This window comes from Streptomyces sp. NPDC029041, assembly GCF_040637515.1.
In the GTDB taxonomy this organism is placed as follows: domain Bacteria; phylum Actinomycetota; class Actinomycetes; order Streptomycetales; family Streptomycetaceae; genus Streptomyces.
The window spans coordinates 242,183-297,602 of record NZ_JBEZWO010000011.1 but is presented as its reverse complement, the minus strand read 5'-3'; the positions used below and the strand labels follow the sequence as shown (position 1 = coordinate 297,602).

The following is a 55,420-nucleotide window of genomic DNA, read 5'->3' as shown; positions in this document are numbered from 1 at the left end:
CAGGCGGCGGACGGCGCATCTTCGCCGGAGTCGCTCCGCGTCGGCCTCATGAGGAGAGACCTTAGAGGCTTCGCCGCCCTCCGTGCGGGGTCAGCGGCTGCCGTCGAGCACCACCCGGGCCACCAGCGCGGGATCGTCGTTCATCGGGACGTGCCCGCAACCGGGCAGCCGCACCAGCCGGGCCCCGGGTATGACGCCCTTGGCGCGCACGCCCTGGCGGGGTATGAGCAGCCGGTCCCGGTTGCCCCACGCCACGGTGACCGGCGTCCCCACGATGTCGTCGGTGAACTGCACCGTCCGGCCGGAGCGCAGCGTCTCGGAGAATCCCTGGGCGCGGGCCAGGGCGAGCGTCTCGGCGACCACGGCCTCGGGTGAACGGCGGCCCGGGCGGGCGTAGATGGTGCTCGTCAGCAGGGTGCGGCCGAGGGCCGGGCGGGCCAGCCGCTCCACCAGCGGCGGCGGCATCCGCCGGGCGATCTGCCGCATGGCCGTCAGCACCGTGAAGGCGTAGCGGCGCTCGGCCTCGTTCCAGAACCCGGCGGGGGACAGGGCGGTGACGGAGCGGACGAGCTGTGCCCGGGCCAGGTCCAGCGCCAGCAGACCGCCCAGCGAGTTGCCCGCGACGTGCGGCCGGTCGATCTCCAGCGCCTCGAAGAGAGCCGTCAGGACCGTGCTCATCGTGGGCAGGTCGTGCGCCATGCCGTCCGGGAGCGCCGGAGAGGCACCGCAGCCCGGCAGGTCCACGGCGATCACGTCGCGTTCGGCCGCCAGCGCCGGGATCACCGGGTCCCACACCTGACGGTGGTGACCGATGCCGTGCAGCAGGAGCAGCGGTTCGCCGCTGCCCCGGCGCGTGTAGGCCAGGGTCACGCTCTGCTCGCCCTGCGCGGAGGCGACTTCGAAGGAGACGGTGGCGGACATGGGGTGCTCCTCGGCTGTACTCGCTGACGGACGCCGTAGACAGCTTGTCAGCAATTACTACCCGCGGGTAGCCCCCTGGGGAGGCGACCTTCGCCGCGCCGGCCCGTTCAACGCGACCGCCGCACCTCCAGGTTGAACGCGCCGTGCCCGAACTTCCTGAAGAGTCCGGCCCACAGGGGCAGCCACATCTCCACGGCGCGGGCCTCCCGGATGCCACCGAGGTCCAGCACCCGCTCCGCCGGCCAGCCGAACTCCCCGAGCAGCGCCGTGACCTGCTCCCTGGCATCCGGGTCGTCCCCGCAGACGAAGACGTTGTGCTCGCCGGGCACGCTGCCCGGATCGACCATCACCCTGCAGTTGACCGTGTTGAGCGATTTCACCACGCGCGCGTGCGGAAAGGCGCGCTGGATCTGCTCGCCCACGCTGTCCGACTCGACGGGGGACAGCCGCAGCTCGCCCTCCTCGAAAGCCAGCGGGTTGGACACGTCCACGACGACCTTGCCGTCGAGGTTCCGGGCGCCCGCCGCTTCCAGCGCGGCCAGGGCCACCCGCCCTCCGACCGCGTTGACCACGACCTCTCCGAACTCCGCCGCCTGTGCGAACGTCCCCGAGCCCGCCCGGGGACCCGCGGCGGCGGCCCACTGCACGGCGGCCGTGTTGTCCGCCGTGCGCGAGCCGAGCCGCACCTCGTGCCCCAGCTCCACCAGCCGACCGCCGAGCGTACGCCCGACCTGTCCCGTGCCCAGCACTCCGTACCGCATCGCCACCTCCGCAGCCCTGCCGCCGATCACCGGAGCCCTCTCGGCCATTCTGTCCGGGAAGGGGTGATTCCGCCTGGACAGGGCAGCAGCGGTGGGCTGGGATGAGCCCGTGACCACCGAGACCGCGACCGACGTCTTCGAAGCACACCGCCCCGTCCTGCTGGGCGTCGCCTACCGGATGCTGGGGCGCGTGGCCGACGCGGAGGACGTGGTCCAGGAGGCCTGGCTGCGCTGGTCCGGCAGCGACCGCGGCGACGTGCGCGAACCGCGCGGCTATCTCGTGCGGATCACGACCCGCCTCGCCATCGACCGGCTCCGCCGGATCAAGGCCCGCGGCGAGACGTACGTCGGCCCCTGGCTGCCCGAGCCGTACCTCACCGACTTCGGCGACACCGTGCCGGACACCGCCGAGCGTGCCGTGCTCGCCGACTCCGTCTCCCTCGCCGTGCTCGTCGTGCTGCAGTCGCTGTCACCGCTGGAGCGAGCCGTGTTCGTGCTGCGCGAGGCCTTCTGCTTCCCCTATGCCGACATCGCCACCATGCTCGACCGCGGCGAACCGGCGGTGCGCCGGATGGCCGGGCGTGCCCGCAAGCACGTCGAGGAGCGACGCCCGCGCTACGAGGTCGACCCCGCCGAGCGCCGTGACCTCACCGAGCGGTTCCTCGCCGCGGCGGCCGGCGGCGACCTGGAGGGCCTGATGGCGCTGCTCGCCCCGGAGGTCCGGCTCGTCGGCGACAGCGGCGGCAAGTCCCGTGCGCCGCTGCGGGTCCTGCACACCGCCGACAAGGTGGGCCGTTTCCTCGTCGGCGCCGCGCGGAAGCGCGCGCCCGGTCTGTCCGTGCGCTTCGTGGAGCTCAACGGCAACCCGGCCGCGCTGATCCTGTCCGGCGGCACGCCCGACTCCGTCTTCCAGATCGATGTCGCAGGCGGCCGCGTCCAGTCCGTCTACATCATCCGCAATCCCGACAAGTTGCGGTCCCTGGACGTCGGTTAGACGGGCCGCGGGACCGGCCCACGGCCCTTCATGAACGCCCCGTGAACGTTCCCGGCCATTGGTCTTGACCAAGAATCAGGGCCGCCCTATGGTCGCAGAGAAGTGCAACAACCTTTAATAAACAAGGCGCTGAAACGTTGCCGACCACGGCGAATGCGGAGGACAGGGTGGGGACCACGCAGCTGGAATCGGTGCAGGAACCGAAGTACTGGCACCTCAAGACCGTGCTCAGTGAGGCGCTCGACTCGGAGTTCTCGGTGGGGGAGATCCTGCCCAACGAGCGCGATCTCGCGGCCCGCTTCGGAGTCGCCCGCGCCACGCTCCGCCAGGCCCTGGAACAACTCGAACTCGAAGGCAGGCTGCAGCGGCGCCGCGGTGTCGGCACGACCGTCGCGCCGCCCCGCGAGGGCGTCTCCCTCGGTACCGGCCCGCACGCCTGGCCGGGCGGCCCCGAGGACGCCTGGCAGCCCGCCGACTGCACGGCGGCCGTGCCGCCGCCGGCTGTCGCCGACGCCCTGGAGACCGGCCGGGACGAGAGCGTGCACATCGTGCGGCGCTCCCGTGTCTCGCACGGCCGGCCGGTGGCCGCGGAGCTGCTGTACATCCCGCAGTCCTCGGTCCCCGAGCTCTCCGGCATCGACGCGCCGTCCGGAGCGGCACGCGCGCGTGCGGTGCTGCGGGAGTTGCAGCGGCTGGAGCTGGAGCGGCAGGAGAACGCGGTGGAACTCGGCTCCGCCGGGGCCGGCGAGGCGAAGGAGCTGGACCGGCTGCCGGGGGCGCCGGTCCTTGTCGTCACGACCCGTTTCATCGCCCTGGGGCGTACGGCTGCGCTGTCCGTGGCCACCTATCGTGCTGACACGTGCCGTCTCACCTTCGGTGATCCGGGGGGTGTGGAGATCCACGCGGGGCTTCAGAAGCAGGCGTCCTGAGCCTCCCGAAACGGGGGCGTGCGGTGCGTGAGGGGCTGCGGGTTCGTTGTGGCTCGTCGCGCCCACGCGGCGGAGCCGCATGTCGACAGGGTCCCGCGCCCCTGAAGGGCGTTGTCGCTCAGGGACGTTCCACGGCGAAGAGCTGCTCCTCCACGTGGTCCAATGCCAGGCGCAGGGCCCCCGTTGCCACGGCCGCGTCCCCCAGGCCCGAGAGGGTTACCTGCGGGGGCCGCAGGCAGTAGCGGGCGAGTTCCTCGCGCAGGGGGGTCAGGACGCCGTCCAGGCCCGCAGCCCAGCCGCCGATCACGACCAGCTCCGGGTCCAGGGCGAGGACGAGGGCCGCCACGTCGTGGACGAGGCGCTGGATGAAGCGGTCGACGGCGGCGCGGGCCCGCTGGTCGCCCTCGCGGGCCTGGGCGAACACCGCGGCGACCGCCTGCTCGTCGAGCGGGTGCAGTGGCTCGTCCGTGGTCGACAGGAGCGTCTCGGGCGTCACCCCGCGGCCCAGCAGGTGAAGCGCCCCGATCTCGCCGGCCGCCCCGCCGTAGCCGCGGTGCAGCCGCCCCCCGATCAGCGAACCGGCGCCCGGGCTGAGTCCCGCCAGCACGAAGACCACGTCGTCCGACTCGGTGGCCGCGCCCTTCCAGTGCTCGGCCACGGCAGCGGCGTTGGCGTCGTTCTCGACCAGGACCGGGCACGTGAACGACCGGCTCAGCCGCTCACCCAGCCGTAGCCCCGTCCACCCCGGCAGCGCCGTGCCCAGCCGCACCGTGCCGTCAGCCTCGACGATCCCGGGCGTCGCCACGCCCACGGCCCGCAGCGAGCCGCGGGCGACCCCGGCCCGTCGCAGCAGCTCGGCGACCGCCCCGCGCAGCCGCTCCAGCCGCTCGTCGGCCCCCGCCGTCTCGGGCACGTCCTTCGCCTGGGCGCCGATCACCCGGCCGTCCAGGCCGGACAGCAGCGCCGCCACCCGGTGCGCCCCGATCTCCAGCCCCATCAGATGCCCGGCCTCCGCCCGGAACCGGAACCGCCGCGCCGGACGCCCCTGCCGCCGGGCAGCCCCCTCCTCGGCCGCCTTCTCGACGACGAGCCCGGCCTCGATGAGTCCTTCGACGACACCCTCGACGGTCGGCCGGGACAGCCCCGTCACCCGGGTGATCTCGGTCAGCGTCGCGCAGTCCGTGGCACGCAGCGCGTGCAGCACCACAGCGGAGTTGATCCTTCGCAGCAGCGAGGGATCCCCGCCGGTCAGCCGCCCCACCGTCCGTCCTCCCAGGTCGTGCGCGTGTTGGCCGGATCGTACTTCGGTACGGCACACCCCGGCGAGGGGCGGGCCCCCGCCCCGCCCGCTGTCAGCCGGGCGCCACGAACCCCGACTCGTACGCCGCGATCACCGCCTGAGTGCGGTCCCGCGCCCCCAGCTTCGCCAACACCGAGCTGACGTGCGACTTCACGGTCTCGGTTCCCACGACCAGCCGGGCGGCGATCTCCGCGTTCGACAAACCTCGCGCCATGAGCCGCAGCACCTCGGCCTCCCGCTCGGTCAGCTGGGCCCGTTCCAGCACGGCCCGGGCCGCACGGTTCCCGCCTGTGTCGCCGTACTCGGCGGCGAGCTGCCGCACCGAGGCCGGGAACAGCAACGACTCGCCCTCGGCGATCAGCCGCACCGCGTGCACGATCTCGGCGGGCCGGGCCCGCTTGAGCAGGAACCCGTCGGCGCCCGCCCGCAGGGCCTCGTACACGTACTCGTCGTTCTCGAAGGTCGTCACCACGAGGATCCGGGGCGGGCCGTCGACCGTCCGCAGCAGTGCCCGGGTGGCCTCGATGCCGTCCAGCAGCGGCATCCGCACGTCCATGGCGACCACGTCCGGCCGCAGCCGCCGCACGAGCGGGATCACCGCCGCGCCGTCGGCGGCCTCCCCGACGACCTCGATGTCGGGCTGTGCCTCCAGGACGGCCCGCAGTCCCGCCCGCACGAGGGGTTCGTCGTCGACGAGGAGAACGGTGACCGGCATCCGGTCAGCCTAGATCAACTCAGGGGAAGCTCGACATGGACCTGCCAGTCGCCTTCGTCGGGCCCGGTCCGCGCGCGTCCGCCGAGCAGGGCCGCGCGCTCGCGGATACCGCGCAGGCCGCTGCCGCGTCCGGAACCGGTCGCCCCGGCCGGCAGGGGATTGCTTATCGCGAGGAGCACACTCGCGTCGGCCACCCGGACGCGGACGCGCACCGGGACCGCGCCCGCGTGCCGCAGCACATTGGTCAGCGACTCCTGGAGGATCCGGTAGCCCTCCCGGGACACCGGCCCGGGCACCGTCTCCACCGGGCCCGTCACCTCGGCGTCGACCTTCGCCCCGGAGGCGCGGGCCGACTCCAGCAGCCGGTCCGCATCCGCCAGGGTCGGCCTGCCGCTCACCGGCTTCCCCGATTCGCGCAGGACGCCGAGCACCCGCTCCAGATCCTCCAGGGCGGCCCGGCCGGTCTCCTCGATGGCGACCAGCGCCCGGTCGGTGAAGGCGGGGTCACCCGCCGCCCGGGCGGCCCCCGCCTGCACGACGGCGACCGTGAGCGCGTGCCCGATGGAGTCGTGCAACTCGCGGGCGATCCGCGTGCGTTCGAGGAGCTGGTCCGTACGCTCCTCCAGCGCGGCCAGCCGCTCGGAAGGGGACGGGACGAGCAGGCGCAGGGCGATGCGGGTGATGAGGTGCCCCGAACCGGCCACGACCGCCGCCGCAAGGAGCAGCGGAAGGGGCACGAGCAGGGCGTGCCACCAGTGCCGGCCCCCGACGGGCAGCCAGGCGCCGCCGGCGCGCCCGCCGCCCATGGCCGTCGACACCAGGTCCACCGTGAGGAAGAGGAGCTGGAAGGCGAGATGTGACGCCAGGGCGCCGAGGACCAGCCTCGTCAGGAGCCAGACCACCATCCGTCCACGGTCGCCCCACGTGGCCGAGGGGGTGACGACGATCTCCTCGCCCTCGTCCCCGTCCCGAGGGCCGGTCAGCAGCAGCCTGGCCTGGAACCCCTCCACGACCCGCATGGCCGGGACCAGGCCGGCGAGGCCGAGCAGCACGGTCGCCGTGCCCACGGTCCACCACGCCTCGTCGATGAACAGCCACAGGGACGGCCACACGATGGCCATGGAGAGATGAAGCCATCGCGTGTACGTCACCGCCCGGGTGAACGGGCGCAGCATGCGGACCAGGACCATCACGCCATCGTGCCAGCGGCGACCGCCGGCGGACCTCCCCCGCACGGGGGAGACGCTCTCCACCGCCGGGGGAGGCCTGGCACCCGGTGAAAGGCCAGGCTGCTGCCATGACCAGCATCGACGTCCAGTCCCTCACCAAGGAGTTCGGCACCAGGCGCGCCGTCGACGACCTCACGTTCCGCGTGCTGCCCGGCCGCGTCACCGGCTTCCTCGGCCCGAACGGCGCCGGGAAATCCACCACCCTGCGGCTGGTGCTCGGCCTCGACCGGCCGACCGCCGGTTCCGCCACGATCGGCGGCCGGCCCTACCCGGCGCTGCGCGAACCCCTGCGCCACGTGGGAGCCCTGCTCGACGCGCAGGCCGCGCACGGCTCGCGCACCGCCCGCGACCATCTCCGCGTCCTGGCGGCGAGCAACCGCATCCCGGACTCGCGGGTCGACGAGCTCCTGGAGGAGACGGGCCTGGCGTCGGTGGCCCGGCGCCGGGTACGGACGTACTCCCTGGGCATGCGCCAGCGGCTCGGCATCGCCGCCGCCCTGCTGGGCGACCCCCAGGTCGTCATGCTGGACGAGCCGTCCAACGGCCTCGACCCCGAAGGCATCGTGTGGATCCGGCGGTTGCTGCGCCGCCTCGCGGGAGAGGGCCGCACGGTCCTGGTCTCCAGTCACCTGATGAACGAGACCGCGTCCTTCGCCGACCACCTGGTCGTCCTCGGCCGGGGCCGGCTCCTCGCCGACACCCCGATGCGGGACTTCATCCACGCGCGCGTGCGGCCCCGCGTCCGTATCCGTACGACCGACCCCGGCGCCCTCACAGCGGCGCTCGCCCGGCACGGCCACGCCCCCGAGGAACACGCGGACGGACACTGGACCGTGCGCGACGCGCGCGTGGACGACATCGGCCGCATCACCTCGGCCTCGGGCGTGCCGGTCCTGGAACTGGCCGCCGAGGAGGGCACCTTGGAGCAGGCCTACTTCGACCTCACCGGGGCCGAGACCGAGTTCACCGCACAGCCCCAGGAGGCCTGACCATGGAATGCACACCCGTCCTGCGCTCCGAGTGGCTGAAGGTCCGCACGCTGCGCTCGCTCCCGGGGGCCCTGCTGGCCCTGCTCGTCGTGACCACGGCGTTCTCCGCGCTCGCCGGAGCCTCCGATGCCTCGGACCCGGGGTTCGATCCGCTGTTCACGGCCCTGTCCGGCGTCATACCGGGCCAGATCGCGGCCGTCGCCTTCGGGGCCGTGGCCGTGTCGTCGGAGTTCCACCAGGGCGCGCTGCGGCTCTCCTTGTCCGCGGTGCCGCAGCGCGGACGCTGGTTCGCGGCCAAGGCGGCCGTCATCGCCCTGCCGGCGCTCCTGGTGGGGCTGGTCACGGCCCTCGCCGCCCTCCTCGCGGGGCGGGCCGGGCTCGGCGCGGCGGCCGACGGGCTCAGCACCGGCGAGCAGGTGCGCGGGGTGGTGGGCTGTGGTGTCTACCTGATGCTGATGGCCTTGTTCGCCGCCGGGATCACCGCCCTGCTCCGCAGCGGCACGGCCACCCTTTCCCTGCTGATCCCGTTCATCCTCGTGGTGTCGTTCGTGATCGGCGACGCGACGGGCACCGTCGCCGACTTCCTGCCCGACAAGGCCGGGCAGTTGGTCCTGCGGGAGACGTACGACGGCACCCTCGGCCCCTGGTCGGGGCTCGCGGTGACAACGCTGTGGACGGCCGCGGCCCTGCTCGCGGGAGCCTGGAGCGTACGCCGCAGGGACGCCTGACGGCGGGCCGGATGATGCCCCGCCAAGTGTCAGTGGCGGCGGGTTTACTGGACCCATGAACATCGCACAGCACCTCGCCCTCATCGACGAGCTGTGCTACCGCCCCTTTCCGGCGGAGCACGGTCCGTCGGACGTCGGGGTCTCGGGGCCCGGTCACCACCTCGCGGTGTTAGAGGCCGGGACCGAGGGCGACCCCGGGGCCCGGGCGGTGACGGTCGACCAGTTCGAGAAGGACCGGGACGCCGTCTGTGAACTCCTGGCCTCCCGCTGGGGCGACACGGACCCCTACAACCTGCAGACCGTGCTGCTGCGCACCGAGCGGGAGGACATACCCGGGCCGTGGGCCGAGCTGAGCGCGCGGGCCGGCGTCGCCCACCTGTGGGAGGTGGAGGGCACGGGCCGCTGGGTCGCCGTGGCGGTCGCGGACCGGGACGCCTCGCGGGAGGTGCAGCTGCTGGCCCTGGTCACGGAGACGGACCCGCCGTAGCGGATCAGTCCCCGGCGGCCTCCCGCAGCCGCCCGAACTCCTCGGCCATCGTGTCGACCGTCCAGTGCGCGTTCAGCCCGCTCGGGTTGGGCAGCACCCACACGCGCGTGTCACCGATCGTCCGAGCCTGCGGCCCCACCCGCGCCGTGCGGTCGTCGAACGCGGCGCGGTACGCGGTCACGCCGACCACGGCCAGCCAGCGCGGCCGCAGCCGGGCCACCTTCGCCGCGAGCAGCCGCCCGCCCTCGCGGTACTCCTCGGCGCTCAGCTCGTCCGCACGGGCGGAGGCCCGCGCCACGACATTGGTGATGCCGAGCCCGTACGACAGCAACTCCTGCTGTTCGGACGGCTTCAGCAGCCTTGGTGTGAACCCGGACCGGTGGAGCACCGGCCAGAAGCGGTTGCCCGGCCGGGCGAAGTGATGGCCCGTCGCGGCCGTCATCAGACCGGGGTTGATACCGCAGAAGAGGACGCGCAGGCCCTCCGCGACCACGTCGGGCACGACGCGGTCGCGGGCGGCCTGAAGCTCCTCGGGCGTGAAACGCGCCATCGCGAGCGGCGCGTCAGAGGATCGCGCCGGGCGTGTAGCCCGCGGCCTCGGGGTGCTGCTTGACGATCTCCTCGACCCGGGCGACGACGGCGGTGACCTGATCGCCCGCGGCACCGGTGAAGGACAGCTTGTCGGCCATCAGCGCGTCCAGCTGGTCCCGGTCCAGCGGGATGCGCGCGTCGGCGGCCAGCTTGTCGAGCAGCTCGTTGCGCTCGGCACCCTGCTCGCGCATGGCGAGCGCGGAGGCGACGGCGTTCTCCTTGATCGCCTCGTGCGCGATCTCCCGGCCCACTCCCGCGCGCACGGCGCCCATGAGGACCTTGGTGGTGGCGAGGAACGGCAGGTAGCGGTCCAGCTCACGGGCGACGACCGCAGGGAACGCGCCGAACTCGTCGAGCACCGTCAGGAACGTCTCCAGCAGACCGTCCAGCGCGAAGAACGCGTCCGGCAGGGCGACCCGGCGCACCACGGAGCAGGACACGTCGCCCTCGTTCCACTGGTCGCCCGCCAGCTCGCCGGTCATCGAGGCGTAACCGCGCAGGATCACCATCAGGCCGTTGACACGCTCGCAGGAGCGGGTGTTCATCTTGTGCGGCATCGCCGAGGAGCCGACCTGGCCGGGCTTGAACCCCTCGGTGACCAGCTCGTGCCCGGCCATCAGCCGGATCGTCTTGGCCAGCGACGACGGGGCCGCCGCCAGCTGCACCAGCGCGGTGACGACCTCGTAGTCCAGCGAGCGCGGGTAGACCTGGCCGACCGAGGTGAAGGCCTGCGAGAAGCCAAGGTGCGCGGCGATCCGCTGCTCCAGGTCCGCGAGCTTCGCGGCGTCCCCGCCCAGCAGGTCCAGCATGTCCTGCGCGGTGCCGACCGGGCCCTTGATGCCGCGCAGCGGATAGCGGCCCAGCAGCTCCTCGACACGGGCGTGGGCGACGAGCAGCTCGTCGGTGGCGGTGGCGAAGCGCTTGCCGAGGGTGGTGGCCTGGGCGGCGACGTTGTGCGAGCGGCCGGCCATGACCAGCTCGCCGTACTCGCCGGCCAGCTTGCCGAGCCGGGCGAGGACGGCGACCGCGCGGTCGCGGACCAGCTCCAGCGAGAGGCGGATCTGCAGCTGCTCGACGTTCTCGGTGAGGTCGCGGGACGTCATGCCCTTGTGCACGTGCTCGTGCCCGGCGAGGTCGTTGAACTCCTCGATCCGCGCCTTCACGTCGTGCCGCGTGACCTTCTCACGCTCGGCGATGGAGGCCAGGTCGACGGTGTCGAGGACGCGCTCGTAGTCGGCGAGCGCCGCGTCCGGCACCTCGATGCCGAGGTCCTTCTGGGCCCGCAGCACGGCGAGCCAGAGCTGCCGCTCCAGCTTCACCTTCTGCTCGGGCGACCAGAGCGTGGCGAGCTCGGCGGAGGCGTAACGTCCGGCGAGGACGTTCGGGATGCGGGGCTTGGCGGGCGCAGAAGTCACGTGTACGGATTCTACTGGCGATTCCTGCAGGCCAGCGCCGCGGGTGTCTTTGTCGGAACCTACGAGAGCGTCCGGGCCGCGCCCACCTGCGGCTACGCCAAATCATCGTACGGCAGCAGCTCCGGCCGCTTCGGAGGCAGTCCGTCACCCGAGGAACGGCCCGTCAGGCGGCGGCCTATCCACGGGAGCAGGTGCTGCCGGGCGAACCTGGCGTCCGCCACGCGCCGCATGGCCCAGCCCGGCGGCAGCGTCGCCGGCATCGGCGTGTGCCACTCGGCGTCCTCGGGGGCGTGGCCCAGCGTCTGCCAGACCGCCTCGGCGACCCGGCGGTGGCCCTCGGACGTCAGGTGCAGCCGGTCCACGTCCCACATCCGCGGATCGCTCAGGGAGGGCGCGCCGTACAGGTCGACGACGAGTGCGCCGTGCCGGGCGGCCAGCTCGTCGACACAGGCGAACAGCTCCTCCATACGGGGCCGGAACCGCGCCTGGACCGGGCCCTGCCGCGCCGGGCTGCGCATGAGGACGAGCTGCCGGCACGCGGGGACCAGCTTCTCCACGGCCTCCTCCAGGAGTCCGCGGACGCGGCCCATGTCGCACTTGGGCCGCAGCGTGTCGTTGAGCCCGCCGACCAGGGTGATCACGTCGGCTCCCATGGCCGCCGCGACATCGACCTGCTCGTCGACGATCTGCTGGATCAGCTTGCCGCGCACCGCGAGGTTGGCGTACCGGAAGCCGGGGGTGCGGGCCGCCATCCGGGCGGCGAGAAGGTCGGCCCAACCGCGGTAGGTGCCGTCGGGCATCAGGTCCGACATGCCCTCGGTGAAGGAGTCGCCGAGGGCGACCAGGCTGCTGTGGGTGGGGTTCGTCTGCATGGCGACGGAAATGGTATCCCGTGCACATACCCAGCAGTCGGTCGGTCCCGCCGGGCCGGGTTCCGGACCCGCCGGCCGAAGGGCTCCCGCAGCCGGCCGGGCCCGCTTCCTCACGCCCGCTGACCGAACAGCTCCCGCAGAACGTCCTCCATGGTCACAAGACCGGCCAGCCGCCCGTCCGCCCCGAGGGCGGCCGCGAGGTGCGTACGGCTGCCCCGCATGGCCGTGAGGACGTCGTCCAGCGGCGTGTGCTCGCGCACGCGGGCGATGGGGCGCATGTCCCGCAGCCGGAACGGCACGTCACGTCCCATGGCGTCCAGAGCGTCCTTCACATGCAGGTAGCCGACGATCCGGCGTCCCTCGTCCACCACGGGGAAGCGCGAGAACCCGGACTCCGCCGACAGCCGCTCCAGCTCCTCCGGGGTGACCCCCACACTCGCGTACACCACGCGCTCCAGCGGCAGCACCACGTCCCGCACCGGACGGCGGCCCAGTTCCAGCGCGTCGCGCAGCCGCTCCTGGGCGCGGTCGTCGATCAGGCCGGCCTCGCTGGAGTCCTTCACGATCTGCGCTATCTCCGCGTCCGAGTAGGAGGCGGCGACCTCCTCCCGGGCCTCCACCCGCAGCAGCTTCAGCAGGGTGTTGGCGAACGCGTTCACCGTGAAGATCACCGGACGCAGGGCGCGGGACAGCGCCACCAGGGGCGGTCCGAGCGCCAGCGCGCTGCGCACCGGCTCGGCGAGCGCGATGTTCTTCGGCACCATCTCGCCGAGCAGCATGTGCAGATAGGTCGCCAGCGACAGCGCGATCACGAAGGACACCGCGTGCCCCGCGCCCTCGGGCACGCCCACCGCGTGGAAGACCGGCTCCAGCAGGTGCGCGATGGCGGGCTCGGCCACCACGCCCAGCACCAGCGTGCACAGCGTGATGCCGAGCTGGGCGGCGGCCATCAGCGCGGACACGTGCTCCAGGCCCCACAGCACACTTTTCGCGCGCCGGTCGCCCCGGTCGGCATAGGGCTCGATCTGGCTGCGGCGCACGGAGATCAACGCGAACTCGGCGCCGACGAAGAAGGCGTTGACGACGAGCGTCGCCAGTCCGATCAGCAGCTGGACGGCGGTCACAGCTCCACCCCCTTCTCGTCGGGCTTGGGGTCGTCGAGAGGGGCGCGCAGCCGCACGCGGGCCGCCCGGCGACCCGTGGCGTCCAGGACCTCCAGGTGCCAGCCGGCGACCTCGAGGGTGTCACCGGCGGCCGGTATCCGGCCGAGCACCGTCGCCACCAGCCCGGCGAGCGTCTCGTAGGGCCCCTCCGGCGGGCGCAGCCCGACCCGTTCCAGGTGGTCCACGCGTGCCGAGCCGTCGGCCGAGTACAGCGCGTGCCCGGACTCGTCGCTGCCGGCCGGCGCCAGGTCGGGCGTCTCGTGCGGATCGTGCTCGTCGCGCACCTCGCCGACGACCTCCTCGACGATGTCCTCCAGGGTGGCCACGCCCGCCGTGCCGCCGTACTCGTCGATCACGACGGCCATCGTGCGCTTGCCGGAGAGCCGGTCCAGGAGCCGGTCGACGGTGAGGGTCTCCGGGACCAGCAGGGGTTCGCGCATCAGCTCGGAGACGTAGATCCGGGTCCGGCGCTCGGCCGGCACCGCCAGCACGTCCTTGACGTGGGCCGTCCCGACGACCGAGTCGAGGGTCCCGCGGTAGACGGGGAAGCGGGACAGGCCGGTCGCCCGGGTCGCGTTCGCCACGTCCTCCAGGGTCGCCTGCACCTCCAGCGCGACGACCTGCACCCGGGGTGTCATCACGTTCTCCGCGGTCAGGTCGGCGAGGTTCAGCGTGCGCACGAACAGCTCGGCGGTGTCCGCCTCCAGGGCGCCCTCCTTGGCGGAATGCCGGGCGAGGGCGGCCAGCTCCTGCGGCCCGCGCGCCGAGGCGAGTTCCTCGGCGGGCTCCACGCCGATCCGCCGTACGACCCGGTTGGCCGTGTTGTTGAGGTGAGTGATGAACGGCCGGAACGCGGCACTGAACCAGCGCTGGGCGTTGCCCACGGTCTTGGCGACGGTCAGCGGCGAGGAGATCGCCCAGTTCTTGGGCACCAGCTCACCGACGACCATCAGGAACACCGTGGACAAGCCGGTGCCGATCACCAGCGCGATGCTGTGCGACGCCGAGCGTGAGACGCCGAGGTCCTCCAGCGGCCCGGCGATCAGGGCGGCGATCGACGGCTCGGCGAGCATGCCGACCACCAGATTCGTGACCGTGATGCCGAGCTGCGCCCCGGAAAGCTGGAACGTCAGGTTCCGTACGGCCTTCAGCGCACCCTGCGCGCCTCGCTCACCGCGCTCGGCGGCCTGCTCCAGCTCGGCGCGCTCGACCGTGGTGAGGGAGAACTCGGCCGCCACGAAGGCGCCGCAGGCCAGCGAGAGCGCGATCGCCGCCAGAAGGAGGAGCACTTCGGTCATCGGTTCACCCCCGTTCCATGGTTCTCCAGGACGGGGCGGAACGCGCGGTGCCGCGCGCGGGGAGGCTCGCCCATGGGCGGAGGCTCACAACCTTTCATGCAGGACCGAGTGGCCATTCAAGAGTAAAGGATGGGCAAAGTCCGCCTGTGGTCGCGATCACGGCCTCGCGGCCGCGACTACTCGGTGAGCGGCTTCACCCAGCGTCGCCACTGCTCCTCTGCCCCGTATCCGGCCGCTCCCCACGTCCGGTGCGCGATCTCGTTGCGCGTGAGCACCATCGCGTCCGCGCGGCGCCCGCCGAGCCGCACGAACCGTTCCTCCGCGGCGGCGAGCAGCGCGGTCGCGACGCCCCGGCGGCGGTGGTCCGGGTGGACGGCCAGCCGGTAGAGGTGGCAGCGCCAGCCGTCGAACCCGGCGATCACCGTGCCGGCCAGCTCGCCGCCCCGCTCGGCCAGGATCAGCGCCTCGGGGTCGCGCGCCACCAGCCGCTCCACCCCGCCGCGGTCGTCACTGATGCTGGTGCCTTCGGCGGCCACCTTCCAGAAGGCCAGCACATCGTCGAGGTCGTCGGGCGTCGCGGCCCGGATCTGTACATCGGTCATTCCAAGATCACATCACTCACGCCGGCCGGCGGCAGACGATTTCAGGATGCGGACGTCACTCGTGCGCGATGGCCGCCAGCACGTTCATGCGTGAGGCGCGCAACGCCGGCAGCAGCGCCGCCACGACCCCGACCACCGCCGATCCGGCCACCACCAGCACGATCGTGACCCACGGGATCGCCAGGACCGTCATGCCCTGCAGTGCCAGCACCTGATGCATGGACACACCCCAGACCAGTCCCAGCGCGAGCCCGAGGACCGCGCCGAACACCGCGATCACCACCGACTCCAGCCGGATCATCCGCCGCAGCTGACGCCGGGCCAGCCCGATCGCCCGCAGCAGCCCGATCTCCCGGGTGCGTTCGACGACCGACAGCGCGAGGGTGTTGACCACGCCCAGCACCGCGATGATGATCGCCAGTCCGAGCAGCGCGTACACGAGGTACAGCAGGACGGCGATCTGGTCATGGACCAGCTGCTTGTAGTCGGCCAGGTCCCGCACCTGCACCTGCGGGTACGGGGCCAGGGTCTTCTCCAGGTGCGCGCGCAGATCGTCGTCGCTCGTGCCGGCGGAGGCGTTGACGTACAGCGCGGAGTCCCGCCCGCCCGGCGCGTACCGCTCCAGGGTGCCCAGCCCGAAGAACAACCCGCCCTGAGTGCCGAACCCCTCGGCGGTGTCCTGGTCGGTGAGCGCGCCGACCGTCAGCCCGGCCGGGCGTCCGCCCGGGAACAGCACCGGAAGGACGCTGCCCACGCGGACGCCGTGGTCGCGTGCGAAGTCCCGGTCCATGGCCAGGTGCCCGCGCGCCAGCGCGGCCGCCGAGTCCCCTCGCGCGTAGGTGATGTTGGCGACCTCGTCCAGCCGCGGATCGTAGCCCGCCGCAGTCGTCTCCACGCGGTCGCCGTCCGGGAGGCGCACCGCGACCGGTGTGAACCTCCCGCGCACGACCAGGCCCACGCCGTCCGTGCGGCGCACCTTGTCGGTGACCTCCTGCGGGAAGGGCTGGAAGTTGGTGTTCTGCACGACGAAGTCGGCGCCCAGCGTCGTGTCGATCTGCCGGTCGAACGACGCGGTCATCGACTCGCTCGCCACCGACATCCCGCCGACCAGCGCGATTCCCACCATCAACGCCGCCGCGGTGGCTCCGGTGCGGCGCGGATTGCGCAGGGCGTTGCGCTGGCTCATCCGGCCGACCGGACCGAACAGGGCGGGGAAGGCCGCGCCCAGCACCCGGATGACGGGACGCACCAGCAAGGGCCCGGCGATCACCGTCGCGATCAGGGTGAGCACCACGCCGAGCCCGAGCAGGGACGCCGCCGACGACGTCTGCCGGGACACCGCGCAGCCCGCGAGGGCCGCCGCACCGGCCGCCCCGGCGACGGCGCCCGCCACCGCACGCACCCGCAGCGGCCGGCCCACCCCGGCCACCTCGGCGTCCGAGAGCGCGGCCATCGGCGAGACGCCCGCGGCCCGCCGGGCCGGGAGGTACGCGGCGACGAAGGTGACGCCGAGCCCGACCACGTACGCCGCCGCGGGCGTCGCCCAGCCGATCTGCATCTCGTCGGCGTCGATGTTCATGCCGAGCAGGCCCATCAGCCCGATGAGCCCGGCCGCCAGCCCGATGCCCGCGGCGAGCCCCAGCGTGGAGCCGACCAGCCCGAGCAGCAGGGCCTCGGTGAGCACCGAGGCGCGGACCTGGCGGCGGTCGGCGCCCAGCGCGCGCAGCAGGCCCAGCTCACGGGTGCGCTGGGCGATGAGCATCGAGAAGGTGTTGACGATCAGGAACACGCCGACGAGGACGGCGACCCCGGCGAAGCCGAGCATCACGTACTTGATGACGTCGAGGAACCCGCCCAGCTGCTCCACGTCCGACTCGGCCTGTTCGTCGGCCGTCCTGAAGTCGTAGGTGTGCGCGCCGAGCGCGCCGGCCACGCGCTGTTTCAGCCGGTCGTCGCCGACCCCCTGGGCCGCGTCGACCGAGATGCTCGTGGCCGTGCCCGTCCGGCCCAGCAGCTTCCTCTGGGCGGTGGGTGCGTCGAAATAGAGCAGTGCGGAGCCCGGGTTCGTGGTCGTGAAGCTGACGATGCCGACCACCCGGACGCGGAACGACCCGGGGGGTGCGACGACCGTGAGGGTGTCGCCGATGTGCACGTTCCTGCGGCCGGCGGTCTCGGAGTCGAGCAGCGCCTGCGCGGGTCCGCGCGGGGCATGGCCCGAGGTAAGTCGCACAGGGCTGCGCTCGTTGGGGTTCCAGGCGTAGCCGAGGGTCGGTGCCCCGGTGGTCGGGCCCACGGGTTCGTTGTCCTGGTCCACGACCGTGAGGCCGTTCACCTTCACATCGGCGCGGGCCGCCGCGACCCCGTCGACCTGCCGGACCCGTGCGGCGAGCGCGGCCGGCAGGGTGGCCGTCCGGCCCGACGGCAGTGCCTCGTCGAGGTCCTTCTTGGGGCTGACGGTGACATCGGCCGCGGTGGAGGCGAACAGCCGGTCGAACGTGCGGCTGACGGTGTCCGAGAAGATCAGGCTCCCCGTGACGAACGCGACGGACAGCAGGACGGCGAGCGCGGAGAGCAGCAGCCGCCCCTTGTGCGCCAGGAAGCTCCGCAGGGTCGCCCTGAGCACGGGCTCAGTTCTCCTCGGGTGACACCGGAGCGCCGGAGTCCTCGGAGCGGGTGCGGATCACGTCGAACCTCTTCATCCGCTCCAGGACCGCCTCCGCCGTAGGGCGCCGCATCTCGTCGACGATGCGGCCGTCCCCGAGGAAGAGCACCAGGTCCGAGTGGGCGGCGGCGCCCGGGTCGTGGGTCACCATGACGACCGTCTGTCCGAGCCGGTCCACCGCCTCGCGCAGGAAGCCGAGTACTTCCAGCCCGGCGCGCGAGTCGAGGTTGCCGGTCGGTTCGTCCGCGAAGATCAGCTCGGGTCGGGAGGCCAGCGCCCGGGCACAGGCCACGCGCTGCTGCTGCCCGCCGGAGAGCTGCGAGGGACGATGCCTCAGCCGGTCCCGCAGGCCCAGGGTGTCGATCACCTGGTCCAGCCACTTCCCGTCCGGTTTCCGGCCCGCGATGTCCATGGGCAGGGTGATGTTCTCCAGCGCGTTCAGGGTCGGGATGAGGTTGAACGACTGGAACATGAACCCGATCCGGTCCCGGCGCAGCCGCGTCAGCTCACGCTCCCTCAGCCCGGTGATCTCCGTGTCACCCAGCCACACCTGACCGGCCGAGACGGTGTCGAGCCCGGCCAGGCAGTGCATCAGCGTGGACTTCCCGGAACCCGACGGGCCCATCACCGCGGTGAACCGGCCCCGGACGACGTCCACGTCGACCGAGTCGAGCGCGCGCACGGCCGTCTCGCCCGCGCCGTACGCCTTGGTCAGACCGCGGGCGCGGGCCGCGATCCCGTCGGCCGGCGCGAGGCCGGGAGCGTGCTCCGCAGCGGGTGTGGACAAGGCCGCCTCCTCTGGATGGACGTCAGGGCCCCGACCCTGCCCGAGCGTAATGTGACTCGGCCCACACTCGGTATCCTCCGCGGGTCGGACACCGCCCTTGCCGGTGCTAGCACCTCGGCGCTAGCTTCGAGGTATGGCGAAGACCCAGCTGAATGTGCGCGTCGACGAGGGCACCGCCCGCGCGGCCCGTGAACGCGCCCTGGCCCGCGGGATGAGCGTCAACCGCTACATCGAGGAACTGGTCCGGCAGGACACCGGCGAGGTGGGCCACACCTTCGTGGAGGCCGCAGCGGACTTCATGAAGCAGTACGAGTCCGTCTTCGCCGAGGAGTTCGACGGGGGTGCCTCCGCTCGGGCGAAGCCGCGAGTGGGGGAGAGCCCCGAGAGCACACGCGAAGGTCGCCACTGAACCGTTGGACGACCTCGAGATCGACCTCGCCTGGCTCCTGATGCTCGCCGAGCAGAAGACCCCCGGGGACCCCCAGGTCACCGACTGGGGAGCCCTCGTCGCCGCCGTCGCCCGCCACCGGGCCGCCGTGTTCGACGTCCCCGTCTACGACGGCCCGCACGCCCGCGCCGCCGCCCTGCTGCAGCTCCTCATCCACGTCCCCGCGCTGGAACGCTCCAACGCCCTGTTCGCCTCGGCCGTCGCCTACGCGTACCTCGTCGCCAGCGGGGTCAAGGTCGTCACCTCGCCCGAGCAGGTCCGCGACCTCGCCCAGCTGGTCAAGCGCGGCGAGGCCTCCGTACGGGAGATCGAGCAGGAGCTGCGCCAGTGGAGCCTGTGATCAACCGCCGGCCGGCCGCCAGGCGGACCCGAGCACGCAGTACGAGGTAGGCAGCCGCGGCCCCTCCGCCGGCATCAGCACCTGCCGGTAGGGGCCGAGCTCGAACCCGGCGTCCCGCAGTGCCCGCACCGGCTCCCGCGACACGTGACAGCCCCCGCTCAGCACCGGCCACACCGTCCGGTCCAGCGCCTGCTGCGCGAAGCTCATCGCCCGGCCGCCGCCCCGGCCGTGCTCGAAGAACCGCACCTCGCCGCCCGGCCGCAGCACCCGCCGCAGCTCCCCGAGCGCCCGGGGCACGTCCCGCACACTGCACAGCACCAGCGACACCACGGCCGCGTCGAAACCCTCGCTCTTGACCGGCAGGGCCTCGGCCGCACCCGGCACCACGTCCACCGGCACCTCGGCCCGCAGCGCTGCCTCCACGGCCAGGCGCCGCAGCCGCCGCTCCGGTTCGATGGCGACGACCTCCGCGACGGTGCCCGGGTAGTGCGCGAAGTTCAGCCCGTTGCCCGCGCCGATCTCGATCACCCGCCCCGACAGCCCGTCGAGCAGTCTCCCGCGTATCGGACCCATGCCCATCCGGGTCTCGGCGGCCACGCTGATCCGGGCGTAGCAGCGGGCGAACAGCGGATGGTGCACGGCATCCCGTGGCACCTTGCGGGAGCGGAGCGGCATGGGTACCTCCCTGACGAGGCCGGCCTTGCGCCTTACCGTGAGTGTCCCCCGGACGAACACGGCGCATCCCTGCCGCCTGCCGCAGGAGTACGCGGCCCGCGCGGGCCGTGAGCAGGGCCCGCACGGGGCCGGTCCGCCCGCCAGGCCGTGTCCGTAAAGTCCCGCCTGCCCCACGACGCCTGGCACGCTCCCCCGAGCTTTTCGAGCAGGGGGTACCCCCACTCGCCGCACCGGACGAAGCCCCGAGTACATCCAGTACGAGGGACTCCGCCCGGCACGCCGAGAGCACGCTCCCCCAAGCTCTCGGCTCCGCTCGAGCAAAGGGCACCCCCATGACGCCGCGGGGCCCGCCCTCCGGGCGGACGACGGGACTTTGCGGACACGACCTAGGCGAGTTCCGCAGCCAGCAGCGCGGCCGTGCGGGCCACCAGCGGGTTGTCGCCCGGGGCGTCCTCCTCCGGCTGGGTGGTCAGCACCGACATCACGATCGGCGGGCCGTCCGGCGGCCAGGTGATGCCCACGTCGTTGTTGCCGCCGTACCGGCCGCCACCCGTCTTGTCGGCCAGCAGCCAGTCGGCGGGCAGGCCCTTGCGGAACCTCTCGAGGCTGGTGGTGTTGCGCAGCAGCCAGTCCGTGAGCCGGGCCCGGTCCCGGGGCTCCAGCACGTCGCCGAGCACCAGCCGGGCGTAGGTCAGGCCGATGGCGCGCGGGGAGGTCGTGTCGGTCACGCGCCACGGCTCCGCGGAGTTGAGCTCCGGCTCCCAGCGGTCCAGCCGGGTGACGCGGTCACCCACCGAGCGGGCGAAGCGGGTGATCGCGGTCGGTCCGCCCAGCTCCTTCAGCAGCAGGTTGCCCGCGGTGTTGTCGCTGAAGCGGATGGTGGCGTCGCACAGTTCGGCGACGGTCATGCCGGTCGCCACGTGCTTCTCGGTGACAGGTGAGTGTTGCGACGCCTCGACGTAGGCCCGGGTGTAGTGGATGCGCCGGGCCAGGAACTCCCCGTCGCGGTCGAGGTCGCGCAGCACGGCCGCGGCGGCGAGTGTCTTGAACACCGAGGCCATGGGGAAGCGCTCGTCGGCCCGGTAGGCCACCGTCCTTCCCGTGCGCATGTTGCGGGCGTACACGCCCAGCCGTGCGGTGTGCTCCTGCTCCAGTTCCCTCAGTCGCGCGGTGACACCGGCGGTGCCGGTCGACGCCTGGGCCGTGCCACCGCCCAGTGAGAGGGCGGCGGCCGTGCCGAGCGCGAGAGCCGTGCGGCGGGACGGGCGTAATCCGTTCGCGTGCAAGGTGGTCCCTTCGGAGGCGATCATGTACATGGTTCAACACGCGATCGCGTCCGCGCCGGTTCCACCGCCCTTTCCACCGGCTACTCAGAACGCCCCGGGCGCCTCCCGCACCCGGAACGCCTCCGCGTCCCATGAGCCGTCCAGACGCGGTGCCAGCCAGTGCGGCGCGGCCGCCCGGAAGGCGGTGGGGGAGAGGAGGCCCGACCCGGCCGGGACCGAGCCCAGCAGCGGGGCCGCGGCCACGTCCGGCAGGTCCGCCAGATTGCAGCGGGCGGCGAGATCCGGGGTCGCGGGCCAGCTCCCGATCACGATCCCGGCCAGGTCCAGCCCCCGGGAGCGCAGTTCACGCGCCGTCAGCTCCGTCGTGTTCAGCGTGCCGAGCCCGGCCGGCGCCACGACCAGCACCGGCGCCGACAGCAACCGCGCCGCGTCCGCCAGGGTCCCTCCGGCCGCGTCGAACCGGACGAGCAGTCCGCCCGCCCCTTCGACCAGCACCAGGTCGTGCTCGGTGGCCAGTTTGGCGGCGGCCTCGGCGACCTCGTGCGGATGGACCGGGGCCAGGCCCGCCCGGCGTGCCGCGGTGGCCGGGGCCAGCGGCTCGGGGTAGCGGGCGAGTTCGGCCGTCGTCACCGGGCCCGCCAGGCGCGCCACCTCGGCGGCGTCCCCGGGCTCGTCCGGCCGTACGCCCGTCTGCGCGGCCTTCAGCACGGCCACCGAACGGCCCGCCGCCAGTGCCGTCGCGGCGACGGCGGCGGTCACCACCGTCTTGCCGACCTCCGTGCCCGTGCCCGTGATCACCAGTACCGGCATGTCATCCCTCCCGCGCTGCCGCGCACACGGCGCGCGCGATCCGCGCCAGGTCCGCGTCGCCCGTCACGTACGGCGGCATGGTGTAGATCAGATCGCGGAACGGCCGCAGCCACACGCCTTCGCGCACGGCCGCCCGCGTCGCAGCCTGCATGTCCACGGCATGATCCAGCTGGACGACGCCGATGGCGCCGAGGACGCGCACGTCCTTCACCCCGGGCAGGTCGCAGGCGGCCGAGAGCCCGTCCCGCAGTCCCGTCTCGATCCGCTCGACCTCCCCGGGCCAGTCCTGGCCGAGCAGCAGCCCGATCGAGGCGCAGGCCACGGCGGCGGCCAGCGGGTTGCCCATGAAGGTGGGTCCGTGCGCGAGCACCGGCACCTCGCCCCGGGAGATGCCGTCGGCCACCCGCGCGGTGCACAGCGTCGCCGCCATGGTCAGGTAGCCGCCGGTCAGCGCCTTGCCCACGCACATCACGTCCGGCGTGACGGCCGCGTGCTCCGCCGCGAACATCGCACCCGTACGGCCGAACCCGGTCGCGATCTCGTCGAACACCAGCAGCACGTCGTGCGCGTCGCACGCCTCGCGCAGCACCCGCAGATACGCGGGGGAGTGGAAGCGCATCCCGCCCGCCCCCTGCACGACCGGCTCGACGATCACCGCCGCCAGTTCACCGGCGTGCCGCTCGATCAGCGACCGCAGGTGCTCGGCGTACGCCTCCTCGTACTCCGCCGGCGGCGGGTCGGCGAACACCTGGCGTTGCAGCACCCCGGTCCACAGGTCGTGCATCCCGCCCTCGGGATCGCACACCGACATCGGCTGCCAGGTGTCGCCGTGGTAGCCGCCGCGCCAGGTGAGCAGCCGCTGTTTGCCCGGGCGGCCCAGCGAACGCCAGTACTGCAGGCACATCTTGACCGCGACCTCGACCGACACCGACCCGGAGTCGGCCAGGAAGACATGCTCGAGGCCTTCGGGTGACATGTCGACAAGGAGCTTCGCCAGCCGCACGGCGGGCTCGTGGGTGAGCCCGCCGAACATCACGTGGCTCATCCGCCCGAGCTGCTCGCGGGCGGCCTCGTTGAGCACCGGGTGGTTGTAGCCGTGGATCGCCGACCACCAGGACGACATCCCGTCGACCAGTTCCCCTGAGCCGTCGGCCAGCCGCAGCCGCACCCCGCTCGCCGACTCCACGACGAGCGGTTCCTGCCGCCCGGGCATCGGGCCGTACGGATGCCACACGTGCCGACGGTCGAGCTCCAGCAGTTCGGAAACGGCCGGCTCAGGCATTGGGCGCGAGGTCCGTCCCGGCGCCCCGGCGGCGCACGGCGACCAGGTCGGTCCGCGGTTCGCCGCCCGTGGAGGAGCCGGCGACCTGCGGCTCCTCGCCGGGACCGCACGCCCCGCCGCCGGAACCGCACACCCCGCCCCCGTCGTGGCAGCCGCCGGCGGCCCGGTGCTCGGGCAGCGTCACCTGGTCGGTGCCCTCCACCTCGAACCCGGCGTCCGCGATCATCTCCAGGTCGGCCTTGCCCGCCTGGCCCTCACTGGTGAGGTAGTCACCGAGGAAGATCGAGTTGGCCAGGTGCAGGGCGAGCGGCTGCATCGTGCGCAGATGGACCTCGCGCCCGCCCGCGATCCGCACCTCGACGTCCGGGCAGACGAACCGCGTCATCGCCAGGATCCTCAGGCACCGCTGCGGCGTCAGGTTCCACTCCTTGCCGAGCGGGGTGCCCTCGAACGGGATCAGGAAATTGACCGGAACCGAGTCCGGGTCCAGCTCACGCAGCGAGAAGACCACGTCCACCAGGTCCTCGTCCGTCTCGCCCATTCCGGCGATCAGCCCCGAGCAGGCGGACAGACCGGCCGCGTGCGCCTTCTGCACGGTGTCGACGCGGTCCTCGTAGGTGTGCGTGGTGGTGATCTCCCCGTACGTCGCCTCGGACGTGTTGAGGTTGTGGTTGTAGGCGTCGGCGCCGGCCTCGCGCAGCCGCTCCGCCTGGCCGTCGGAGAGCAGTCCGAGGCAGGCGCACACCTCGACGCCCTCGTTGCCCTCCTTGATCGCCCTGATCGTCTCGGAGACCCGGTCCACGTCCCGGTCGGTCGGGCCGCGCCCGCTCGCCACCAGGCACACCCGCTTGGCCCCGCCGGCCACCCCGGCCGCCGCCGCGTCGGACGCCTGGTCGGGCTTCAGCCAGGTGTACTTCAGGATCCCGGCCGTCGAGCCGAGCCGCTGGGAGCAGTAGGAGCAGTCCTCGGGGCACAGGCCGGACTTGAGGTTGACGAGATAGTTCAGTTTCACCCGTCGCCCGAACCAGTGCCGGCGCACTTTCCCGGCTGCGGCCACCACATCGAGCAGGTCGTCGTCGGACGTCGCGAGGACGGCCAGTGCCTCGTCGCGGGTCGGCAGCTCGCGCCGAAGCCCCTTGTCCACCAGCGTGTTCAGCAGGTCCATGGGAGCCGATCCTGTCCTAAGGAAGCCCCTGGGGCAAAGGAGAGTTCGTACAACAGAGCCGCTTCGAGGTGTGGGTATTGCCACACAGTGACCTGCTGGTGATCCCGCTAGTGTCTGTGCACTGCCTACAAATTCCCCGGAGGACCACCCATGGCGTTCGGCTGGATCGACGAGCAGGCGGAGCTGCGTGCCCGCGCCGGACTCGTACGGACTCTGCGCCCCCGTCCGGCCGATTCGCCGCTCCTCGACCTGGCGAGCAACGACTACCTCGGTCTGGCCCGCCACCCCGAGGTCACCGAGGGCGCCGCCCGGGCCGCGCGCGACTGGGGCGGCGGCTCCACCGGCTCCCGGCTCGTCACCGGTACCACCGAACTGCACGCCGAACTCGAGCGGGAACTGGCCGATTTCTGCGGTTTCGAGGCGGCCCTCGTCTTCTCCTCCGGTTACGCCGCCAACCTCGCCGCGGTGACCGCGCTGGCCCCGCACGGCTCACTGATCGTCTCCGACGCGGGCAATCACGCCTCGCTCATCGACGGCTGCCGGCTGGCCCGCGGCACCACCCAGGTCGTGGCGCACGCCGAGCCGGACGCCGTGCGCAAGGCACTGGCGACCCACGAGGGCACGGCCGTCGCCGTGTCCGACACGGTCTTCTCGGTCGACGGCGACGCGGCGCCCCTGACCGCGCTCGCCGCGGCCTGCCGGGAGCACGGCGCAGGGCTGGTCGTGGACGACGCCCACGGACTGGGCGTTCTCGGTGACGGCGGCCGCGGCGCTCCGCACGCCGTGGGCCTGGCGGGCGCGGACGACGTCGTCGCGACGGTCACGCTGTCCAAGTCGCTCGGCAGCCAGGGCGGAGCCGTCCTCGGCCCGGCCCGGGTCGTCGACCACCTCGTCAACGCGGCCCGGACCTTCATCTTCGACACCGGACTCGCCCCCGCGGCGGCGGGGGCGGCCCTGGCGGCCCTGCGGCTGCTGCGCCGTGAGCCGCAGCGGGCGGCACGGGCCCGCGCGGTGGCGGGTGAACTGCACGCACGCCTGACCGCCGCGGGCCTGGAAGCGGTCCGTCCGGACGCCGCGGTGGTCTCGGTGCGGGCGGCCTCTCCCGAGGACGCCGTGCGCTGGGCGGCGCAATGCCGCGCGGCCGGCCTGGCCGTGGGGTGCTTCCGGCCCCCTTCCGTGCCGGACGGCATCTCACGGCTCAGGCTGACCGCACGCGCCGACCTGACCGGTCAGCAGATCGAACGCGCTGTACGGCTGATCGGCGAGACGCGGCCATGAGTCGGCGTGACACGGCCGTGCGTCGCACGATGACGGTCTGATCGAACGCGCCCGCAGACGCGCCTACATACGGTCCACACCGGCCGCGAAGGCCGCCCAGCTCCCCCTGGAGAAGAGCAGCGCGGGTCCGGCCGGATCCTTGGAGTCGCGCACGGCGAGCAGTCCGGCCCAGGGCGGGGCGTCCGGACACCCGGTCTCGACGCAGTTGTTCGCGCCGGTGCTGTAGCTGCTGCGCACCCACCGCACACCGTGCAGTTCGATGCTTGAGGGGACGTGACGAGGCAGTGCACGCATGGTGCCTCCTTACGCGCCGGCGGCTGTCCCGGCGATGAAATCCAACGAGTCCTCGGGCGAAAGGGCGTGGATCTGAAGGGCGTTGAAGGCCTCCGTGTAGGCCTGGAGGTCTTCTTTCCGTTCGAGGTAGAGGCTACTCGTCAAGTGGTCGAGAACAACCACATCCAGATCAGAAGTGCTCGAAAATGAGAAGATAACGAAAGGGCCGGTGACACCGATGTGCGCCCCGGCGGCGAACGGCAGCACCTGCAGGCGCACTTGGGGCAGCCGGGCCGCCTCGAGCAGCCGTTCCAGCTGCCGGGTCATGACCCCGGGCCCGCCCACCTCCCGCCGCAGCACCGCCTCGTCCAGGACCGCGCTCAGCTTCAGCGGGGGATCGGCGCGCAGCACGTCCTGACGGGCCAGCCGCACCTCGACCAGCGTGTCGAGCCGGTCCTCCGCCAGCCCCTCCACCGCGGCCCGCGTCACCGCACGCGCGTACTCGGGCGTCTGGAGCAGGCCCGGGACGACGGTGGTCTCCAGCGTGCGCATCGCGCCGGCCTGGGACTCCAGGCTGATGAAGTCCCGGTAGGTCGGCGGCAGTACCCCGCGGTAGGCGTGCCACCAGTGGTGCCGGCCGCCGCCGTCCTCGGCGCCCGCCAGCACCATGAGCAGTTCGCGCAGTTGGGAGTCGCTCACGTCGTAGGCGTCCAGAAGTAACCGCACATCGGCCGGTTTCACCCCGCTCGTGCCCGTCTCGATCCGGCTGACCTTGGACTGGTGCCAGCCCACCAGCCGGGCCGCCTCACCGCTCGTGAGCCCCGCCGAGGAGCGCAGCGCACGCAGTTCGGCGCCCAGTTTCCGGCGGCGCACCGCGGGACCGTGCTGCATGGGCTCCTCCTTACTCCTTCGGAGCCACCCAAATACGGTCTCGCGTCGCAGAGTTCACCGCTTTGAGCGACAGATATATGCATATCTTGGTGGATCGCCGACCTTCACGGGTGTTCTGGTGGCAGTCTGACGAGCAAGCACCAGTCCGGGACCGTACTCGAACCATCCGCTCCGTGTCGGGCCACGGTCCCGTGGGAAAGGGACGACGTCGCCATGGCAGACCATTTGGAAGCATCCGTCACTCTGCCGAGCGATCCCGCCTCGGTCTCCGCAGCGCGTGCCTACGTGGTGAGCACGCTGGCGGAGTGGGGCCTGCCGGCGGACACGGAGGCGTCCGACACCGTCCGGCTCATCATCTCGGAACTCGCCACCAATGCCGTCCAGCACACCTTCGGCCAGTCGCCCACCTTCACCGTGGACGTCGAACTGGACCGCGACGAACATCTGCGCATCGGTGTCACGGACAGCCACCCGCGCTTTCCCAGACGCCTGCCCGCAGCCGTCCAGCAGGACAACGGCCGCGGTCTGGTCATCATCCGCTGGCTGACCGCCGAGTGCGGCGGCAGGATGCGTATCCGCCCGACCCGCGAAGGCGGCAAGACCATCTCGATCGAGCTCCCGTGGGCCGTTCCGGTCCGGCCGGTCACGACGGCGGGCCAGCAGGAGCCGTAGCCGGTCACAACGGGACCTGTCCCACCCGGAAGACCCGAAGTACCCGAAGCACCTCCCATCGGGTGCCCCCTACGCACCCCGGCCCGCGCGACCCACATCCGGGCCACCCACGCCTCTCCGCAGCCCGCTCCGCGCCTTGCGACCCACCGGAGCCCGCGGCCCTCACCGGTGCCGAGCCGACGCCTCCTGGTGTGCTGCAGCCCCTCGAAGCCCTGACGGCTGCCCGACAGTGCGCCGCAGCGGTGCGGGGATCCTGGCCCCGGCCCCCTCCGGCTGCTCCGCGGTGGTCTTCTCGGCCCCGTCACGGTCCCCCCGCAGCCCCGCCCGTCGCACCAGCCGGGGGAGCACCCCCCACAGTCCGACGCAGACCAGGAAGGTCGCGGCGCCCGCGGCGATGCCACCGGTACGGCCGGTGGTCACGTCGACCACCAGCAGCACCGAACCGCTGAAGGCGAACACCAGCACGCTCAGACCGGTCGTGGCCAGGCGCGAGGAGACCTGCACTACGCGGGGCTTGGCGCCCTGCTGGAAGAGCGAGCGGTGCAGCGCGGCCGGCGCGGTGAAGAGCGCGGCGGCCAGGACCGCAAGCAGCAGCGTGATGACGTAGGTGACGCGCTGGACCGTGTCGAGGTCGCCGAAGCGCGAGGTGAAGGCCAGCGACAGCAGGAAGGCGAAGAGGATCTGCACACCCGTCTGGGTGACGCGGAGTTCCTGGAGCAGCTCGACGAAGTTGCGGTCGGCGCGTTGCAGCGGAGTCTCGTTGCGCGCGGTGCAGGGACGGTGCTCGGCCATGACGGGACGGGTATCCACTCGAGCCCGTGTCACGCTCCGGCGTGCGGCGGCGCGTCAGGGACGCCGCCGCACGCCGGGCGGATCACCTCACGCGCCCGTACCAGACGCTCTTGGTCCAGATCTTCTGCAGTCGCACCACGTCCCCGCTCTTCGGGGAGTGCCAGAGCTTGTTCTTACCCGCGTAGATACCGACGTGGTACACGTTGCTGCCCGAGTGGAAGAACACCAGGTCTCCCGCCTTGCGGTTCTTGGCGGAGATGTGGCGCGTCTTGTTGTACTGCTGGGCAGCCGTGCGGGGGAGCTTCTTGCCGGCCTTCTTGAACGAGTAGAGCGTGAGCCCCGAGCAGTCGAACCGGTGCGGCCCTATCGCCCCGTACTTGTAGGGGGAACCCTTCTTGGAGGCCGCGATCTGGAGTGCCTTGGTCGCCGGTGTGGCTGCCGCGGCCTCGGAGGCGAAGCCGGGGGCCACGATCGAGCCGCCCACCGCGGCGATGGTGAGCGCCGAGGCCGTACCGGCTCGGGCCATGAGCGACGGGACACGATTGAGCGCAGTCATGCGCAACCCTTCGTCAGCCGCCTGTGAAGGATGACCTGTCGGATTCGGGCTGACAAAGTTGCCCGGCCGCTGACGCGGCTTCACCCCAAGGGCTGCTCGTGTCCGGTCATGGCGTGACCGTCCCGGCGACCCGTCGTGCTTGGGTCCTCCACTCCTGCCGATCCACTCCTGTCGACCGGTCATCCGGGCGGCGGCAGGACTCGGCGTCCGCCCGGATCGCCCCGCCACAGCGGCGGGGGCTTGTCGTCAAACAGGGATCTTGGCGGATGCCTGTCCGGATTTCCCAACGGAACCGGGGATTTGTGTTGTTACTCACCACTCACCCGTTCGGGTGGACACGTGTGCGTTCGCGCCACCGTCCATGGGTTCGCGGACCGTCGGACCAGCGACGGAATGTCCCATTCCGCCCTCCGGCCACGCGCGTTGCGCAACCGGAAGGGCCCTGAAATCGGTCTCCCGCCTACTCCGAACAGCGGTACGTCTTTTGGTCCGTTTCAACTCAGCTCGAAACGCTCCGCCGTCGCGGCGGGCGTCCGGACCGACGGCTTCGCGTCAACTGACGGATTCCGGAGGCAGGGTGAGCCGGGCGGTGCGCCGCTCGCCGTCCAGCACCCGCAGGCGCCCGGGCCAGGGTGCCGGCGTGCAGATCCGTCTCGCCTCGTCGGTGCATCAAGGAACCTCGCCGCGGGCCAGGGCGGCTGCTCCCGTTCGCGACCCGTGTGCGGTGCGAGCATCTCCTCCATCCGACGCCGGATGCGGGTCAACTCATCCGCCTGGATGGCCAGAACGCTCGCCCGGCCCTGGACCGGCTCGGGCAGCGCCGGCTGATGGACCACCAGGCGGGCGCCGGGCAGCGCGCATCGCTTGCCGGGTGTGCCCGCCGCCAGCAGCACCGGGGCGGCGGCGCCGGCCTGGCCGAGGAGGATCGTCGCCACGTCGCAGGAGACGTACTGCATCGTGTCGTAGATCGCCGTCATCGCATGGAAGCCGCCGCAGGGGGAGTTGATGCAGAGCGAGATGTCGCGCTCCGGGGCCTGATGCTCCAAGTGCATGAACTGGGCCATCACGGCGTTCGCCGAGGTCGCGTCCACCGGTGCCCCCAGGAAGAGATCCGCTCCTCCAGGAGCTTCGCGGGCATCGCGCCGGAGCACCAGAGGGCCGGCCACCGGGGTTCTATGGGGACGGCGGGCCTGGCCCCCGTGGGGCGGATGCCTGAGTCCCCGGCGCAGGAGGGACGGATGTCTGAGTTCCCGGCGCAGTAGGGGCAGATGCCGGAACCTGAATCTTCGGCCGCGCACAGACGAAGACCGAGTCCCGGTCCCGCACAAACGGAAAACCGTGCGCCCCGTCCGCTACGACGGAGGCGCACGGTCCCCTCATGCATGTGCCGGTCAGGCGACGGCCGAGAGTTCCCGGCGGTCGGCTGCGGGGCCGGCGCCCGCCTTCCGGGCCCTGAGGGAGCCGCCGAGCAGCACGGCGCCCAGGCCCAGCACCGCCCACCAGGCCAGTGTCAGGCCGGGGCCGGTCGCCGCCGCGCCGTCGAAGTACGACACCGAGCGCAGCAGCGACGTGCCCGCGCCGGGCGGCAGCCACTGCCCGATCGCGCCGGCCGGCTCCGGCAGCATCTGCGGGGCCGAGGTGGCGCCGGAGAAGGGGTTGCCGATCAGCATCACCAGAGCGGCCCCGATGCCCGTGCCGGCGGGGCCGATCAGGGCGGCGAGTCCGGCGACGGCGCCGCCGACGGCCAGCGTGGACAGGGCGAGCACACCGGCTTCCGCCCACCAGGCTCCGCCGAGCGCCCCGAGCCAGCTGTGTGCGATCCCCGCCGCGACCACACCCACCAGGGCGGACGCGCCGAGCAGCGCGAGGACGGCCCGGCCACCGCGCAGCCCCAGCAGGGTGACCACCGCGCCCGCCGCGATGCCGGCCAGGGCGAGCGGCAGCACGGCGGCGTTCAGCACCACGCCGCGCGGATCGCCGGCCGGGGTGGGCACGACGTCGACCGTCCTGACCGGTGTGCCCTGGGCGGCGGCCTGCTGTGCCACGGCCTGCTGGAGGAACTGGGCGACGGCCGGCCCGGCCGCGGACGCGGTCAGCAGTTCAGGCCCCTGCGGTGTGACCACGACCGCGCCGTACACGCGCCGGTCCTCGATGGCGTCCCGGGCGGCGGCCTCGTCGGCGTAGCGGTGGACTTCGAAGGCGCCCTCGTGCCGCTCCAGCTGCCGCTCGGCCTGGGCCGCCGCGGCGGGCGGTCCTGCCACGCCCAGCGGCAGGTCGCGGGGCGCGATGCGGGAGGCCGGCCAGGCGAAGGCCCACAGGGCCAGCGCTGCCAGGACGGGGATGAGGACGACGACCGCGATCACGGGGCGGTTGCGGGAAGGCATGAGGCTCTCCTGGGGCGAGCGGAACCGGAACGAAAAAAGAAGGATCGTTCGTTTTTCCTTGCCTTCACCGTGCTCCGGTCGTGGCGTCTTGTCAAGAATGAATATTCGTTTTACTTTGGGGATCATGGCCCGCGTGTCCCAGCAACACCTCGACGCCCGCCGCCGCCAGATCCTCGACGGCGCCGCGCTCTGCTTCGCCCGCAACGGCTTCCACGCCACGTCCATGCAGGACGTGCTGAAGGAGGTCGACCTCTCGGCCGGTGCGGTCTACCGCTACTTCAGCGGCAAGGAGGAGCTGATCGGCGCCATCGTCGCCGAGGTGCTCGGCTCGGTCCGTGAAGCCTTCGAGGAGGCGGCGCGGCAGAGTCCGCCCCCGCCGCCCGACGAACTCGTCGCCTCCGTCCTCGGCAGCACGCTCGCCGCCCGTGAGTCCCTCGTCGTCGACGGCCGGCCCGCCTTCCCCCGGCTCGTCGTCCAGGTCTGGACGGAGACCCTGCGCAACGAGGAGCTGGCGCTGCTGCTGGAGGAGGGCTACGGCTCGGTCCGCGCGGCCTGGGGGAGGATCGTCGAGCGCTACCAGGAGGCCGGGATGATGCGGGCGGACGTGGAGCCCGACCATGTGGCCCGCACGATGATCGCCGCCGTGCTCGGGTTCATCACCCAGCAGTCCCTCTTCGGCCCGGCACCGGTCGAGGTCCTCCGAGACGGTCTGCGGGCGCTGACCGGCATGCGGGGCGGAGACACGCCGACCGGTTGATCACAGCTCGGTTAACGTGCCCGAAACGCGCTCCAACTAGCCTGCCGTCCCACGCCACCTGGCACTTTGCCCCGTGGCCGCGGCAACCGGGCCCCGCACCGCCCGGAGCGACGACTGTGAGGTGGGACGTGCAGCTGACCCCGCACGAGCAAGAACGACTGCTGATCCACGTGGCGGCGGACGTCGCCGAGAAGCGCCGGGCCCGCGGGCTGAAGCTCAACCACCCCGAGGCGGTCGCGCTCATCACCTCGCACATCCTCGAGGGTGCGCGGGACGGCCGGACCGTCGCGGACCTCATGTCCTCCGGGCGCAAAATCCTGACCAGGGACGACGTCATGGAGGGCATCCCGGAGATGATCCACGACGTCCAGGTCGAGGCCACTTTCCCGGACGGCACCAAGCTCGTCACCGTCCACGAGCCGATCGTCTGACCGGGAGGACGCCGTGATTCCCGGAGAGATCCTGTTCGCCGAGGACCCGATTGCCTACAACGAGGGGCGCGAGGTCACCCGGCTCACCGTCCTCAATGCCGCAGACCGGCCCGTGCAGGTCGGCTCCCACTACCACTTCGCCGAGGCCAATCCCGGTCTCGAGTTCGACCGGGCGGCCGCGCGCGGCAAGCGGTTGAACGTCGCCGCCGGCACGGCCGTGCGCTTCGAGCCCGGGATTCCCGTCGACGTCGAACTCGTTCCGCTGGCCGGGGCCCGTGTGGTGCCCGGTCTGCGCGGGGAGACCGGAGGTGCCCTCGATGCCTGAGATCTCGCGTGCCGCGTACGCCGACCTGTTCGGCCCCACCACCGGCGACCGGATCCGCCTCGCCGACACCGACCTGCTGGTAGAGATCGAGGAGGACCGTTCCGGCGGTCCCGGACTCGCCGGTGACGAGGCCGTGTTCGGCGGCGGCAAGGTCATCCGCGAGTCCATGGGCCAGGCGCGGGTCACTCGCGCGGAGGGCAGCCCGGACACGGTGATCACCGGTGCGGTGATCATCGACCACTGGGGGATCGTCAAGGCCGACGTCGGCATCCGCGACGGCCGGATCACCGGCATCGGCAAGGCCGGCAACCCCGACACCATGGACGGCGTCCACCCGGAGCTGGTGATCGGCCCGGAGACCGAGATCATCGCGGGCAACGGGCGGATCCTCACGGCCGGCGCGATCGACGCGCACGTCCACTTCATCTGCCCGCAGATCGCCGACGAGGCGCTCTCCTCGGGCATCACGACCCTCGTCGGCGGCGGCACCGGCCCGGCCGAGGGGTCCAAAGCCACCACCGTGACCCCCGGCCCCTGGCACCTCGCCCGGATGCTGGAGGCGATGGAGGCCTACCCGCTCAACATCGGCCTGCTCGGCAAGGGCAACACCGTCTCCCACGAGGCGATGCTGTCGCAGATCCGCGGCGGCGCGCTCGGCCTGAAGCTGCACGAGGACTGGGGCTCCACCCCGGCGGTCATCGACGCCTCACTGACCGTCGCCGAGCGGACGGGCATCCAGGTCGCCATCCACACCGACACGCTCAACGAGGCCGGTTTCGTGGGCGACACGCTGGCCGCGATCGCCGGACGGGGCATCCACGCCTACCACACCGAAGGCGCGGGCGGGGGGCACGCACCGGACATCATGACCGTGGTCTCCGAGTCGTACGTGCTGCCCAGCTCCACCAACCCGACCCGGCCGTTCACCGTCAACACCGCCGAGGAACACCTCGACATGCTGATGGTGTGCCACCACCTCAACCCCGCGGTGCCGGAGGACCTGGCCTTCGCCGAGTCCCGGATCCGGCCGTCCACGATCGGGGCGGAGGACGTGCTGCACGACCTGGGAGCGATCTCGATCATCTCCTCGGACTCCCAGGCCATGGGGCGCGTCGGCGAGGTCGTCATGCGGACCTGGCAGACCGCGCACGTGATGAAGCGGCGGCGGGGCGCGCTGCCCGGGGACGGACGGGCCGACAACCGTCGGGTCCGTCGCTATGTGGCCAAGTACACGATCAACCCCGCGCTCGCACAGGGCCTGGCCCGGGAGGTCGGGTCGGTGGAGAGCGGCAAGCTGGCCGACCTGGTGCTGTGGGAGCCGGCGTTCTTCGGCGTCAAGCCGCACCTCGTCATCAAGGGCGGGCAGATCGCGTACGCGCAGATGGGCGACGCGAACGCCTCGATCCCCACGCCGCAGCCGATCCTGCCGCGGCCGATGTACGGGGCGATCGGGCGGGCCCCTGCCTCCAACTCCCTCAACTTCGTCGCGCCCCTGGCCGTCGAGGCCGGACTGCCGGAGCGGCTGGGGCTCGGGAAGCGGTTCGCGGCGATCGAGTCGACGCGCGGGGTCACCAAGGCCGACATGCGCGAGAACGACGCGCGGCCCGAGGTACGGGTCGACCCCGACAGCTTCGCCGTGCACATCGACGGGGAACTCGTCGAGGCGGCGCCTGCTACCGAACTGCCCATGGGGCAGCGGTACTTCCTGTTCTGAGGGTGATCCGATGTCACGTACAGCGCTTCTCGTCCTGGCCGACGGACGGTTTCCCGCCGGGGGCCATGCGCATTCCGGTGGCGCCGAGGCGGCGGTCAAGGCCGGGCGGATCAGTGGTGCGGCGAGCCTGGGGGAGTTCTGCCGGGGGCGGTTGCACACGGCGGGGCTGACGGCGGCGGGCCTGTCGGCGGCCGCGGCGCTGGGGATCGACCCCGTCGCGCTGGACCGTGCCGCCGACGCGCGCACGCCGTCGCCCGCGCTGAGGACCGCCGCCCGGAAACTGGGCAGGCAGCTGCTGCGGGCCGCCCGGGCGACCTGGCCGTCCGCCGAACTGGACGGACTGGGGAGGGAGTTCCCCAAGGGGGCGCATCAGCCGGTGGTGCTCGGGCTGGCCGCCCGGGCCGCGGGGCTGGGTCCGGTGGACGCGGCGTACTGCGCGGCGTACGAGAGTGTGAGCGGGCCCGCCTCGGCGACGGTGCGGTTGCTCAGCCTGGACCCCTTCGACGCAACGGCGGTCCTGGCCCGGCTGGCGCCGGAGGTGGACCGCGTGGTGGACCGTGCGGTGGAGGCGGCGCGACGCGTGGTCGACGACGGGGTCGACGCACTGCCCGCGGCGTCGGCGCCGCTGCTGGAGATCGGCGCGGAGGCGCACGCGGCCTGGCCGGTGCGGCTGTTCGCGTCGTAGCCGCCTCCCGGACGCCCCGCAGACCAGCCCCTCAGGGGCGCGGGGAACTGCGCGATCAGCCCCCACTCACCCGCACCTCGCCATCATCGCCCGCCACCCCGGGCCCGCCTCACCAGGAGCCGCACATGCACCTCGATCACCACCACAACACCTCCACCGCCCTCAGCGCGGACGCCCACCGCCCCGACGGCACCCGCAGAGCGCTCCGCATCGGGCTCGGCGGCCCTGTGGGGTCCGGGAAGACCGCCACCGTCGCCGCGCTCTGCCGGGCGCTCAGGGAGGAGCTGTCGCTCGCCGTCGTCACCAACGACATCTACACGCGGGAGGACGCCGAGTTCCTGCTCCGCGAGGCCGTGCTGCCGCCCGAGCGGATCACGGCCGTGGAGACGGGCGCCTGTCCGCACACCGCGATCCGGGACGACATCTCCGCGAACCTGGAAGCGGTGGAGGACCTGGAGGACGCGGTCGGGGCACTCGATCTGGTGCTCGTGGAGTCCGGCGGGGACAACCTCACCGCGACCTTCTCCAAGGGGCTCGTCGACGCCCAGATCTTCGTGATCGACGTGGCCGGGGGCGACGACATCCCACGCAAGGGCGGCCCGGGCGTGACCACCGCCGACCTCCTCGTCGTCAACAAGACCGACCTCGCCCCCTACGTCGGCTCCGACCTCGCCCGGATGGCTGCCGACGCCAAGGCGCAACGCGCCGAACTTCCCGTGGTCTTCCAGTCGTTGCGCAGTGAGGCCGGGGTCGCGGACGTGGCCGCGTGGGTGCGCGCGCAGCTCGCCGCGTGGAGGGCGTGAGCGTGCGTGCCGGTGCCGGAGTGCGGTCCGTCGCGCGGATCGTCGCCCGGGACGACGGGCGCGGCGGGACCTCGCTGCCCGTGCTGGAGAGCGACGGGCCCCTGGCGCTGCGGCGCACCCGGGCCACCGGCGCCGGGGCGCGGGTCATGCTGGTCGGCGCGATGAGCGGGCCGCTCGGCGGTGACCACTTCACCGTTCAGGGCCGGGTGGAGGAGGGCGCGCGGCTGTCCGTCGGGTCGGCCGCCGCCACCATCGCCCTGCCCGGACAGGCCAAGGGCGAAGCCCGCTACGACGTCCGGCTCGCCGTCGCTGACCGCGCCGAACTGCACTGGCTTCCCGAGCAGTTGATCTCGGCCCGGAGCAGTGACCTCCATGTCACCACCCGCGTCGAACTCGCCGCGACGGCCCGGCTCGTGCTGCGCGAGGAACAGGTGCTCGGACGCGTCGGTGAGGAACCCGGGCGGCTCACGAGCCGTCTGACGGTGCGGGTCGCCGGCCATGCCGTGCTCGACCAGGAGCTGTCCTGCGGGCCCGGTGCACCGGGCGGCTGGGACGGGCCCGCCGTACTGGCTGGGCACCGTGCCGTTGGACAACTGGTCCTGGTGCGCCCGGAGTTCGCCGCCGAGCCGGTGACGGCCCGGGTGCTGGGGGAGGGGGCTTCGCTGGTGCCGCTCGCCGGGCCCGCCGCGCTGGTGACCGCGGTGGCGCCGGACGCGCTCCGGCTCAGGCGGCTGCTCGACGAGGCCCTCGCGTCGCTGGGGTAGACCTGGGCGTCCGCCCCAGGGCGACCGGCTCCCGCAGGCCGGGTGTCCGTAGATGAGCACACCCTCTCCGTTTATCGGATTGGCAACGAAGGGCGCGTGCCCCTGTTGTCAGGGACCCCACAACCGGGAGGATCGCCCGTACTGATCTCAACGAGGTACGGGGAGGTCCCCCTTGAGGGGTTCGAGACCGAAGAGGCGGGTGGCGGCGCTCGGTTCGGCCGGCGCGCTCGTCACGGCCACGCTGATAGCCGGCGCCGTGGCGGCGCCCACCGCGAACGCGAGCGCGGGCAGCCACGGCCAGGACCGGGAGGCCAAGGGCGCCGCGATCGCCGCCGCCCGGGCCGCGAAGGCCGGCATCGACTGGCAGGACTGCCCCGCCGACTGGAACCTGGCCAAGCCGATCCAGTGCGGGTACGTCACCGTGCCGCTCGACTACGCCAAGCCCCACGGCAAGCAGATCAAGCTCGCCGTCGACCGCATCGGAAACACCGGCACCAAGGCCGAGCGGCAGGGCGCGCTCATCTACAATCCCGGCGGGCCCGGCGGCTCGGGGCTGCGCTTCCCGACCCGGGTCACCAACAAGAACGCCGTCTGGGCCAACGTGGCCAAGGCCTACGACTTCGTGGGCTTCGACCCGCGCGGCGTCGGCAAGTCCGCGCCCATCTCCTGCGTCGACCCCCAGGAGTTCGTCAAGGCGCCCAAGGCCGACCCGGTGCCCGACTCCGAGGCCGACAAGCTCGCCCAGCGCAAGCTGGCCCGCGAGTACGCCGAGGGCTGCCAGGAGCGCAGCGGTGCGATGCTGCCGCACATGACCACGCCGAACACCGCGCGCGACCTCGACGTCATCCGCGCCGCCCTCGGCGAGAAGAAGCTCAACTTCCTCGGCGTCTCCTACGGCACCTACCTGGGCGCCGTCTACGGCACCCTCTTCCCGGGCCACGTGCGCCGCATGGTCGTCGACAGCGTGGTCAACCCCTCGCGGGACAAGATCTGGTACCAGGCCAACCTGGACCAGGACGTCGCGTTCGAGGGCCGCTGGAAGGACTGGCAGGACTGGGTCGCCGCGAACGACGCGACCTACCACCTGGGCACCACCCGCGCCGCCGTCCAGGCGAAGTGGCTGGAGCTGCGCGCCACCGCGAAGAAGAACCCCATCGGCGGGGTCGTCGGCCCGGCCGAGCTCATCTCCTTCTTCCAGAGCGCCCCGTACTACGACTCCGCCTGGGCGCCGACCGCCTCGGTCTTCAGCAAGTACGTCGCCGGTGACACCCAGGCGCTCGTCGACGCCGCCGCCCCGGACCTGTCCGACACGGTCGGCAACGCGTCATCGGAGAACGGCAACGCCGTCTACACCGCCGTGGAGTGCGCGGACGCCAAGTGGCCCACCAGCTGGCGCACCTGGGACCGCGACAACACGCGGCTGCACAAGGACCACCCGTTCATGACCTGGGCCAACGCCTGGATGAACCTGCCGTGCGCCACCTGGCCCGCCAAGCAGCAGACGCCGCTGAACGTCAAGACCGGCAAGGGTCTGCCCGGCGTGCTCATCGTCCAGTCCGAGCGCGACGCGGCAACCCCGTACGAGGGTGCCGTGGAGCTGCACAAGCGGTTCAAGGGCTCCCGTCTGATCACCGAGAAGGACGCGGGCTCGCACGGTGTCACCAGCCTGGTGAACCCCTGCATCAACCCCCGGGTGGACAGCTACCTGCTCACCGGCAAGCTGGACGGCGCCGACGTGACCTGCGCGCCGCACGCCACGCCGAAGCCGTAGCCGTCGTCCGACGGTGGTGAGGGGCGGCCGGGACACCGGCCGCCCCTTCCTCATGTCCGCCGGGCCGCGAACCAGGCGTCCTCCGCCGCGTAGTCGAAGAGGTCCGGGTAGGCGCGGGCGAGGGTGGGGAACGCCGCCTGCCAGTCCTGCTCGGACAGCCGGCGGGTGAGCCACTCGACCGTCTCGGGCAGGCTGTCCGGGTAGGCCAGGACCGGCCGGTAGCCCAGCTCCCGTTCCGCGGCGGACATGTCGCACAGCACGGGCAGCTCCGCCGACCAGGGCGTACGGCCCACGGACGTCTGCGCGGGCCCGTCCAGCAGGACGGTGTCCGTCTCCACCCCCATGACCGCGTCCACCGCGGCTCCGATCTCCGACACGGCCGGCGGCCGCGGATCGCAGGCGTTGAGCACCCGGGAGCCCGGCCGGGCCGCCGCGAGCCGGATCAGTTCGGCGATGTTGCGCGCCGCCGAGGTGTGGAAGACGCTCTCACCCCGGAAGGCGAGCACACGCCTGCGCCGGCCGTCGAGGTTCCGTTTGACGAAGTACAACTCGCGGGGGAGCGGGCTGTACGGTCCGTGGACCGCGCCCGGCCGCAGCACGGTCGTGGGCAACCGGTCGGCCGCCGCGAGGAGTTCACGCTCCAGGGCCACCTTGCGGGTGCTGTACGTGGTGCCCCCCGGCGGGACCGTGACCTGGTCCTCCGTGATCGGCACGGGGTACTGCGGGAGCCCGTCCGGCTCACCCATGGTGTCGAAGCCCCTGCCCTCGCCGTCCTCGTACACCGACACGGACGACACCACCACGGCCGAGCTGATCCGGTCGGCCAGGCCCGTGAGCTGCCGTGCGTGCCGGGCCCCGTAGGCGACCAGGTCGACCACCAGGTCGCAGCCGTCGCCGATCAGCGCGCCGAGCGCCGCGTCGTCCTCGCGGTCCAGGCGCGGCGTCCGCACCTCGACGGGCCAGTTCTCGTCCCGGAGGCCGCCGCGCGACGCGGCCGTCACCTCCCAGCCGTCCCGCGCCAGCACCCGCACCGCGGGCCTGCCGATCTGCCCGCCCGCCCCGATCACCACAGCACGTCTCATGCCGCGACCGTAGATCGCCGAACCTCGGCCGGGAACGGTCATCTGCCGACAGCAGAGCTCAACTGAGGGGCATGCGACGGAACTTCCGCTCCTTCGTGGCGGCTGCCTCCTCGGCCTTCACCACGGCCGCGTACCGGTCGACGTACTCCTGCTCGGACAGCGAGAGGATCGCGTACATGATCTCGTCGGTGATGGCGCGCAGCACGGCCTTCTCGTTCTCCATGCCTTCGTAGCGGGAGAAGTCGAGGGGCTCGCCGAAGCGGATCACCACGGGGTGGATGTTGGGGATGACCTTGCCGGGCGGCTGTGCCTCGAAGGTGCCGATCATCGCGCAGGGGATCACCGGGACGCCGGCCTTGAGGGCCATCACCGCCACCCCGACCTTGCCCTTGTAGAGCCGGCCGTCGTGCGAGCGGGTGCCCTCCGGGTAGATGCCGAGCAGCTCGTCCTTGCTCAGCACGCCGAGGCCCTCGCGGATGGCGGCCTGGCCCGCGTCCTTGCCGGAGCGGTCGACCGGGATCTGCCCCGCGCTGCGGAAGAAGAACGCCGTCAGCCTGCCCTTGACGCCCGGGCCCGTGAAGTACTCGGCCTTGGCGAGGAAGGTGATGCGCCGTTTGAGGATGGCGGGCATCAGGAAGTGGTCCGAGAACGACAGGTGGTTACCGGCGATGATCGCGGCGCCCTCAGCGGGAACGTGCTCCAGGCCCTCTATTCGAGGCCGGAAGACCAGTCGCAGCAGCGGGCCCAGCAGCACATATTTCAGCAGGTAGTAGAACAAAGCGGGCGCTCCTCGACTCTCGCGGCGGCCTCAACCGCCGCGTTCCAGCAGGTCAACCGGCATGTCGTGGGGTGCCAGTGTAGGTGCAGGCGCGGTCACCGGGCACCTCGTGCGGGCGGAGGACACAGATCCTTCGCCAATTGACTGATGGTCAGTCAGGCGGGGGAGTCCGGTGGTACTCCTGCGGCTGGGGAGGGTCGCGGGATCAGCGTGCTGCGCCACCCGGGTGACGGGCAAGCCGAACGGGCGGCCTGGCGTGATAGCGGGGGTGCCTGACCTGCGGGTGGCTCTTGCGGGCGCGACGGCCGCCGTGGGCCGGTGGACTCGGCGGCACCGGAGAGTAACCTGCCAGGCATGCGGATCGCTGTTTCCTCGGACATGGACGAACCCGTCGCCCGCTCCCTCGTGGCCGCCCTGCGCGAGCGAGGTCATGAGGTGCGCGCGCACGGCGCGCTGCGCCCGGGGGACGACCCGCAGTGGGCGGTGTGCTCCGAGGCGGCGGCCCGCGAGGTCGCCGGGGGAACGGCCGACCAGGCGGTGGTGTGCTGCTGGACCGGCACGGGCGCCTCCATCGCCGCGAACAAGGTGCCCGGCGTACGGGCGGCCCTGTGCACGGACGCCTACACGGCCGACGGGGCGCGCCGCTGGAACGACGCCAACGTGCTCGCGCTCAGCCTGCGGCTGACGTCCCAGCCGCTGCTGACGGAGATCCTGGACGCCTGGTTCGCCGGTGAGCCCAGTGCGGACGCCGAGGACCGGCAGAACGTCGACCGCGTCCGGCTGCTCGACCACGGCAGAACCCGGATGTAGCTCACAGGCGCACGATGATCAGCGCGGTGTCGTCGGTGGCACCGCCGGGCGGCAGCAACTCCAGCAGAACGGTGTCGGCCAGCGTCTCGGGGTCCTGGTCCCGGTGGCCGTGCAGGGCGTCGGCGAGCCGTTCCAGGCCCTTGTCGATGTCCTCGCGACGCCGTTCGATCAGGCCGTCGGTGTAGAGCACGAGCGTGGCGCCCGGCGTGAACGTGGTCTCCGCCTGGGGTCTCGGGATCGGGTCCGGGCGGGCGTCGAGCGGCGTGTCCGTGGCCTGGTCGAGAAACTCCGTGCGCCCGTCGGCGTGGACGAGCACGGGCGGCGGATGCCCGGCACTGCTGTACGTGATGATGTGCCGGTCGCAGTCGATGAACGTCGTGGCGGCGGTCGCCGACTCGGCTCCGTCGATGACGTGGGCGTAGCGCCCCAGTACGTCCAGGGCCTGGGCCGGCCCGTCGGCGACCCGGGAGGCCGCGGTGAGCGCACTGCGTAGCTGGCCCATCACTCCGGCCGCCTCCAGGCCGTGCCCGACCACATCGCCCACGGCCACACCGATCCGGTCACCACCCACCAGGTCGACCAGGTCGTACCAGTCGCCGCACACGTTGAGCGCGCCCACCGCGGGGCGGTACCGGACGGCGGCCGGATGATTGCGGATCTGCCGGGGTGCGGGAAGCATCGCCTCCTGCAGCGCCAGCGCCACCTCCCGCTCCCGGGAGTGCGCCTGCCGCAACCGCTCGTTGAGCTCCTGCAGTTCGCGGGCCCGGGTGTACAGCTCGGCCTCCAGAACCTGCGACCGGCTGCCCCGGTCCCCCGGAGAGCCGCCCCGGGCCCGGATCAGCTCCGTGACCTCCTCCACGCGGTGCAGGATCAGCACGACTTCGCCGTCCGCGCCGAGCAGCGGTGCGTTCACGGGGCTCCAGTAGCGCTTCGACCACTCGCCGGGCCGCTCCGGGTCCTCGACGTCGTAGCGCTGCAGGGCCATCGCGTCGCGCTCCCCGGTGGCGAGGACGCGGTACAGCGACGCCTCCAGATTGCGCATGCCCGTCGCGGCCGGGTCGTTCGGGTTGTCCGGGAAGACGTCGAACAGGTACTTGCCGATCAGCTGCTCGCGCGAGCGACCGGAGACGCGGACGAACTCGTCGTTGGCGTCCGCGTACACGAGTTCCGGTGTCAGGAGCGCCACCATGCCGGGCAGAGCCTTGAACACCGCGCCGTAGTCGATCGCCGTCTCCGCCATGGCCGCCGCCTCACCGCTGCCGGGGGTCACACCAGTTTCGCACGGTATGGGCGAACCTCAACCGTCCGCACCGGGGAGATCCGTCAAGGACTGCTCGGCCCAGATGATCTTCCCCTCGGGGACGAATCGCGTTCCCCACCGCTGGGTGAGCTGGGCGACCAGCAGGAGCCCGCGCCCGCCCTCGTCCGTCGTGCGGGGATGGCGCAGATGGGGCGCGGTGGCGCCGCCGTCGAGGACCTCGCAGACCAGGGCACGCTCCCGGATCAGCCGGAGCCGGATGGACCCGGTGGCGTACCGGATGGCGTTGGTGACGAGCTCGCTCACCACCAGCTCCGTCGTGAAAGCCAGCTCCTCCAGGCCCCAGTGCGCGAGCTGCCGAGTGGCCGTGCGGCGGGCGTCGGCGACCACGGCCGGGTCCGAGGGCAGGTCCCAGGCCGCGACCTGCCCGCTGCCGAGACGTTTCGTCCGGGCCATCAGCAGGGCCACGTCGTCGTACGGGCGGTCCGGGACCAGCGCGTCGACCACGGACCGGCAGTACGACTCGAGCGGGCCCTTCTGCTCCAGGGCCCGGCGCAGCCGCTCCCGGCCGGCGTCGACGGCCCAGGTCTCGCCCCGGGCCAGCAGTCCGTCGGTGTGCAGCGCCAGGGTGCTGCCCTCCGCCAGGGACAGCTCGGCCGCCTCGAAGGGCGGGCCGCCCACGCCGAGCGGCGGCCCCTGCGGCAGTTCCACGAACACGACCGAGCCGTCGGGCCGCACCACGGCAGGGGCGGGATGCCCCGCCGCGGCCAGCGCACACCCCCCGTCGACGGGGTCGTACACGACGTACAGGCAAGCGGAGCCCACGCCCTGCGTGCCCGCGGACCCCATCGTCCCGGGCTCGGCGCCCTCCTCCCGCGCCGAACGCGCCACCAGGTCGTCGAGGTGAGCCAGCACCTCGGCGGGCGGCAGGTCCAGAGCCGCCAGGGTCCGCACGGCGGTCCGCAACTGCCCCATGGCCGCGGCGGCGTCGATGCCGTGCCCCGGCACCTCGCCCACGACCAGGGCGACCCGCGCCCCGGACAGCGGGATGAGGTCGTACCAGTCGCCGCCGAGACCGGTCAGCTCGTCCGCCGGCCGGTAGCACGCGGCCACCTCGACGGCGTCCTGCTCGGGCAGCCGGTGGGGGAGCAGGCTGCGCTGGAGGACGAGCGCCGCGTCCCGCTCGCGCGTGTAGCGGCGGGCGTTGTCCACGCAGACGGCCGCGCGGGCGACGAGGTCCTCGGCCAGCCGCAGGTCCTCCTCGTCGAAGTGCTCCCGGTCGTCGCGCCGGTAGAAGGTCGTGATGCCCAGGGTGATGCCGCGCGAGCGTATCGGCACGGTCATCACGCTGTGCAGGCCCAGCTCCCGGAACGTGGCCCGGCGGCCGCTCGAGGTCCGCGTGGTCCAGTCCCGGGTCAGCGGATCGAGCCGCTCCGCGCGCCACGAACGTCCCGTGGCCAGACAGCGGAAGGGCGGCGTCCCGGCCCGGAAGGCCACCCCCTCGCCGATCTCGATGACCGCCTCCGCGAGATCGTCCTGCGCGGACCGGTAGCCCGCGCGGCGCAGCTCCACCGGTTCCTCCGACTCCGCGAGCGGCCCCGGCGCCGGCTCGCCGCCCCGCAGCACCGACTCCAGCAGGTCCACGGTGACGAAGTCGGCCAGCCCCGGCACGGCCACGTCCGCCAGTTCCTGCGCGGTGCGCGGGAGGTCGAGACTGCGGCCGATGCTCTCGCCCGCACGGTCGAGCAGCGCCAGCCGCTGCCGCGCACGGTGCCGCTCGGTCATGTCCACGACCGTGTAGTACACGCCGATCGGATGGCCCCGGTCGTCCTCGAGGCGGGTGAACGACAGCATGTGCGCCGTCTCCCGCAGCGGGGCCGAGCGCACGTGGCCCACGTGCTCGTAGCCGACCACCGGCTCGCCGGTCTCCAGCACGTGCCGCATCTGCGCCTCGACCGCCTGGGCGTCCATGCCCGGCTGCACGTCCGCGAAGCGCAGCCCCAGCCGGCGCGCCGCCGGACCGCCGCCGAACTGCTCCAGGGCGGCGTTCGACCACACGAAACGCAGGTCCGTGTCCACGATCGCGATCCCGACCGGGGCGCCGGCCGCCATCTGCTCCAGGACCGTGCGGCTCATGTCCCAGCCGGGGGCGCCGGACAGCTCCGACAGGAGCAGCAGCCACTGCGCGCCGCCCTGCGCCTCCTCGGCCGAGGTGATCCGGGCCGCGACCCTCACCGGCTGCCCGTCCCTGCGGCGGGCCGTCAGCAACCCCGTCCAGCAACCGTTCCTGCGGCACCGCTCGACCAGGTCCGGTACGCGCTGCGCGTCCTCGGCGACCAGCAGGTCGGCCAGCTTCCTGCCGACCGCCTCGCCGGCCGGGTACGCCAGCAGCCGCCGGGCATCGTCGGTCCAGCCCGTCACCACGCCCTGTGGATCGAGCAACAGGGGCGCCGCGTCGGCCACGTCGAACCTCTGCCGGGCAACACCGCCCACCTCGTCTGCGCCCACGGCCGACCTCTCTGTCGCTGAGAGTGGTCTACCACCTCTTGCCTCAATCTTCACCCTTCCGGCGACGCGGGGCGGCTTGTGCGGGGCCGGAAGGGCGCCCGGGGCCCGACGCGGTGAACAGCGTCCCGCGGCCGGATTGAAGACGGCGAGCGGGCTGGTGCCGCACACGCCGCCCGGTTCCGTCACGCGACGCGAGAGCAGCCGACGGGGCGGCCGGCCAGGGACCAGCACGCGGGCCCGGCTTCGTATGCGCGGCGAAGGGCTGGTCGGTGTGTGGCGGCCGGCCCGGGAAGGGCTGGCCGCACCGGCTCTGTCGGTGCGGCGAAGGGCCGGTCGGCGAGGGGCGGGCAGGCGACCGGTGTGCACGCCTGTGCGGCACCCGCCCGGTCGACACCGCGCCCGTCCCCACGCGCGCGCCGCCTCGCGCAGAGGGCCGGACGCATCCGTGCGCAGCCTCGCAGAGAGGAAGCGGTCTGTCCCAGCCGCCGCCCCACCCCGGCGAGAGCGGTCTGCCCGAGTCGCCACCCCCGCCCAGCGGGAGCGCTCTGCCTGACCCGGGGTGCCCCTGGCCCCGGGCGAGAGCGGTCTGCCCGGCGCGGGGTGCCGCCCTCCGGCGCCGGGCAGAGCGGTCGGCCCGAGTGGGCCCCCCGTCCCCGAGGGTGTTCGGTTCGGCGCGGGGTGCCGCCCTCGCCCAGCGGGAGCGCTTTGCCCGGCGCGGGGTGCCCCTGGCCCCGGGCGGGAGCGGTCTGCCCGGTGCGGGTGCCGTCCCCCGGCCCCGGCGAGAGCGGTCGGCCCGAGTCGCCCCTCGTCCCCGAGGGCGTTCGGTCCGGCGCGGGGTGCCGCCCCCGCCCAGCGGGAGCGCTTTGCCCGGCGCGGGATGCCCCTGGCCCCGGGTGGGAGCGGTCTGCCTGGCGCGGGGTGCCGCCCTCCGGCGCCGGGCAGAGCGGTCGGCCCGAGGCGTCACCCCGTCCCCGAGGGCGTCTGGTCCGGCGCGGGGTGCCGCCTCGCCCCCGTGACCCGAGCCCCTTACCCCAGCGCCTTCTCCAGCGCCCCGAGTGCCCCCGTCAGCTCCTCGTCCGTGATGGTGAGCGGTGGGGCCAGGCGGATGGTCGAGCCGTGGGTGTCCTTTGCAAGGACCCCCTGGCGCATCAGGCGTTCGCTGATCTCGCGGCCGGTGCCGAGCGCGGGGTCGATGTCGACGCCCGCCCACAGACCGCGCGAGCGGAAGCCGACGACGCCCCTGCCGACCAGGGCCGTCAGCCCGTCGCGCAGGATCACGCCCAGCTCCGCCGCACGGCGCTGGAACTCGCCCGTCTCCAGCAGCTCCACCACCGCCGTACCGACCGCGGCGGCCAGCGGGTTGCCGCCGAAGGTCGAGCCGTGCTCACCCGGGTGCAGCACCCCGAGCACCTCCCGGCGCCCGACCACCGCCGACACCGGCACGATGCCGCCGCCCAGCGCCTTGCCGAGCAGCAGCACGTCCGGCACCACCGGCTCGTGCTCGACCGCCAGCGTCCGGCCCGTACGCCCGAGTCCGGACTGGATCTCGTCCGCGATGAACAGACAGCCCTTGCGGCGGGTCAGCTCCCGCACGCCGGCCAGGTAGCCCTCGTCCGGGATGATCACCCCCGCCTCGCCCTGGATCGGCTCGATCAGCACCGCCGCCGTCGTCTCGTCGACCGCCGCCTCCATCGCGGCGAGGTCGTTGTACGGCACCACCCGGAACCCCGGGGTGAAGGGTCCGAAGCCCGCCCGGGCCGTCTCGTCCGTGGAGAAGCTGACGATCGTCGTCGTACGGCCGTGGAAGTTGTCCGCGGCGACCACGATCGTCGCCCGGTCGGCCGGCACGCCCTTGACGTCGTAGGCCCACTTGCGGGCCACCTTCACCCCGCTCTCGACCGCCTCCGCACCCGTGTTCATGGGCAGCACCATGTCCATGCCGGTCAGCGCCGCCAGCCGCTCCGCGAACCCGGCCAGCCGGTCGTTGTGGAAGGCACGCGAGGTGAGGGTCAGCCGGTCGAGCTGACGGTGGGCCGCCTCGATCAGCGCCGGGTGCCGGTGGCCGAAGTTCAGGGCCGAGTAGCCGGCCAGCATGTCGAGGTAGCGCCGTCCCTCCACGTCCTCCACCCAGGTGCCCTCGGCGCGGGCGACGACCACCGGCAGCGGGTGGTAGTTGTGCGCGAGGACCGGCTCCTCGGCGCTGATCAGCTCCTGCGAGCCACGCGTCTCCTGCGCGTCAGGGGCCTCCCGCGAGCCACGGGCTCCCTGCGGGTCCTCGGTGCGGACGGGTGCGGTCATGAGCGGATCTCCCGGATCTCCTGGGTGCAGCACTTGATGCCGCCACCGGCCTTGTGGAACTCGGACAGGTCGACGGGGACGGGGACGTAACCGCGGTCGGCCAGTCGCCCGGCCAGACCCGTCGCCCCCGGTGAGATGAACACGTGGCGGCCGTCGGAGACGGAGTTGAGCCCGAACGCCATCGCGTCCTCGCGGGTGGCGAGCACCGCGTCCGGGTACAGCCGGGCCAGCACCTCACGGCTGCCCGGCGAGAACGCCTCGGGGTAGTAGGCGATGTTCCCGTCGTGCTCCTCGTCGAGGACGAACAGCGCCGTGTCCAGGTGGTAGAAGTACGGATCCACCAGCGTCAGGCTGATCACCGGCGTCCCGAAGAACTCCTGCACCTCGCTGTGGGCCTCCCGGGTCGTCCGGAAGCCCGTCCCGGCCAGGATCCAGCGTCCGGCCGGCACCAGGTCGCCCTCGCCCTCGCACACCGACTCGGGGTGGTAGACGTCGTAGCCCTCCGTCTTGAACCACGCCTCGTACGGCACGGACTCGGGACGGCGCTCGGGCGCGTGGAAGAGCGAGCCGAAGACGCGGCCGTCGACGACGACCGCCGCGTTCGCCGCGAACACCATGTCGGGCAGGCCCGGAACGGGTTTCACACTGTCCACGGTATGGCCGTGGACACGGTAGGTGTCGACCAGCGCCTGCCACTGGTCCAGGGCGCGGATGACGTCGACGGGTTCGTCGGGATGCATCCACGGGTTGATCGCGTACTGCACGGCGAAGTGTCTGGGTTCGCAGACGAGGTAGCGCCGCCGGCGCGGCACACGGGAGTCGGGCACAGAGGGGTCCCTCCGCTTCCTCACGGTGTGTGACTGATGGTTGACACAACGGTAGGAACCGGGAGAGGTGCGCGACAAGAAACAAAGATTGCGCGTCCGCGCAGGAACGCTGCGTCTTACCGACGCTCAGCGCACGTCTGCTGCGCCGCCGGAAACCCCCTCCGGGGCCGGATGGCTCGCCCCCGCCTCCGGGCTCTCCGGCAGCAGATGCGACAGCACCATCACGCTGATCGTCTTGCGGATGAACGGCTCCTGCCGGATCCGTTCCAGCACCTCCTCGAAGTGCTCCACGTCCCGCGCCCGCACGTGCAACAGCGCGTCCGCGCCGCCCGTCACGGTCATCGCCGCGGCGATCTCCGGATAGTCGCGCACCACCTCGGCCAGCCGCCGCGGCGGGGCGGCGCCCTCGCAGTACACCTCGACGTAGGCCTCCGTGCGCCAGCCCAGCGCCGACGGCTTCACCGTCGCCGAGAACCCGGTGATCACGCCCGTCTCGCGCAGCCGGTCGACCCGCCGCTTGACCGCCGTGGCCGACAGCCCGATCGCCGTGCCGATCTCGGCGAACGACGTCCTCGCGTTCGCCATCAACGCGGTGATGATCTTCCGGTCGAGTTCGTCGAACGGCGTGGACCTGCTGTTCATGGCCGCACTGTATCCACCGGCGCCCCGGCTCGCGCCCCGCCGGGCGCGGGCATCGCGTCCGGCACGAACGTCCACCCCCGGCGCATGTCCAGATGTTCGGATCACCCCTACACTCCGGGTTCATGCTGCGCGCCCTGGCTGTCGACGACGAACGCCCCTCTCTGGAGGAACTGCTCTACCTCCTGCACGCCGACCCCCGCATCGGCAGCGCCGAGGGCGCCGGCGACGCGACCGAGGCGCTGCGCCGCATGAACCGCGCCCTGGAGTCCGGCCCGGGCGGGCCCGAGGCCATCGACGTCGTCTTCCTCGACATCCAGATGCCCGGCCTCGACGGTCTCGACCTCGCCCGTCTGCTCACCGGCTTCGCCCGGCCGCCGCTCGTCGTGTTCGTCACCGCCCACGAGGACTTCGCCGTGCAGGCCTTCGACCTCAAGGCCGTCGACTACGTCCTCAAACCGGTCCGCAAGGAACGCCTCGCCGAGGCCGTCCGCCGCGCCGCCGAACTGCGCGGCGCAGCCCCGCGCATCCCCGTGCACGAACCGGACCCGGACCACATACCCGTCGAACTCGGCGGCGTGACCCGCTTCGTCGCCGTCGACGACATCACCCACGTCGAGGCCCAGGGCGACTACGCCCGCCTGCACACCGACAAGGGCAGCCACCTGGTGCGCATCCCGCTGTCCACCCTGGAGGAGCGCTGGCGCACCCGCGGCTTCGTCCGCATCCACCGCCGCCACCTCGTCGCCCTGCGACACATCGGCGAACTCCGCCTCGACGCAGGCACCGTCAGCGTCCTCGTCGGCTCCGAGGAACTCCAGGTCAGCCGGCGCCACACGCGCGAACTGCGCGACCTCCTCATGCGGAGGCCGTGACAGTGCCCCAGGACCACACCGAACGCCGCGTCGTCGTCACCGGTCCGCCCCGGCAGGCCCGAAGGACCACCTCCGGCTACTACCGCCCGCGCACCGAGATCGACGAGCAGACCACCCTCGGCCACACCTACGTCCGCTCCCTGATGCGCACCCAACTGCGCGCCGCACTCACCGTGTTCGCGGTCCTCGGCCTGCTCGTCGGCCCGCTCCCGCTGCTCTTCGCGGCGATGCCCGGCACCCGTCGCCTCGAATGGGCCGTCCTCGGCTTCGGCCTCTACGTCCCTCTCGTCCTGCTCGCCCGCTGGTACGTCCGCCGTGCCGAGCGCAACGAACGCGACTTCGTACGCCTCGTCGAGGACCGCTGAAGCCGCACCGATGAACCCCGAAGCCCCACTGATGAACCCCGGCCACCCATGAACTCCAGCTACGCCGTCCCCGCCGTCGCCCTCGTCGTCGTCGCGACCGTCCTCGTCGGTGCCTTCGGCCTGCGCATCTCCCGCACCACCTCCGACTTCTACGTCGCCTCCCGCACCGTCGGCCCCCGCCTCAACGCCGCCGCCATCAGCGGCGAATACCTCTCCGCCGCCTCTTTCCTCGGCATCGCGGGCCTCGTCCTCGTGCAAGGTCCCGACATGCTCTGGTACCCGGTCGGCTACACCGCCGGCTACCTGGTCCTGCTGCTCTTCGTCGCCGCCCCGCTACGCCGCTCCGGCGCCTACACCCTCCCCGACTTCGCCGAGGCCCGCCTCGCCTCGCCGGCCGTGCGGCGCCTCGCCGGTGCCTTCGTCGTCGGCGTCGGCTGGCTGTACCTGCTGCCCCAGCTCCAAGGCGCCGGACTGACCCTCACCGTGCTGACCGGGGCTCCCGACTGGCTCGGCGGAGTGATCGTCGCCGTGGTCGTGACCGCCACCGTCGCCGCAGGCGGCATGCGCAGCATCACCTTCGTCCAGGCCTTCCAGTACTGGCTGAAGCTCACCGCCCTGCTCGTCCCCGCCCTGTTCCTCGTCCTCACCTGGCAGAGCGACGGAGCACCCCGGCACGCCTTCGACGAACCGGCCAGCTTCCGCGAGCAGCGCGTCGTGCGCGTCGACGACTCGATCGACCTGAGGCTGGACCGGCCCCTGAGCGTCACGGTGACCGGCACCGTCGACGGCCGTACGCACACCGGCACACGTCTGGAACTCACCGCCGGAAGCCACCGCGTCGAGCGCGGCACCCGGCTCACCTTCGCCCGGGGCGCGCCCGTCCCCGAGGCCGAGCGCGGCGGCGGCGACCTGTCCCCTTCGCAGGCCGAGAGCCGAGAGGAACGCCCGCTGTACGCCACGTACGGACTGATCCTCGCCACGTTCCTCGGCACCATGGGCCTGCCGCACGTCGTGGTCCGCTTCTACACCAGCCCGCACGGCGTCGCCGCCCGCCGCACCACCGTCGCGGTCCTCGGCCTGGTCGGCGCCTTCTACCTGCTGCCCCCGGTCTACGGCGCCCTGGGCCGCCTCTACGCCCCCGAACTCACCCTCACCGGCGACCCGGACGCCGCCGTCCTCCTGCTGCCCGACCGGATGATCGGGGGAGTGGGCGGCGACCTGCTGGGCGCGCTGGTCGCGGGCGGTGCCTTCGCCGCGTTCCTCTCCACCGCCTCGGGCCTGACCATGGCGGTCGCCGGCGTCCTCACACAGGACGTCCTGCCGTCCCGGGGCGTACGGCACTTCCGCCTCGGGACGGTCCTCGCGATGGTCGTGCCCCTCGCGGCGAGCGTCCTGGTCGGCGGGCTCCCGGTCGCCGACGCGGTGGGGCTCGCCTTCGCCGTCTCGGCGTCCTCGTTCTGCCCGCTGCTCGTCCTCGGCATCTGGTGGCGACGGCTGACCCCGCCCGGCGCGGCCGCCGGGATGCTGGTCGGCGGCGGTTCCGCCCTGCTCGCCGTCGCCGCGACCATGGCGGGCTACCCGGGCGAGGGAGCCGCCCTGCACGCCCTGCTCGCCTGGCCCGCGCTGTGGTCCGTGCCGCTGGGCTTCCTCACCATGATCCTGGTGTCCCTGGCCACCCCCGGCCGGGTCCCGCCCGGCACGGCGGCGGTCCTGGCCCGGTTCCACCTGCCCGAGGAACTGCGCACCGAGGTGACGGCATGAGCGGATTCCTGGCGGGACTGTGCGTCGCCGTGCTCCCGGTGCTGGCCCTCGGGGTCTGGCTCGGACGGCGCACCGCACGGGCCAAGAGCCTCGCAGGCCTCGGCACCCCCGTCGAGCACGCCACCTTCGAGACCCTGCACACGGCGTCCCTCGCCGCGCCCCCGCTGCGGGCCGGCCTGACGGAGGAGACCGCCCGCAAGTCCGCCCGCAAACTCCGCCTGCTGCTCGGCACGGACGCCCTGTGTCTCACCGACCGGCGGCAGGTACTGGTCTGGGACGGTGACGGCTCCCACCACCGCACCGAGATCATGGAACGCCTCGCGGGCGCCCTGGAGACCGGTCGCGGCGAGGCCTTCCGGCTCACCTGCGACCGGCTCGACTGCTCGGTGCGCTGGGCGGTCGTCGCGCCCCTCACCGTCGACGACCGGGTGCACGGCGCCCTGGTCGCCTGCGCTCCCCGCGAGTCGGCCGTGCTCGTGCGGGCCGCCGGCGAAGTCGCCCGCTGGGTCTCCGTCCAGCTGGAACTGGCCGATCTCGACCGGTCCCGCACCCGCCTCATCGAGGCTGAGATCAAGGCGCTGCGGGCACAGATCTCGCCGCACTTCATCTTCAACTCACTCGCGGTGATCGCCTCGTTCGTCCGCACCGACCCCGAGCGCGCCCGCGAGCTGCTCCTCGAATTCGCCGACTTCACCCGCTACTCGTTCCGCCGGCACGGCGACTTCACCACCCTCGCCGAGGAGCTCCACGCCATCGACCACTACCTGGCCCTGGTGCGGGCACGCTTCGGCGACCGCCTCTCCGTCACCCTCCAGATAGCGCCGGAGGTGCTGCCGGTGACCCTGCCGTTCCTCTGCCTGCAGCCGCTCGTCGAGAACGCCGTCAAGCACGGCCTGGAGGGCAAGGCCCCGTCCTCGGGCAAGTGCCACATCCAGATCACCGCGCAGGACTCGGGCGCCGAGGCCTCCGTCGTCATCGAGGACGACGGCGCCGGCATGGACCCCGGCCTGCTCCGCCGCATCCTCGCCCGTGAGGCCAGCCCCTCGGGCGGCATCGGCCTCTCCAACGTCGACGACCGCCTCCGCCAGGTCTACGGCGACGACCACGGGCTCGTCATCGAGACCGCCGTGGGAGCCGGCATGAAGATCACCGTCCGGCTCCCGAAGTACCAGCCCGGCGTGCACTCGGCGGGGCGGCTGCCCCGGGAGTGAGCCGTCACGTGCTGCGCGTCGTGACCACCAGTCCCAGCGTGATCAGGCCCAGGACGACCCAGCCGAACCACAGCCAGCCGTTGCTCCCGAGCGCCACCGTGTAGGCCGTCACCACGACCAGCCCGCCCAGCGTGAGCGCTCCCATGGTCTTGGTCGAGTTGGAACCGTTCGTGGAACCGGGCATCGCGACACCCTCCTCATGGTTCGGTCCCTCCATGGTGCCCGGCGGACGCCCGGCGCGCACGGCCCGTACCGAAGAGGACTTCAGCGCCCCGGCGTGTTCAGCGAGGCCAGATAGGCGTTGTACGCCTCCAGCTCCTTGTCCCCGTCGCGGTCGGCGGCCCGGTCCGTGCGCCTGGCCTGCCGCTGGTCCGAGGCGTACCACTGGAACAACAGGGCCACCAGCACCAGCACGGAGGGGATCTCGCTGAACGCCCAGGCGATGCCGCCGGCCGCGTTCTGGTCGGACAGCGCCTCGATGCCGAGCGAGGCGGGCGGGTTCTTGAACGTTCCGACCATCGGCTCGGACGCCATCATCAGCGCGATCCCGAAGAACGCGTGGAACGGCATGCCCGCGAACAGCTCCAGCATCCGCATCAGGTAGCCCGGGCGGTGCGGGCCCGGGTCCACGCCCATGATCGGCCAGAAGAACACCAGGCCGACGGCGAGGAAGTGCACCATCATCGCGATGTGCCCCGGCTTGGAGCCCATCAGGGTGTCGAAGATCGGGGTGAAGTACAGCCCGTACAGGCTCGCGATGAATAGCGGGATCGTGAACGCCGGGTGCGTGACGATCCGCATGTACCGGCTGTGCAGGAACATCAGCAGCAGCTCACGCGGGCCCTTGCGGCCCCGCCCCGCGGTGGGCAGGGCCCGCAACGCCAGCGTGATCGGCGCCCCGAGCAGGATGAGGATGGGCGACACCATGCTGATGACCATGTGCTGCACCATGTGCACGCTGAACATGACCATGCCGTAGTCGTTCAGCCCGGTGCACATCATGAGCATGATGCTGAGCACGCCCAGGACGTAGGCGACCGTGCGCCCCACCGGCCACTTGTCCCCGCGCCGGACGAGCCGTACGACGCCCCACCCGTAGAGGGCGAGCCCGGCCAGGCACGCGACGAGGAAGAACGGGTCAGCCGACCACTCCAGCCCTCGTCCCAGCGTGAACGGCGGCAGATCCATGGTCATGCCGTGCCCGCTGTGATCCATTCCGCCGGCTCCTGTTTCGTGGGGGTGTGCAGCAATCTGTCCGGCCCCAAGAGTAGAACCGCCCCCGGTCACGGTCACGACCGGGGGCGGTGGACACCCTCAGGGGCGCGGGGAACTGCGCGAGCAACCACCCACGACCGGTACTCGGCAGATCAGCTCAGCTCAGAGAACGGTCTCCGCCTCGGCGTACCGCTCATCCGGCACGGTCTTCAGCGTCTCCACGGCCTCGGCCAGCGGCACCATCACGATGTCGGTCCCCCGCAGCGCGGTCATGTGCCCGAACTCACCCCGGTGCACCGCCTCCACCGCGTGCCACCCGAACCGCGTCGCCAGCACCCGGTCGTACGCGGTCGGCGTACCACCCCGCTGCACGTGCCCCAGAATCACCGGGCGGGCTTCCTTCCCGAGGCGACCCTCCAGCTCCACGGACAGCTGCCGGGCGATCCCGGCGAACCGCTCGTGGCCGTAGATGTCCTTGCCGCCCTCGTCGAACTCCATGGTCCCGGCCCGGGGCTTCGCCCCCTCCGCGGCCACGACGATCGCGAAGCGCTTGCCCGCCTCGAACCGCTCGCCGACGCGCCGGGTCAGTTCCTCTATGTCGAACGGCCGCTCGGGCACGACGATGGCGTGCGCACCGGCCGCCATGCCGGAGTGCAGCGCGATCCAGCCGGTGTGCCGGCCCATGACCTCGACCACCAGAACCCGCTGGTGCGATTCGGCGGTGGTCTTCAGCCGGTCCAGGGCCTCGGTCGCCACGCCCACGGCCGTGTCGAAGCCGAAGGTGACGTCCGTGACCGCGATGTCGTTGTCGATGGTCTTCGGCACACCCACGACGGGCAGACCGCTGTCCGACATCAGCCGCGCGGCCTTGAGGGTGCCCTCGCCGCCGATGGGGATGATCGCGTCGAGGCCGAGCTCCGCGACGTGGCCCCTGGCCCGCTCCACACCGTCCCGCAGATGGGAGGGCTGGACCCGGGAGGACCCGAGGATCGTGCCGCCGCGGGCGAGGATGCCGCCCACCGCGTCGAGGTCGAGCTTGAGGTAGTCGCACTCCAGGAGACCCTTCCAGCCGTCCCGGAAGCCGATGACCTCGTCGCCGTGGTCGACGACGGCGCGGTGCACGACGGACCGGATGACGGCGTTCAGGCCGGGGCAGTCGCCGCCGGACGTGAGGACACCAATGCGCATAGCCCGAAATACCTTCTCAACGTGGGCCGGGGACCGGACCACGTTGTCCGGCTGGAATCC

At 72.5% G+C, this 55,420-nt stretch carries 56 protein-coding genes, 1 pseudogene and 1 riboswitch (1 of these 58 only partly in view); of the genes and pseudogenes, 22 read left to right on the top strand and 35 right to left on the bottom strand.

From position 1 onward, the window contains the following. From AB0F04_RS28380 to AB0F04_RS28370, 3 genes are all read right to left on the bottom strand, one after another. Positions 1-50 carry the start of a PLP-dependent aminotransferase family protein gene (locus tag AB0F04_RS28380; protein ID WP_362046201.1) on the bottom strand. The gene continues 1,390 nt to the left of window position 1, outside the view, so only the first 50 of its 1,440 coding nucleotides appear in the window; it begins with the start codon at positions 48-50; the stop codon falls past the left edge of the window. Positions 51-90: 40 nt separating this feature from the next. Further along, the gene (locus tag AB0F04_RS28375) at positions 91-921 is read right to left on the bottom strand and encodes an alpha/beta fold hydrolase (RefSeq protein ID WP_362046198.1); all 831 of its coding nucleotides are present in this window, start codon (positions 919-921) and stop codon (positions 91-93) included. 107 nt (positions 922-1,028) lie between these two features. Further along, positions 1,029-1,682: an NAD(P)-binding domain-containing protein gene (locus tag AB0F04_RS28370; RefSeq protein WP_362046266.1), complete on the bottom strand. Its 654-nt coding sequence runs from the start codon at positions 1,680-1,682 to the stop codon at positions 1,029-1,031. A gap of 109 nt (positions 1,683-1,791) precedes the next feature. Between AB0F04_RS28370 and AB0F04_RS28365 the strand changes: the two genes are divergently transcribed. Both AB0F04_RS28365 and AB0F04_RS28360 read left to right on the top strand, forming a co-directional pair. Next, positions 1,792-2,676 carry an RNA polymerase sigma-70 factor gene (locus tag AB0F04_RS28365; protein WP_362046195.1) on the top strand — a complete coding sequence of 295 codons (885 nt, stop codon included), beginning with the start codon at positions 1,792-1,794 and terminating at the stop codon, positions 2,674-2,676. A 167-nt stretch (positions 2,677-2,843) separates the two neighbouring features. Continuing rightward, positions 2,844-3,605, top strand: a complete 762-nt coding sequence (locus AB0F04_RS28360) for a GntR family transcriptional regulator (protein WP_362046192.1) — start codon at positions 2,844-2,846, stop codon at positions 3,603-3,605. 118 nt (positions 3,606-3,723) lie between these two features. Here AB0F04_RS28360 and AB0F04_RS28355 read toward each other — a convergent pair whose 3' ends face one another. The 3 genes from AB0F04_RS28355 to AB0F04_RS28345 all read right to left on the bottom strand — a co-directional run bounded on the left by AB0F04_RS28355 (position 3,724) and on the right by AB0F04_RS28345 (position 6,804). Further along, on the bottom strand, positions 3,724-4,866 hold the full coding sequence (locus tag AB0F04_RS28355) for an ROK family transcriptional regulator (protein ID WP_362046189.1): 1,143 nt from the start codon (positions 4,864-4,866) through the stop codon (positions 3,724-3,726). Between the two features lie 91 nt (positions 4,867-4,957). After that, positions 4,958-5,620: a response regulator transcription factor gene (locus tag AB0F04_RS28350; protein ID WP_362046186.1), complete on the bottom strand. Its 663-nt coding sequence runs from the start codon at positions 5,618-5,620 to the stop codon at positions 4,958-4,960. A gap of 14 nt (positions 5,621-5,634) precedes the next feature. Continuing rightward, positions 5,635-6,804: a histidine kinase gene (locus tag AB0F04_RS28345; protein ID WP_362046263.1), complete on the bottom strand. Its 1,170-nt coding sequence runs from the start codon at positions 6,802-6,804 to the stop codon at positions 5,635-5,637. A 113-nt stretch (positions 6,805-6,917) separates the two neighbouring features. On the opposite strand from AB0F04_RS28345, the gene AB0F04_RS28340 reads away from it, so the two are divergent. The 3 genes from AB0F04_RS28340 to AB0F04_RS28330 are packed head-to-tail and all read left to right on the top strand — an operon-like array spanning position 6,918 to position 9,053. Next, entirely contained in the window at positions 6,918-7,838 is a 921-nt protein-coding gene (locus AB0F04_RS28340) for an ATP-binding cassette domain-containing protein (protein WP_362046183.1), read from the top strand. A gap of 2 nt (positions 7,839-7,840) precedes the next feature. Beyond that, entirely contained in the window at positions 7,841-8,566 is a 726-nt protein-coding gene (locus AB0F04_RS28335; RefSeq protein ID WP_362046180.1) for an ABC transporter permease, read from the top strand. A 55-nt stretch (positions 8,567-8,621) separates the two neighbouring features. Further along, positions 8,622-9,053 carry a hypothetical protein gene (locus AB0F04_RS28330; RefSeq protein WP_362046177.1) on the top strand — a complete coding sequence of 144 codons (432 nt, stop codon included), beginning with the start codon at positions 8,622-8,624 and terminating at the stop codon, positions 9,051-9,053. Between the two features lie 4 nt (positions 9,054-9,057). Here AB0F04_RS28330 and mug read toward each other — a convergent pair whose 3' ends face one another. The 8 genes from mug to AB0F04_RS28290 form a co-directional block, all read right to left on the bottom strand. After that, positions 9,058-9,603 (bottom strand): G/U mismatch-specific DNA glycosylase, encoded by a 546-nt coding sequence (gene mug, locus AB0F04_RS28325; protein ID WP_362046170.1) that lies wholly within the window; start codon positions 9,601-9,603, stop codon positions 9,058-9,060. A gap of 13 nt (positions 9,604-9,616) precedes the next feature. Continuing rightward, positions 9,617-11,059, bottom strand: coding sequence for an adenylosuccinate lyase (gene purB, locus AB0F04_RS28320; RefSeq protein WP_362046167.1), 1,443 nt, complete (start codon positions 11,057-11,059; stop codon positions 9,617-9,619). Positions 11,060-11,151: 92 nt separating this feature from the next. Further along, positions 11,152-11,931 (bottom strand): SGNH/GDSL hydrolase family protein, encoded by a 780-nt coding sequence (locus tag AB0F04_RS28315; RefSeq protein WP_362046165.1) that lies wholly within the window; start codon positions 11,929-11,931, stop codon positions 11,152-11,154. A 110-nt stretch (positions 11,932-12,041) separates the two neighbouring features. Next, the gene (locus AB0F04_RS28310; protein WP_362046162.1) at positions 12,042-13,055 is read right to left on the bottom strand and encodes a hemolysin family protein; all 1,014 of its coding nucleotides are present in this window, start codon (positions 13,053-13,055) and stop codon (positions 12,042-12,044) included. Continuing rightward, on the bottom strand, positions 13,052-14,392 hold the full coding sequence (locus AB0F04_RS28305; RefSeq protein WP_362046159.1) for a hemolysin family protein: 1,341 nt from the start codon (positions 14,390-14,392) through the stop codon (positions 13,052-13,054). The genes AB0F04_RS28310 and AB0F04_RS28305 overlap by 4 nt, the downstream gene beginning before the upstream one ends. A 176-nt stretch (positions 14,393-14,568) precedes the next feature. Continuing rightward, positions 14,569-14,994 (bottom strand): GNAT family N-acetyltransferase, encoded by a 426-nt coding sequence (locus tag AB0F04_RS28300; RefSeq protein WP_362046156.1) that lies wholly within the window; start codon positions 14,992-14,994, stop codon positions 14,569-14,571. A 55-nt stretch (positions 14,995-15,049) separates the two neighbouring features. Next, positions 15,050-17,617 carry an FtsX-like permease family protein gene (locus AB0F04_RS28295; protein WP_362046153.1) on the bottom strand — a complete coding sequence of 856 codons (2,568 nt, stop codon included), beginning with the start codon at positions 17,615-17,617 and terminating at the stop codon, positions 15,050-15,052. 4 nt (positions 17,618-17,621) lie between these two features. Continuing rightward, positions 17,622-18,443, bottom strand: a complete 822-nt coding sequence (locus tag AB0F04_RS28290) for an ABC transporter ATP-binding protein (protein WP_362046150.1) — start codon at positions 18,441-18,443, stop codon at positions 17,622-17,624. 133 nt (positions 18,444-18,576) lie between these two features. Here AB0F04_RS28290 and AB0F04_RS28285 point away from each other — a divergent pair, with 133 nt between their 5' ends. After that, positions 18,577-18,852, top strand: coding sequence for a toxin-antitoxin system HicB family antitoxin (locus tag AB0F04_RS28285; protein WP_362046147.1), 276 nt, complete (start codon positions 18,577-18,579; stop codon positions 18,850-18,852). 4 nt (positions 18,853-18,856) lie between these two features. Further along, positions 18,857-19,231 carry a fic family toxin-antitoxin system, toxin component gene (locus AB0F04_RS28280; protein ID WP_362046144.1) on the top strand — a complete coding sequence of 125 codons (375 nt, stop codon included), beginning with the start codon at positions 18,857-18,859 and terminating at the stop codon, positions 19,229-19,231. On the opposite strand, the gene AB0F04_RS28275 is transcribed toward AB0F04_RS28280, so the two are convergent. The 5 genes from AB0F04_RS28275 to bioB all read right to left on the bottom strand — a co-directional run bounded on the left by AB0F04_RS28275 (position 19,232) and on the right by bioB (position 24,449). Further along, complete coding sequence (locus AB0F04_RS28275; protein ID WP_362046141.1) at positions 19,232-19,906, bottom strand: class I SAM-dependent methyltransferase; 675 nt, start codon at positions 19,904-19,906, stop codon at positions 19,232-19,234. A gap of 386 nt (positions 19,907-20,292) precedes the next feature. Further along, entirely contained in the window at positions 20,293-21,216 is a 924-nt protein-coding gene (gene bla, locus AB0F04_RS28270; RefSeq protein ID WP_362046138.1) for a class A beta-lactamase, read from the bottom strand. A gap of 60 nt (positions 21,217-21,276) precedes the next feature. Beyond that, positions 21,277-22,002 (bottom strand): dethiobiotin synthase, encoded by a 726-nt coding sequence (gene bioD, locus AB0F04_RS28265; protein WP_362046136.1) that lies wholly within the window; start codon positions 22,000-22,002, stop codon positions 21,277-21,279. Between the two features lies 1 nt (position 22,003). Further along, on the bottom strand, positions 22,004-23,284 hold the full coding sequence (locus AB0F04_RS28260) for an adenosylmethionine--8-amino-7-oxononanoate transaminase (RefSeq protein WP_362046133.1): 1,281 nt from the start codon (positions 23,282-23,284) through the stop codon (positions 22,004-22,006). Then, positions 23,277-24,449: a biotin synthase BioB gene (bioB, locus tag AB0F04_RS28255; protein ID WP_362046130.1), complete on the bottom strand. Its 1,173-nt coding sequence runs from the start codon at positions 24,447-24,449 to the stop codon at positions 23,277-23,279. The genes AB0F04_RS28260 and bioB overlap by 8 nt, the downstream gene beginning before the upstream one ends. Before the next feature lie 150 nt (positions 24,450-24,599). On the opposite strand from bioB, the gene AB0F04_RS28250 reads away from it, so the two are divergent. Beyond that, positions 24,600-25,727, top strand: a complete 1,128-nt coding sequence (locus AB0F04_RS28250; RefSeq protein ID WP_362046127.1) for an 8-amino-7-oxononanoate synthase — start codon at positions 24,600-24,602, stop codon at positions 25,725-25,727. 63 nt (positions 25,728-25,790) lie between these two features. On the opposite strand, the gene AB0F04_RS28245 is transcribed toward AB0F04_RS28250, so the two are convergent. Beyond that, a complete protein-coding gene (locus AB0F04_RS28245; protein WP_362046124.1) occupies positions 25,791-26,021 on the bottom strand; it encodes a DUF397 domain-containing protein in 231 nt (76 codons plus the stop codon). Between the two features lie 9 nt (positions 26,022-26,030). After that, a complete protein-coding gene (locus AB0F04_RS28240) occupies positions 26,031-26,891 on the bottom strand; it encodes a helix-turn-helix transcriptional regulator (protein WP_362046121.1) in 861 nt (286 codons plus the stop codon). A 213-nt stretch (positions 26,892-27,104) separates the two neighbouring features. On the opposite strand from AB0F04_RS28240, the gene AB0F04_RS28235 reads away from it, so the two are divergent. Next, positions 27,105-27,563, top strand: a complete 459-nt coding sequence (locus tag AB0F04_RS28235) for an ATP-binding protein (RefSeq protein WP_362046118.1) — start codon at positions 27,105-27,107, stop codon at positions 27,561-27,563. Positions 27,564-27,725: 162 nt separating this feature from the next. Here the strand turns inward: AB0F04_RS28235 and AB0F04_RS28230 are convergent, their stop codons facing one another. The 4 genes and pseudogenes from AB0F04_RS28230 to AB0F04_RS28215 form a co-directional block, all read right to left on the bottom strand. After that, positions 27,726-28,355, bottom strand: coding sequence for a DUF6328 family protein (locus AB0F04_RS28230; protein ID WP_362046115.1), 630 nt, complete (start codon positions 28,353-28,355; stop codon positions 27,726-27,728). 82 nt (positions 28,356-28,437) lie between these two features. Further along, a complete protein-coding gene (locus tag AB0F04_RS28225) occupies positions 28,438-28,911 on the bottom strand; it encodes a C40 family peptidase (protein WP_053674244.1) in 474 nt (157 codons plus the stop codon). A gap of 3 nt (positions 28,912-28,914) precedes the next feature. After that, positions 28,915-29,127: riboswitch (cyclic di-AMP (ydaO/yuaA leader) on the bottom strand. A gap of 494 nt (positions 29,128-29,621) precedes the next feature. Continuing rightward, positions 29,622-30,049 (bottom strand): annotated as a pseudogene (locus tag AB0F04_RS28220) (ATP-dependent Clp protease proteolytic subunit); the annotation flags it as partial. A gap of 253 nt (positions 30,050-30,302) precedes the next feature. Then, entirely contained in the window at positions 30,303-31,295 is a 993-nt protein-coding gene (locus tag AB0F04_RS28215) for an ABC transporter permease (RefSeq protein ID WP_362046112.1), read from the bottom strand. Positions 31,296-31,419: 124 nt separating this feature from the next. Here AB0F04_RS28215 and AB0F04_RS28210 point away from each other — a divergent pair, with 124 nt between their 5' ends. The 8 genes from AB0F04_RS28210 (at position 31,420) to AB0F04_RS28175 (ending at position 38,545) form a co-directional block, all read left to right on the top strand. Then, positions 31,420-32,052: a TetR/AcrR family transcriptional regulator gene (locus AB0F04_RS28210; protein WP_362046109.1), complete on the top strand. Its 633-nt coding sequence runs from the start codon at positions 31,420-31,422 to the stop codon at positions 32,050-32,052. A 128-nt stretch (positions 32,053-32,180) separates the two neighbouring features. Then, positions 32,181-32,483: an urease subunit gamma gene (locus AB0F04_RS28205; RefSeq protein WP_362046106.1), complete on the top strand. Its 303-nt coding sequence runs from the start codon at positions 32,181-32,183 to the stop codon at positions 32,481-32,483. Between the two features lie 13 nt (positions 32,484-32,496). Next, entirely contained in the window at positions 32,497-32,808 is a 312-nt protein-coding gene (locus tag AB0F04_RS28200) for an urease subunit beta (protein WP_053674249.1), read from the top strand. Beyond that, on the top strand, positions 32,801-34,522 hold the full coding sequence (locus AB0F04_RS28195; protein WP_362046102.1) for an urease subunit alpha: 1,722 nt from the start codon (positions 32,801-32,803) through the stop codon (positions 34,520-34,522). The genes AB0F04_RS28200 and AB0F04_RS28195 overlap by 8 nt, the downstream gene beginning before the upstream one ends. 10 nt (positions 34,523-34,532) lie before the next feature. Beyond that, a complete protein-coding gene (locus AB0F04_RS28190) occupies positions 34,533-35,207 on the top strand; it encodes an urease accessory UreF family protein (protein WP_362046099.1) in 675 nt (224 codons plus the stop codon). Positions 35,208-35,332: 125 nt separating this feature from the next. Then, positions 35,333-36,010, top strand: a complete 678-nt coding sequence (gene ureG / locus AB0F04_RS28185; protein WP_362046097.1) for an urease accessory protein UreG — start codon at positions 35,333-35,335, stop codon at positions 36,008-36,010. Beyond that, entirely contained in the window at positions 35,998-36,774 is a 777-nt protein-coding gene (locus tag AB0F04_RS28180; RefSeq protein WP_362046094.1) for an urease accessory protein UreD, read from the top strand. The genes ureG and AB0F04_RS28180 overlap by 13 nt, the downstream gene beginning before the upstream one ends. A gap of 172 nt (positions 36,775-36,946) precedes the next feature. Beyond that, positions 36,947-38,545: an alpha/beta hydrolase gene (locus tag AB0F04_RS28175; protein WP_362046092.1), complete on the top strand. Its 1,599-nt coding sequence runs from the start codon at positions 36,947-36,949 to the stop codon at positions 38,543-38,545. Between the two features lie 50 nt (positions 38,546-38,595). Here AB0F04_RS28175 and AB0F04_RS28170 read toward each other — a convergent pair whose 3' ends face one another. Both AB0F04_RS28170 and AB0F04_RS28165 read right to left on the bottom strand, forming a co-directional pair. Then, positions 38,596-39,627, bottom strand: coding sequence for an NAD(P)-dependent oxidoreductase (locus AB0F04_RS28170; RefSeq protein ID WP_362046089.1), 1,032 nt, complete (start codon positions 39,625-39,627; stop codon positions 38,596-38,598). Positions 39,628-39,685: 58 nt separating this feature from the next. Next, a complete protein-coding gene (locus AB0F04_RS28165; protein ID WP_104781978.1) occupies positions 39,686-40,405 on the bottom strand; it encodes a lysophospholipid acyltransferase family protein in 720 nt (239 codons plus the stop codon). Positions 40,406-40,759: 354 nt separating this feature from the next. Here AB0F04_RS28165 and AB0F04_RS28160 point away from each other — a divergent pair, with 354 nt between their 5' ends. Beyond that, a complete protein-coding gene (locus tag AB0F04_RS28160) occupies positions 40,760-41,215 on the top strand; it encodes an RpiB/LacA/LacB family sugar-phosphate isomerase (RefSeq protein WP_362046086.1) in 456 nt (151 codons plus the stop codon). Position 41,216: 1 nt separating this feature from the next. On the opposite strand, the gene AB0F04_RS28155 is transcribed toward AB0F04_RS28160, so the two are convergent. From AB0F04_RS28155 to AB0F04_RS28135, 5 genes are all read right to left on the bottom strand, one after another. After that, entirely contained in the window at positions 41,217-42,455 is a 1,239-nt protein-coding gene (locus tag AB0F04_RS28155; protein WP_362046260.1) for a SpoIIE family protein phosphatase, read from the bottom strand. Positions 42,456-42,512: 57 nt separating this feature from the next. Then, complete coding sequence (locus AB0F04_RS28150; RefSeq protein WP_362046084.1) at positions 42,513-44,981, bottom strand: SpoIIE family protein phosphatase; 2,469 nt, start codon at positions 44,979-44,981, stop codon at positions 42,513-42,515. 1,026 nt (positions 44,982-46,007) lie between these two features. Then, complete coding sequence (gene rocD / locus AB0F04_RS28145) at positions 46,008-47,279, bottom strand: ornithine--oxo-acid transaminase (protein WP_362046081.1); 1,272 nt, start codon at positions 47,277-47,279, stop codon at positions 46,008-46,010. Continuing rightward, entirely contained in the window at positions 47,276-48,106 is an 831-nt protein-coding gene (ddaH, locus tag AB0F04_RS28140) for a dimethylargininase (protein WP_362046078.1), read from the bottom strand. The genes rocD and ddaH overlap by 4 nt, the downstream gene beginning before the upstream one ends. A 126-nt stretch (positions 48,107-48,232) precedes the next feature. Continuing rightward, the gene (locus AB0F04_RS28135) at positions 48,233-48,748 is read right to left on the bottom strand and encodes an Lrp/AsnC family transcriptional regulator (RefSeq protein WP_362046076.1); all 516 of its coding nucleotides are present in this window, start codon (positions 48,746-48,748) and stop codon (positions 48,233-48,235) included. Between the two features lie 122 nt (positions 48,749-48,870). On the opposite strand from AB0F04_RS28135, the gene AB0F04_RS28130 reads away from it, so the two are divergent. Genes AB0F04_RS28130 through AB0F04_RS28115 form a run of 4 tightly spaced genes read left to right on the top strand, consistent with a single transcriptional unit; the run spans position 48,871 to position 52,957 of the window. Then, a complete protein-coding gene (locus tag AB0F04_RS28130) occupies positions 48,871-49,620 on the top strand; it encodes a LytTR family DNA-binding domain-containing protein (protein WP_053674358.1) in 750 nt (249 codons plus the stop codon). 2 nt (positions 49,621-49,622) lie between these two features. Then, entirely contained in the window at positions 49,623-49,985 is a 363-nt protein-coding gene (locus AB0F04_RS28125) for a hypothetical protein (RefSeq protein ID WP_362046257.1), read from the top strand. 48 nt (positions 49,986-50,033) lie between these two features. Next, a complete protein-coding gene (locus AB0F04_RS28120) occupies positions 50,034-51,746 on the top strand; it encodes a cation acetate symporter (RefSeq protein WP_362046073.1) in 1,713 nt (570 codons plus the stop codon). Then, positions 51,743-52,957, top strand: a complete 1,215-nt coding sequence (locus AB0F04_RS28115) for a histidine kinase (RefSeq protein WP_362046070.1) — start codon at positions 51,743-51,745, stop codon at positions 52,955-52,957. The genes AB0F04_RS28120 and AB0F04_RS28115 overlap by 4 nt, the downstream gene beginning before the upstream one ends. Positions 52,958-52,961: 4 nt before the next feature. On the opposite strand, the gene AB0F04_RS28110 is transcribed toward AB0F04_RS28115, so the two are convergent. The 3 genes from AB0F04_RS28110 to AB0F04_RS28100 form a co-directional block, all read right to left on the bottom strand. Beyond that, positions 52,962-53,141 (bottom strand): hypothetical protein, encoded by a 180-nt coding sequence (locus AB0F04_RS28110; RefSeq protein ID WP_030835374.1) that lies wholly within the window; start codon positions 53,139-53,141, stop codon positions 52,962-52,964. Positions 53,142-53,221: 80 nt separating this feature from the next. Further along, positions 53,222-54,172, bottom strand: a complete 951-nt coding sequence (locus tag AB0F04_RS28105) for a cytochrome c oxidase assembly protein (protein ID WP_362046068.1) — start codon at positions 54,170-54,172, stop codon at positions 53,222-53,224. 162 nt (positions 54,173-54,334) lie between these two features. After that, positions 54,335-55,360, bottom strand: a complete 1,026-nt coding sequence (locus AB0F04_RS28100) for a 6-phosphofructokinase (protein WP_161368285.1) — start codon at positions 55,358-55,360, stop codon at positions 54,335-54,337. Between the last annotated feature and the right edge of the window lie 60 nt (positions 55,361-55,420).

What these genes read in the sequence shown, in the direction of transcription:
- AB0F04_RS28375 (WP_362046198.1), bottom strand. Translation starts at nt 921, where the DNA reads ATGTCCGCCACCGTCTCCTTCGAAGTCGCCTCCGCGCAGGGCGAGCAG.
- AB0F04_RS28370 (WP_362046266.1), bottom strand. Translation starts at nt 1,682, where the DNA reads ATGCGGTACGGAGTGCTGGGCACGGGACAGGTCGGGCGTACGCTCGGC.
- AB0F04_RS28350 (WP_362046186.1), bottom strand. Translation starts at nt 5,620, where the DNA reads ATGCCGGTCACCGTTCTCCTCGTCGACGACGAACCCCTCGTGCGGGCG.
- AB0F04_RS28340 (WP_362046183.1), top strand. Translation starts at nt 6,918, where the DNA reads ATGACCAGCATCGACGTCCAGTCCCTCACCAAGGAGTTCGGCACCAGG.
- AB0F04_RS28335 (WP_362046180.1), top strand. Translation starts at nt 7,841, where the DNA reads ATGGAATGCACACCCGTCCTGCGCTCCGAGTGGCTGAAGGTCCGCACG.
- AB0F04_RS28330 (WP_362046177.1), top strand. Translation starts at nt 8,622, where the DNA reads ATGAACATCGCACAGCACCTCGCCCTCATCGACGAGCTGTGCTACCGC.
- mug (WP_362046170.1), bottom strand. Translation starts at nt 9,603, where the DNA reads ATGGCGCGTTTCACGCCCGAGGAGCTTCAGGCCGCCCGCGACCGCGTC.
- AB0F04_RS28315 (WP_362046165.1), bottom strand. Translation starts at nt 11,931, where the DNA reads ATGCAGACGAACCCCACCCACAGCAGCCTGGTCGCCCTCGGCGACTCC.
- AB0F04_RS28305 (WP_362046159.1), bottom strand. Translation starts at nt 14,392, where the DNA reads ATGACCGAAGTGCTCCTCCTTCTGGCGGCGATCGCGCTCTCGCTGGCC.
- AB0F04_RS28300 (WP_362046156.1), bottom strand. Translation starts at nt 14,994, where the DNA reads ATGACCGATGTACAGATCCGGGCCGCGACGCCCGACGACCTCGACGAT.
- AB0F04_RS28285 (WP_362046147.1), top strand. Translation starts at nt 18,577, where the DNA reads ATGGCGAAGACCCAGCTGAATGTGCGCGTCGACGAGGGCACCGCCCGC.
- AB0F04_RS28275 (WP_362046141.1), bottom strand. Translation starts at nt 19,906, where the DNA reads ATGCCGCTCCGCTCCCGCAAGGTGCCACGGGATGCCGTGCACCATCCG.
- bla (WP_362046138.1), bottom strand. Translation starts at nt 21,216, where the DNA reads ATGATCGCCTCCGAAGGGACCACCTTGCACGCGAACGGATTACGCCCG.
- bioD (WP_362046136.1), bottom strand. Translation starts at nt 22,002, where the DNA reads ATGCCGGTACTGGTGATCACGGGCACGGGCACGGAGGTCGGCAAGACG.
- AB0F04_RS28260 (WP_362046133.1), bottom strand. Translation starts at nt 23,284, where the DNA reads ATGCCTGAGCCGGCCGTTTCCGAACTGCTGGAGCTCGACCGTCGGCAC.
- bioB (WP_362046130.1), bottom strand. Translation starts at nt 24,449, where the DNA reads ATGGACCTGCTGAACACGCTGGTGGACAAGGGGCTTCGGCGCGAGCTG.
- AB0F04_RS28250 (WP_362046127.1), top strand. Translation starts at nt 24,600, where the DNA reads ATGGCGTTCGGCTGGATCGACGAGCAGGCGGAGCTGCGTGCCCGCGCC.
- AB0F04_RS28245 (WP_362046124.1), bottom strand. Translation starts at nt 26,021, where the DNA reads ATGCGTGCACTGCCTCGTCACGTCCCCTCAAGCATCGAACTGCACGGT.
- AB0F04_RS28240 (WP_362046121.1), bottom strand. Translation starts at nt 26,891, where the DNA reads ATGCAGCACGGTCCCGCGGTGCGCCGCCGGAAACTGGGCGCCGAACTG.
- AB0F04_RS28235 (WP_362046118.1), top strand. Translation starts at nt 27,105, where the DNA reads ATGGCAGACCATTTGGAAGCATCCGTCACTCTGCCGAGCGATCCCGCC.
- AB0F04_RS28230 (WP_362046115.1), bottom strand. Translation starts at nt 28,355, where the DNA reads ATGGCCGAGCACCGTCCCTGCACCGCGCGCAACGAGACTCCGCTGCAA.
- AB0F04_RS28225 (WP_053674244.1), bottom strand. Translation starts at nt 28,911, where the DNA reads ATGACTGCGCTCAATCGTGTCCCGTCGCTCATGGCCCGAGCCGGTACG.
- AB0F04_RS28215 (WP_362046112.1), bottom strand. Translation starts at nt 31,295, where the DNA reads ATGCCTTCCCGCAACCGCCCCGTGATCGCGGTCGTCGTCCTCATCCCC.
- AB0F04_RS28210 (WP_362046109.1), top strand. Translation starts at nt 31,420, where the DNA reads ATGGCCCGCGTGTCCCAGCAACACCTCGACGCCCGCCGCCGCCAGATC.
- AB0F04_RS28195 (WP_362046102.1), top strand. Translation starts at nt 32,801, where the DNA reads ATGCCTGAGATCTCGCGTGCCGCGTACGCCGACCTGTTCGGCCCCACC.
- AB0F04_RS28190 (WP_362046099.1), top strand. Translation starts at nt 34,533, where the DNA reads ATGTCACGTACAGCGCTTCTCGTCCTGGCCGACGGACGGTTTCCCGCC.
- ureG (WP_362046097.1), top strand. Translation starts at nt 35,333, where the DNA reads ATGCACCTCGATCACCACCACAACACCTCCACCGCCCTCAGCGCGGAC.
- AB0F04_RS28170 (WP_362046089.1), bottom strand. Translation starts at nt 39,627, where the DNA reads ATGAGACGTGCTGTGGTGATCGGGGCGGGCGGGCAGATCGGCAGGCCC.
- AB0F04_RS28160 (WP_362046086.1), top strand. Translation starts at nt 40,760, where the DNA reads ATGCGGATCGCTGTTTCCTCGGACATGGACGAACCCGTCGCCCGCTCC.
- AB0F04_RS28155 (WP_362046260.1), bottom strand. Translation starts at nt 42,455, where the DNA reads ATGGCGGAGACGGCGATCGACTACGGCGCGGTGTTCAAGGCTCTGCCC.
- rocD (WP_362046081.1), bottom strand. Translation starts at nt 47,279, where the DNA reads ATGACCGCACCCGTCCGCACCGAGGACCCGCAGGGAGCCCGTGGCTCG.
- AB0F04_RS28135 (WP_362046076.1), bottom strand. Translation starts at nt 48,748, where the DNA reads ATGAACAGCAGGTCCACGCCGTTCGACGAACTCGACCGGAAGATCATC.
- AB0F04_RS28130 (WP_053674358.1), top strand. Translation starts at nt 48,871, where the DNA reads ATGCTGCGCGCCCTGGCTGTCGACGACGAACGCCCCTCTCTGGAGGAA.
- AB0F04_RS28120 (WP_362046073.1), top strand. Translation starts at nt 50,034, where the DNA reads ATGAACTCCAGCTACGCCGTCCCCGCCGTCGCCCTCGTCGTCGTCGCG.
- AB0F04_RS28115 (WP_362046070.1), top strand. Translation starts at nt 51,743, where the DNA reads ATGAGCGGATTCCTGGCGGGACTGTGCGTCGCCGTGCTCCCGGTGCTG.
- AB0F04_RS28110 (WP_030835374.1), bottom strand. Translation starts at nt 53,141, where the DNA reads ATGCCCGGTTCCACGAACGGTTCCAACTCGACCAAGACCATGGGAGCG.
- AB0F04_RS28105 (WP_362046068.1), bottom strand. Translation starts at nt 54,172, where the DNA reads ATGGATCACAGCGGGCACGGCATGACCATGGATCTGCCGCCGTTCACG.
- AB0F04_RS28100 (WP_161368285.1), bottom strand. Translation starts at nt 55,360, where the DNA reads ATGCGCATTGGTGTCCTCACGTCCGGCGGCGACTGCCCCGGCCTGAAC.